The sequence below is a fragment of the Paracoccus sp. (in: a-proteobacteria) genome, from assembly GCF_030538695.1.
Classification (GTDB): Bacteria; Pseudomonadota; Alphaproteobacteria; order Rhodobacterales; family Rhodobacteraceae; genus Paracoccus.
Genome location: NZ_JAUNTN010000023.1, coordinates 1 through 55,163 on the forward strand (window position 1 = coordinate 1; position 55,163 = coordinate 55,163).

At 63.1% G+C, this 55,163-nt stretch carries 57 protein-coding genes and 1 pseudogene (1 of these 58 running past the window's edge); 27 read left to right on the forward strand and 31 right to left on the reverse strand.

Going from position 1 to position 55,163, the window contains the following annotated elements; all coding sequences use genetic code 11:
* Positions 1-81: 81 nt before the first annotated feature.
* A complete protein-coding gene (locus Q4G24_RS12970; RefSeq protein WP_303366962.1) occupies positions 82-684 on the reverse strand; it encodes a TetR/AcrR family transcriptional regulator in 603 nt (200 codons plus the stop codon).
* Positions 685-768: 84 nt separating this feature from the next.
* On the opposite strand from Q4G24_RS12970, the gene Q4G24_RS12975 reads away from it, so the two are divergent.
* The 3 genes from Q4G24_RS12975 to Q4G24_RS12985 all read left to right on the forward strand — a co-directional run bounded on the left by Q4G24_RS12975 (position 769) and on the right by Q4G24_RS12985 (position 3,316).
* On the forward strand, positions 769-1,260 hold the full coding sequence (locus tag Q4G24_RS12975) for a hypothetical protein (RefSeq protein ID WP_303366963.1): 492 nt from the start codon (positions 769-771) through the stop codon (positions 1,258-1,260).
* A gap of 15 nt (positions 1,261-1,275) precedes the next feature.
* Positions 1,276-2,439 (forward strand): alpha-hydroxy acid oxidase, encoded by a 1,164-nt coding sequence (locus Q4G24_RS12980; RefSeq protein ID WP_303366964.1) that lies wholly within the window; start codon positions 1,276-1,278, stop codon positions 2,437-2,439.
* A gap of 256 nt (positions 2,440-2,695) precedes the next feature.
* Complete coding sequence (locus Q4G24_RS12985; protein WP_303366965.1) at positions 2,696-3,316, forward strand: 50S ribosomal protein L25/general stress protein Ctc; 621 nt, start codon at positions 2,696-2,698, stop codon at positions 3,314-3,316.
* A gap of 82 nt (positions 3,317-3,398) precedes the next feature.
* Here the strand turns inward: Q4G24_RS12985 and Q4G24_RS12990 are convergent, their stop codons facing one another.
* Complete coding sequence (locus Q4G24_RS12990) at positions 3,399-4,073, reverse strand: FkbM family methyltransferase (RefSeq protein WP_303366966.1); 675 nt, start codon at positions 4,071-4,073, stop codon at positions 3,399-3,401.
* Between the two features lie 73 nt (positions 4,074-4,146).
* Here Q4G24_RS12990 and trmFO point away from each other — a divergent pair, with 73 nt between their 5' ends.
* The gene (trmFO, locus tag Q4G24_RS12995; protein WP_303366967.1) at positions 4,147-5,481 is read left to right on the forward strand and encodes a methylenetetrahydrofolate--tRNA-(uracil(54)-C(5))-methyltransferase (FADH(2)-oxidizing) TrmFO; all 1,335 of its coding nucleotides are present in this window, start codon (positions 4,147-4,149) and stop codon (positions 5,479-5,481) included.
* Positions 5,463-6,293: a tRNA glutamyl-Q(34) synthetase GluQRS gene (gene gluQRS, locus Q4G24_RS13000; RefSeq protein WP_303366968.1), complete on the forward strand. Its 831-nt coding sequence runs from the start codon at positions 5,463-5,465 to the stop codon at positions 6,291-6,293. The genes trmFO and gluQRS overlap by 19 nt, the downstream gene beginning before the upstream one ends.
* Before the next feature lie 324 nt (positions 6,294-6,617).
* On the opposite strand, the gene hisI is transcribed toward gluQRS, so the two are convergent.
* A complete protein-coding gene (gene hisI, locus Q4G24_RS13005; protein WP_303366969.1) occupies positions 6,618-6,974 on the reverse strand; it encodes a phosphoribosyl-AMP cyclohydrolase in 357 nt (118 codons plus the stop codon).
* 60 nt (positions 6,975-7,034) lie between these two features.
* Between hisI and Q4G24_RS13010 the strand changes: the two genes are divergently transcribed.
* Entirely contained in the window at positions 7,035-7,469 is a 435-nt protein-coding gene (locus Q4G24_RS13010; RefSeq protein WP_303366970.1) for an iron-sulfur cluster assembly scaffold protein, read from the forward strand.
* 267 nt (positions 7,470-7,736) lie between these two features.
* Here Q4G24_RS13010 and recG read toward each other — a convergent pair whose 3' ends face one another.
* From recG to Q4G24_RS13030, 4 genes are all read right to left on the reverse strand, one after another.
* Complete coding sequence (gene recG, locus Q4G24_RS13015) at positions 7,737-9,872, reverse strand: ATP-dependent DNA helicase RecG (RefSeq protein ID WP_303366971.1); 2,136 nt, start codon at positions 9,870-9,872, stop codon at positions 7,737-7,739.
* Positions 9,848-12,067 (reverse strand): NAD-dependent DNA ligase LigA, encoded by a 2,220-nt coding sequence (gene ligA, locus Q4G24_RS13020; protein ID WP_303366972.1) that lies wholly within the window; start codon positions 12,065-12,067, stop codon positions 9,848-9,850. Before ligA ends, recG begins: the two co-directional genes overlap by 25 nt.
* A gap of 109 nt (positions 12,068-12,176) precedes the next feature.
* Positions 12,177-12,884, reverse strand: coding sequence for a response regulator transcription factor CtrA (gene ctrA / locus Q4G24_RS13025; RefSeq protein WP_303366973.1), 708 nt, complete (start codon positions 12,882-12,884; stop codon positions 12,177-12,179).
* A gap of 91 nt (positions 12,885-12,975) precedes the next feature.
* On the reverse strand, positions 12,976-13,251 hold the full coding sequence (locus tag Q4G24_RS13030; protein ID WP_303366974.1) for a DUF1153 domain-containing protein: 276 nt from the start codon (positions 13,249-13,251) through the stop codon (positions 12,976-12,978).
* A gap of 144 nt (positions 13,252-13,395) precedes the next feature.
* Between Q4G24_RS13030 and mnmA the strand changes: the two genes are divergently transcribed.
* Positions 13,396-14,550: a tRNA 2-thiouridine(34) synthase MnmA gene (gene mnmA / locus Q4G24_RS13035; RefSeq protein WP_303366975.1), complete on the forward strand. Its 1,155-nt coding sequence runs from the start codon at positions 13,396-13,398 to the stop codon at positions 14,548-14,550.
* Here mnmA and Q4G24_RS13040 read toward each other — a convergent pair.
* Positions 14,547-14,960 carry a SufE family protein gene (locus Q4G24_RS13040; protein WP_303367029.1) on the reverse strand — a complete coding sequence of 138 codons (414 nt, stop codon included), beginning with the start codon at positions 14,958-14,960 and terminating at the stop codon, positions 14,547-14,549. The genes mnmA and Q4G24_RS13040 overlap by 4 nt on opposite strands.
* Before the next feature lie 117 nt (positions 14,961-15,077).
* Here Q4G24_RS13040 and Q4G24_RS13045 point away from each other — a divergent pair, with 117 nt between their 5' ends.
* Complete coding sequence (locus Q4G24_RS13045) at positions 15,078-15,590, forward strand: hypothetical protein (RefSeq protein ID WP_303366976.1); 513 nt, start codon at positions 15,078-15,080, stop codon at positions 15,588-15,590.
* Here the strand turns inward: Q4G24_RS13045 and Q4G24_RS13050 are convergent.
* From Q4G24_RS13050 to Q4G24_RS13065, 4 genes and pseudogenes are all read right to left on the reverse strand, one after another.
* Positions 15,587-16,126, reverse strand: a complete 540-nt coding sequence (locus Q4G24_RS13050; RefSeq protein ID WP_303366977.1) for a GNAT family N-acetyltransferase — start codon at positions 16,124-16,126, stop codon at positions 15,587-15,589. The two genes, Q4G24_RS13045 and Q4G24_RS13050, sit on opposite strands and share 4 nt — an antisense overlap.
* Positions 16,127-16,216: 90 nt before the next feature.
* Positions 16,217-16,489, reverse strand: a complete 273-nt coding sequence (gene rpmA, locus Q4G24_RS13055) for a 50S ribosomal protein L27 (RefSeq protein ID WP_303366978.1) — start codon at positions 16,487-16,489, stop codon at positions 16,217-16,219.
* A gap of 10 nt (positions 16,490-16,499) precedes the next feature.
* A pseudogene (locus Q4G24_RS13060) lies at positions 16,500-17,150 on the reverse strand (50S ribosomal protein L21).
* Positions 17,151-17,323: 173 nt separating this feature from the next.
* Positions 17,324-19,132: an ABC-F family ATP-binding cassette domain-containing protein gene (locus tag Q4G24_RS13065; RefSeq protein WP_303366979.1), complete on the reverse strand. Its 1,809-nt coding sequence runs from the start codon at positions 19,130-19,132 to the stop codon at positions 17,324-17,326.
* A gap of 93 nt (positions 19,133-19,225) precedes the next feature.
* Between Q4G24_RS13065 and Q4G24_RS13070 the strand changes: the two genes are divergently transcribed.
* A complete protein-coding gene (locus tag Q4G24_RS13070) occupies positions 19,226-20,173 on the forward strand; it encodes a nucleoside hydrolase (protein ID WP_303366980.1) in 948 nt (315 codons plus the stop codon).
* Here Q4G24_RS13070 and Q4G24_RS13075 read toward each other — a convergent pair.
* The 9 genes from Q4G24_RS13075 to pyrH form a co-directional block, all read right to left on the reverse strand.
* On the reverse strand, positions 20,170-20,784 hold the full coding sequence (locus Q4G24_RS13075) for an OmpH family outer membrane protein (protein ID WP_303366981.1): 615 nt from the start codon (positions 20,782-20,784) through the stop codon (positions 20,170-20,172). The genes Q4G24_RS13070 and Q4G24_RS13075 overlap by 4 nt on opposite strands.
* Positions 20,784-23,114 (reverse strand): outer membrane protein assembly factor BamA, encoded by a 2,331-nt coding sequence (gene bamA / locus Q4G24_RS13080; RefSeq protein WP_368660943.1) that lies wholly within the window; start codon positions 23,112-23,114, stop codon positions 20,784-20,786. Before bamA ends, Q4G24_RS13075 begins: the two co-directional genes overlap by 1 nt.
* A gap of 100 nt (positions 23,115-23,214) precedes the next feature.
* Positions 23,215-24,546 (reverse strand): RIP metalloprotease RseP, encoded by a 1,332-nt coding sequence (rseP, locus tag Q4G24_RS13085; RefSeq protein ID WP_303366982.1) that lies wholly within the window; start codon positions 24,544-24,546, stop codon positions 23,215-23,217.
* Entirely contained in the window at positions 24,539-25,699 is a 1,161-nt protein-coding gene (gene dxr, locus Q4G24_RS13090; protein ID WP_303366983.1) for a 1-deoxy-D-xylulose-5-phosphate reductoisomerase, read from the reverse strand. Before dxr ends, rseP begins: the two co-directional genes overlap by 8 nt.
* Positions 25,700-25,705: 6 nt before the next feature.
* Positions 25,706-26,527, reverse strand: a complete 822-nt coding sequence (locus Q4G24_RS13095) for a phosphatidate cytidylyltransferase (RefSeq protein ID WP_303366984.1) — start codon at positions 26,525-26,527, stop codon at positions 25,706-25,708.
* A complete protein-coding gene (gene uppS, locus Q4G24_RS13100) occupies positions 26,524-27,261 on the reverse strand; it encodes a polyprenyl diphosphate synthase (RefSeq protein ID WP_303366985.1) in 738 nt (245 codons plus the stop codon). The genes Q4G24_RS13095 and uppS overlap by 4 nt, the downstream gene beginning before the upstream one ends.
* 4 nt (positions 27,262-27,265) lie before the next feature.
* Entirely contained in the window at positions 27,266-27,829 is a 564-nt protein-coding gene (frr, locus tag Q4G24_RS13105) for a ribosome recycling factor (protein WP_303366986.1), read from the reverse strand.
* Between the two features lie 81 nt (positions 27,830-27,910).
* Positions 27,911-28,687 (reverse strand): ion transporter, encoded by a 777-nt coding sequence (locus Q4G24_RS13110; protein WP_303366987.1) that lies wholly within the window; start codon positions 28,685-28,687, stop codon positions 27,911-27,913.
* A gap of 78 nt (positions 28,688-28,765) precedes the next feature.
* The gene (gene pyrH / locus Q4G24_RS13115) at positions 28,766-29,500 is read right to left on the reverse strand and encodes a UMP kinase (protein WP_303366988.1); all 735 of its coding nucleotides are present in this window, start codon (positions 29,498-29,500) and stop codon (positions 28,766-28,768) included.
* A 78-nt stretch (positions 29,501-29,578) separates the two neighbouring features.
* On the opposite strand from pyrH, the gene miaA reads away from it, so the two are divergent.
* Positions 29,579-30,460, forward strand: a complete 882-nt coding sequence (gene miaA / locus Q4G24_RS13120) for a tRNA (adenosine(37)-N6)-dimethylallyltransferase MiaA (RefSeq protein ID WP_303366989.1) — start codon at positions 29,579-29,581, stop codon at positions 30,458-30,460.
* Between the two features lie 143 nt (positions 30,461-30,603).
* Positions 30,604-31,620: a helix-turn-helix domain-containing protein gene (locus Q4G24_RS13125; protein WP_303366990.1), complete on the forward strand. Its 1,017-nt coding sequence runs from the start codon at positions 30,604-30,606 to the stop codon at positions 31,618-31,620.
* Here the strand turns inward: Q4G24_RS13125 and Q4G24_RS13130 are convergent.
* Positions 31,548-32,372 carry an RlmE family RNA methyltransferase gene (locus Q4G24_RS13130; RefSeq protein WP_303366991.1) on the reverse strand — a complete coding sequence of 275 codons (825 nt, stop codon included), beginning with the start codon at positions 32,370-32,372 and terminating at the stop codon, positions 31,548-31,550. The genes Q4G24_RS13125 and Q4G24_RS13130 overlap by 73 nt on opposite strands.
* The gene (locus Q4G24_RS13135; RefSeq protein ID WP_303366992.1) at positions 32,372-33,523 is read right to left on the reverse strand and encodes a Ppx/GppA phosphatase family protein; all 1,152 of its coding nucleotides are present in this window, start codon (positions 33,521-33,523) and stop codon (positions 32,372-32,374) included. Before Q4G24_RS13135 ends, Q4G24_RS13130 begins: the two co-directional genes overlap by 1 nt.
* A 227-nt stretch (positions 33,524-33,750) precedes the next feature.
* Here Q4G24_RS13135 and Q4G24_RS13140 point away from each other — a divergent pair, with 227 nt between their 5' ends.
* The 5 genes from Q4G24_RS13140 (at position 33,751) to Q4G24_RS13160 (ending at position 38,386) form a co-directional block, all read left to right on the forward strand.
* Positions 33,751-33,915 (forward strand): hypothetical protein, encoded by a 165-nt coding sequence (locus tag Q4G24_RS13140; RefSeq protein WP_303366993.1) that lies wholly within the window; start codon positions 33,751-33,753, stop codon positions 33,913-33,915.
* 3 nt (positions 33,916-33,918) lie between these two features.
* A complete protein-coding gene (locus tag Q4G24_RS13145) occupies positions 33,919-35,100 on the forward strand; it encodes a VWA domain-containing protein (protein ID WP_303366994.1) in 1,182 nt (393 codons plus the stop codon).
* A gap of 84 nt (positions 35,101-35,184) precedes the next feature.
* Positions 35,185-35,862 (forward strand): M48 family metallopeptidase, encoded by a 678-nt coding sequence (locus tag Q4G24_RS13150; protein ID WP_303366995.1) that lies wholly within the window; start codon positions 35,185-35,187, stop codon positions 35,860-35,862.
* Positions 35,862-37,037, forward strand: coding sequence for a hypothetical protein (locus Q4G24_RS13155; RefSeq protein WP_303366996.1), 1,176 nt, complete (start codon positions 35,862-35,864; stop codon positions 37,035-37,037). Before Q4G24_RS13150 ends, Q4G24_RS13155 begins: the two co-directional genes overlap by 1 nt.
* A complete protein-coding gene (locus tag Q4G24_RS13160) occupies positions 37,034-38,386 on the forward strand; it encodes a cytochrome P450 (protein WP_303366997.1) in 1,353 nt (450 codons plus the stop codon). Before Q4G24_RS13155 ends, Q4G24_RS13160 begins: the two co-directional genes overlap by 4 nt.
* 46 nt (positions 38,387-38,432) lie before the next feature.
* Here Q4G24_RS13160 and Q4G24_RS13165 read toward each other — a convergent pair whose 3' ends face one another.
* From Q4G24_RS13165 to Q4G24_RS13175, 3 genes are read right to left on the reverse strand one after another with little or no spacing between them, the layout of a single operon-like run.
* On the reverse strand, positions 38,433-39,902 hold the full coding sequence (locus Q4G24_RS13165) for a carboxypeptidase M32 (RefSeq protein ID WP_303366998.1): 1,470 nt from the start codon (positions 39,900-39,902) through the stop codon (positions 38,433-38,435).
* The gene (gene ctaA / locus Q4G24_RS13170) at positions 39,899-41,041 is read right to left on the reverse strand and encodes a heme A synthase (protein ID WP_303366999.1); all 1,143 of its coding nucleotides are present in this window, start codon (positions 41,039-41,041) and stop codon (positions 39,899-39,901) included. Before ctaA ends, Q4G24_RS13165 begins: the two co-directional genes overlap by 4 nt.
* Positions 41,042-41,092: 51 nt before the next feature.
* The gene (locus Q4G24_RS13175; RefSeq protein ID WP_303367000.1) at positions 41,093-41,821 is read right to left on the reverse strand and encodes an RNA methyltransferase; all 729 of its coding nucleotides are present in this window, start codon (positions 41,819-41,821) and stop codon (positions 41,093-41,095) included.
* A gap of 91 nt (positions 41,822-41,912) precedes the next feature.
* Between Q4G24_RS13175 and Q4G24_RS13180 the strand changes: the two genes are divergently transcribed.
* The 3 genes from Q4G24_RS13180 (at position 41,913) to Q4G24_RS13190 (ending at position 44,854) form a co-directional block, all read left to right on the forward strand.
* On the forward strand, positions 41,913-42,530 hold the full coding sequence (locus tag Q4G24_RS13180; RefSeq protein WP_303367001.1) for a thiamine phosphate synthase: 618 nt from the start codon (positions 41,913-41,915) through the stop codon (positions 42,528-42,530).
* A gap of 75 nt (positions 42,531-42,605) precedes the next feature.
* Positions 42,606-44,165 (forward strand): glutamine-hydrolyzing GMP synthase, encoded by a 1,560-nt coding sequence (gene guaA / locus Q4G24_RS13185; RefSeq protein ID WP_303367002.1) that lies wholly within the window; start codon positions 42,606-42,608, stop codon positions 44,163-44,165.
* Between the two features lie 158 nt (positions 44,166-44,323).
* Positions 44,324-44,854: a GNAT family N-acetyltransferase gene (locus Q4G24_RS13190; RefSeq protein ID WP_303367003.1), complete on the forward strand. Its 531-nt coding sequence runs from the start codon at positions 44,324-44,326 to the stop codon at positions 44,852-44,854.
* Between the two features lie 154 nt (positions 44,855-45,008).
* Here the strand turns inward: Q4G24_RS13190 and Q4G24_RS13195 are convergent, their stop codons facing one another.
* Both Q4G24_RS13195 and Q4G24_RS13200 read right to left on the reverse strand, forming a co-directional pair.
* Complete coding sequence (locus tag Q4G24_RS13195; RefSeq protein ID WP_303367004.1) at positions 45,009-45,287, reverse strand: DUF1971 domain-containing protein; 279 nt, start codon at positions 45,285-45,287, stop codon at positions 45,009-45,011.
* Between the two features lie 12 nt (positions 45,288-45,299).
* A complete protein-coding gene (locus Q4G24_RS13200; RefSeq protein ID WP_303367005.1) occupies positions 45,300-45,527 on the reverse strand; it encodes a hexameric tyrosine-coordinated heme protein in 228 nt (75 codons plus the stop codon).
* Positions 45,528-45,676: 149 nt separating this feature from the next.
* Between Q4G24_RS13200 and Q4G24_RS13205 the strand changes: the two genes are divergently transcribed.
* From Q4G24_RS13205 to Q4G24_RS13235, 7 genes are all read left to right on the forward strand, one after another.
* Positions 45,677-46,804 carry an amidohydrolase gene (locus Q4G24_RS13205; RefSeq protein WP_303367006.1) on the forward strand — a complete coding sequence of 376 codons (1,128 nt, stop codon included), beginning with the start codon at positions 45,677-45,679 and terminating at the stop codon, positions 46,802-46,804.
* Complete coding sequence (locus Q4G24_RS13210; protein ID WP_303367007.1) at positions 46,801-47,709, forward strand: LysR family transcriptional regulator; 909 nt, start codon at positions 46,801-46,803, stop codon at positions 47,707-47,709. Before Q4G24_RS13205 ends, Q4G24_RS13210 begins: the two co-directional genes overlap by 4 nt.
* A gap of 97 nt (positions 47,710-47,806) precedes the next feature.
* Positions 47,807-48,682 (forward strand): NAD(P)-dependent oxidoreductase, encoded by an 876-nt coding sequence (locus tag Q4G24_RS13215; RefSeq protein WP_303367008.1) that lies wholly within the window; start codon positions 47,807-47,809, stop codon positions 48,680-48,682.
* Entirely contained in the window at positions 48,672-50,198 is a 1,527-nt protein-coding gene (locus Q4G24_RS13220; RefSeq protein ID WP_303367009.1) for an aldehyde dehydrogenase family protein, read from the forward strand. The genes Q4G24_RS13215 and Q4G24_RS13220 overlap by 11 nt, the downstream gene beginning before the upstream one ends.
* Positions 50,199-50,260: 62 nt before the next feature.
* Positions 50,261-51,085 (forward strand): DUF3100 domain-containing protein, encoded by an 825-nt coding sequence (locus Q4G24_RS13225; protein ID WP_303367010.1) that lies wholly within the window; start codon positions 50,261-50,263, stop codon positions 51,083-51,085.
* Positions 51,082-51,549: a hypothetical protein gene (locus tag Q4G24_RS13230; RefSeq protein ID WP_303367011.1), complete on the forward strand. Its 468-nt coding sequence runs from the start codon at positions 51,082-51,084 to the stop codon at positions 51,547-51,549. The genes Q4G24_RS13225 and Q4G24_RS13230 overlap by 4 nt, the downstream gene beginning before the upstream one ends.
* A 144-nt stretch (positions 51,550-51,693) precedes the next feature.
* Positions 51,694-52,422: a copper homeostasis protein CutC gene (locus Q4G24_RS13235; RefSeq protein ID WP_303367012.1), complete on the forward strand. Its 729-nt coding sequence runs from the start codon at positions 51,694-51,696 to the stop codon at positions 52,420-52,422.
* Here the strand turns inward: Q4G24_RS13235 and tpiA are convergent.
* From tpiA to Q4G24_RS13250, 3 genes are all read right to left on the reverse strand, one after another.
* A complete protein-coding gene (tpiA, locus tag Q4G24_RS13240; RefSeq protein ID WP_303367013.1) occupies positions 52,410-53,156 on the reverse strand; it encodes a triose-phosphate isomerase in 747 nt (248 codons plus the stop codon). The two genes, Q4G24_RS13235 and tpiA, sit on opposite strands and share 13 nt — an antisense overlap.
* A gap of 65 nt (positions 53,157-53,221) precedes the next feature.
* Positions 53,222-53,608: an iron-sulfur cluster assembly accessory protein gene (locus tag Q4G24_RS13245; protein WP_303367014.1), complete on the reverse strand. Its 387-nt coding sequence runs from the start codon at positions 53,606-53,608 to the stop codon at positions 53,222-53,224.
* Positions 53,609-53,784: 176 nt separating this feature from the next.
* On the reverse strand, positions 53,785-54,147 hold the full coding sequence (locus Q4G24_RS13250; protein ID WP_303367015.1) for an SUF system Fe-S cluster assembly protein: 363 nt from the start codon (positions 54,145-54,147) through the stop codon (positions 53,785-53,787).
* 127 nt (positions 54,148-54,274) lie between these two features.
* Between Q4G24_RS13250 and tgt the strand changes: the two genes are divergently transcribed.
* Positions 54,275-55,163 carry the 5' portion of a tRNA guanosine(34) transglycosylase Tgt gene (gene tgt / locus Q4G24_RS13255; protein ID WP_303367016.1) on the forward strand. The gene runs 239 nt beyond the window's last position, so 889 of the gene's 1,128 nt are visible here — the first part of the coding sequence; its start codon is at positions 54,275-54,277; the stop codon falls past the right edge of the window.

Consider the following 55,163-nt stretch of genomic DNA (forward strand, 5'->3'; position numbering starts at 1 on the left):
ACACCCCCACACCCCCGTGGGATATTTAAGTGAAGAAGAACGCGCATCTTTTGTCCCTAAATATCCCGGGGTGAATGGCCGTCAGGCCAGAGGGGCAGCGCCCCTGCCTCCGACGGCGCCGCGCACCAATTCCCAGTAATGCGCCTGCACCGCCGCACGGTTCAGACGGCCGCCCTCACGATACCAGTTCGTAACCCCGGTCAGCATTGCGATCAGCGCCATGGCGGTCAGCCGCGCATCCTGCGGTCGCATCGCGCCTTCCGCCTGTCCATCGCGCAAGATGACCTCCAGCGCCTGTTCATAGCGGCGGCGCAACCCAGCAATCAGCGCATGATTTTTCGGCGACAGGTTGCGCAGCTCCATATAGGACAGGAACACCGCTTCCGGACGATCGAGGCTGGTGGCGATATGAAAGCGCGCGAAAGCCTGCAAGCGGTCCATCGGGTCGCCGCCGGGATCGCGCCATTCGGCCAGCAGATCCTCCATATGGGTTTGCAGCAGATCGACCAGCAGCGCCTCTTTATCGGCAGTGTAGGTGTAAAGCGTGCCAACCTGCACCCCGACCGCCGCCGCAATCTGACGCATGGTGACGGCGGCATAGCCATGCCGGGCGAACAGATGCAGCGCCTGTTCGCGGATCAGCGGGCCGGTGATGTCTGCGCGGGAACCTTGAGTGCGGGCCATGGGTGGGCAGTCTAAGCGGCACGGCGCGGTCAGAAAAGACCGAAGGTTGCAGAGCCGCATCGCAATGCCTAATCTGACGCGACCATGCCACACCCGGATGCCTTGCTGATGCTGCCCAAAGCCGTTGCTGCCGCTACCCTGCTTGCCCTGACCGCTTGCGGCGACAATGGGGATTACCCGGCGCTTTTGCCCACCGCGGAGATTCTGGCCGAGCCAGCCATCCCGGCCGGTGGCAATAATCCGGCGGCGCGGGAGGCCGACCTGCGTGCGCAGGGTCAGGCGGTTCAGGCGCAAGCCCAAGCCACACGCGACGCCGGACTGGCGGATACCGCCCTGCCCGCCCGCGCCCGCGCCCTGCAATCCCGCGCCGAGGCACTGCGCCAGACGCAATTCCCCGCCAGCACGCCCGCGCACGCGCCTGACACACAAGCGCCAAGCGAACCGGGCGCCGTGACGCAAGACCCCGAAACGGACGCCCGGCTGCGCGCTCTGCGCGACCGCGCCCGCGGCTTGCAGGACCAGTTCGGCACAGATTGCGGCGGTCCCGGCCAGCCCGCCTGCGCCCCCGCCAATTAACCAAGGACCAAGCCCATGCCCGTCATCACCTGCATCGACGACCTGAAGCGGATCTATCACCGGCGCGTGCCGCGAATGTTCTATGATTACGCAGAGTCGGGCAGCTATACCGAGCAAACCTTCCGCGAAAATACCTCGGATTTTCAGGATATTCGCCTGCGTCAGAAGGTTGCGGTGGATATGTCGGGCCGCAGCACCGAAACCACGATGATCAGCCAGCCCGTTGCCATGCCGGTGGCGCTGGCCCCAGTCGGGCTGACCGGGATGCAGCGGGCCGATGGCGAAATCAAGGCCGCCCGCGCTGCCGAGCGTTTCGGCGTGCCGTTTACCCTGTCCACCATGTCGATCTGTTCCATCGAGGACGTGGCGGAACATACGACCAAGCCCTTCTGGTTTCAGCTTTACGTCATGCGCGATCAGGAGTTTCTGGAAAACATCATCAACCGGGCCAAGGTGGCGGGCTGTTCCGCGCTGGTGCTGACGCTGGATCTGCAAATCCTTGGCCAGCGGCATAAGGATCTGAAAAACGGCCTGTCCGCCCCGCCCAAGCTGACCCTGCCCACCATGCTGAACATGGCGACGAAATGGGCATGGGGGCTGGAGATGCTGCAAACCAAACGACGCTTCTTTGGCAATATCGTCGGCCATGCCAAAGGTGTGACCGATGCCGCCAACCTGTCAAGCTGGACCGCCGAGCAATTCGACCCGCAGCTTGATTGGGACAAGATTGCCCGCATCCGTGACATGTGGGGCGGCAAGCTGATCCTGAAAGGGATTCTTGACCCCGAGGACGCCCGCATCGCCGCCGATTTCGGGGCCGACGCTATCGTGGTCAGCAACCACGGCGGGCGACAACTGGACGGCGCGCTGTCCGCCATCCGCATGTTGCCGCATATCGTCGATGCGGTCGGCAAGCAGGTCGAGGTTCATATGGACAGCGGCATCCGCTCAGGTCAGGACGTGCTGAAGGCTTTGGCGCTTGGGGCGAAATCGACCTATATCGGCCGCGCCTTTGTGTATGGGCTTGGCGCAATGGGCGAAGAAGGCGTGATGAAGGCGCTGGAGGTGATCCATAAGGAACTGGACATCAGCATGGCGCTGTGCGGCGAACGCGATGTGAAATCGCTGGGGCGGCATAACCTGTTGCTGCCAAAGGGCTGGATGGGTTCTTATCGCTGATCCGGCCCGTCACAATGGAGGGCTGGAATGGCAGGCGTTCCACTTGAGGAAAAATGCCTGCCATGCTTCGACGGATCGCGGAATAACGGCACATCCTGTTCCTCAATCCGGCGCTGCGCTGGTGGCACGCGCCGGATTGGATATTTAGAGACAAAAGATGCCTCTTTCCTTTACGCGAAAATCCCGCTATAGGCGCGGCTTCGGTCGCGCACCCTTGGAGGGCGGCCACATTGCAACATTATTAAGGAATACAGTCATGGCCAAAGAGATCCCGGATCTGGTGGCCGAGGCACGCGCGGGGACAGGCAAGGGGGCCGCCCGCCAAGCTCGCCGCGAAGGCAAGGTGCCCGGTATCGTTTATGGTGACCACAAAGACCCCATCCCGGTCGCCTTTGAATTCAACTATCTGCTGACCAAACTGCGTCAGGGCCGCTTCATGTCGACCCTGTGGAACCTGAAAGTGGACGGTCAGGAAGACGTGCGCGTGATCTGCCGCGCCGTGCAGAAAGATGTGGTCAAGGATCTGCCGACCCACATCGATTTCATGCGCCTGCGCCGCACGTCCAAGGTGAACCTGTTCATCCCGGTCGAGTTCATCAACGAAGACAAATGCCCCGGCCTGAAGCGCGGCGGCACGCTGGTCACGGTTCGCGCCGAAGTCGAACTGATGGTGACGGCGGGTGATATTCCCGATCACATCACCGTTGATCTGGAAGGTCTGAACATCGGCGCGCATATCCACATCGAAGATGTGAAACTGCCCGCAGGCGTCAAGCCGACCATCGACCGCAACTTCGTCATTGCCAACATCGCCGCGCCGTCCGCGCTGCAATCGTCGGACAACGAAGAAGCCGCCGAAGAAGCTGCGGCGGAATAATCCGTGCGCGCAACAAGATCAGGGGCGGTGCTGCGGCACCGCCCTTTTTCGTTTTGGCACCTTTTCGTTTTCCGGCAGGGGATCAGGCGCGCAAAAAGGCCAGAACCTCGGTGCCACGGCGTTCATTCAGGATGCGCCAGCCGGACCGCTCCATCGCGGACAGGATGCGGTGAAAGGTGATCTGACCATAAATCCGCGGGTGCAGCTCAGCCACCACCAGCCGCAGCGTATCCGGCAAGGGTTGGGTCAGCAGGTCTTTCTCGATCCCCTCGACATCCATTGAAACGACCGTCGCACCACTGGTTTTCAGAAGTCTCGAGAACCTTTTGGCGGGAATATCGACCATGCGTTCCTCCGGGCCGGATTGCGCCACGGATGAAGCCCAAAAGGCTTCGGCCATCCGTAGCTGCACCACCTTTTCCGCGTAATCATCCGCCACCACCGCCCCCGCAATCACCCGCGGCATCGCCGGCAGGTTGCGCCGCAGATTGCGCCGCAGCGGGCGGATCATTTGCGGGTTGGCCTCGACCGAGGTCAGGTTCGCCGGGCCGACGATCCGTCCGGCAATGATGCTGACCAGCCCCGCCCCCGCCCCAAGATCCAGCACCCGGTCGCCGGGACGCAGGTTTTCGGCCAGCAGCTTCCGCTCCAGCCGTTCGTAGACCCCGCTTTCCAGCCGCTCACGCAGGTGGTCGTTCAGTTGATCGCAGGGGATCTCCAGCGTGGCGCCGTCGATGGCAAAGGTTTCGGTCGTCATGCGCGGGCCTTGAGTGATATGCCCCTGCCTGATACCAGAACGCCTTGCCCTTCACCAGCAGCGGAGCCTTTCGATGCAGCCTGTTCATATCATCGGTGCCGGTCTGGCCGGGTCCGAAGCCGCCTGGCAGATCGCCCGCGCAGGCGTGCCGGTCGTGCTGCACGAGATGCGCCCCAAGGTCGAAACCTTTGCCCATCGCACTGGCGATTGCGCCGAGATGGTCTGTTCCAACAGCTTCCGCAGCGATGATGACGAAAACAATGCCGTAGGCCTGCTGCATTGGGAAATGCGGGCTGCGGGCGGGCTGATCATGGCCATGGCCGACCGCCACCGCCTGCCGGCCGGGGGGGCGCTGGCCGTAGATCGGGATGCTTTCTCGGCGGCAGTCACGCAGGCGCTGCGAGCGGAACCGCTGGTGACGATTGAGGCGGGCGAGATCACCGCCCTGCCCATGGACGGCAACTGGATCATTGCCACCGGCCCGCTGACCTCGGACGCGCTGGCGGGGGCCATTCGGGCCGAAACTGGCACCGAATCGCTGGCCTTTTTCGACGCTATCGCCCCGATTGTTCACGCTGACAGCATCGACATGTCGGTCTGCTGGCGGCAGTCTCGCTATGACAAAGGCGAGACCGAGGAAGAACGCACCGCCTATATCAACTGCCCAATGACGCGCGAGGATTACGAAGGTTTCATCGACGCCCTGCTGACGGCCGACAAGACCGAGTTCCATGAGGGCGAAACCGCCGGTTACTTTGACGGCTGCCTGCCCATCGAAGTCATGGCCGAGCGCGGGCGCGAAACTTTGCGCTTTGGCCCGATGAAGCCCATTGGCCTGACCAATGCTCATAAGCCCGGCGAAAAGCCTTATGCCGTGGTGCAGTTGCGACGCGATAATGCGTTGGGAACGCTGTATAATATCGTCGGATTTCAGACCAAGATGAAATATGGCGCCCAAACCGAGGTGTTCCGCCGCATCCCCGGCCTTGAAAACGCCGCCTTCGCCCGGCTGGGTGGTATCCACCGCAACAGCTTTCTGAACTCACCCACGCTGCTGGATGACCGGATGCGACTGCGCTCGCGCCCGCATCTGCGCTTTGCCGGGCAGGTCACGGGCGTGGAAGGATATGTCGAATCTGCTGCCATGGGCCTCCTGGCCGGGCGTATGGCCGCAGCGCAGGCGCTGGGCCGCGACCTGCCGCCGCCGCCCTTGACCACCGCGATGGGGGCGCTGGTCAACCACATCACCGGCGGCGCCGAGGCCAAAACCTTCCAGCCGATGAACGTCAATTTTGGCCTGTTCCCCCCGGTCGAGGCCAAGGGCGGGCGGCGCGGTCGCAAGGACCGCTATCCCGCCTATACCAACCGCGCCAAGCAGGATTTCACCGCATGGCTGGCGGCGCAGTAACCCGCTTTGCGCCCTCACCCACGGGCTTTTTGCACCTAGGCCACGCCTTTGCCGCGCTGGAGGCTGCGCGATTAGCCAAGGGCGGGCACTTTTTGCTGCGAATCGAGGATATAGACCGCGATCGCTGCCGCCCCGAATATGAGGCAGCGATTTTCGAAGATCTGCACTGGCTTGGACTGGATTGGCCCGAACCTGTGATGCGCCAGTCTGACCGGCTGGCCGCCTATCAGGCCGCTATCGACCGGCTGGCGGCGCTTGGCCTGACCTATCCCTGCCGCTGCCGCCGCGCGGACATCCGTGCTGCCCTGTCCGCGCCGCAGGAAAACCACGGCCCTGACGGCCCGATCTATCCCGGCACCTGCCGCCAGCGCAGGATGCAGGACACCGGGCCGGATGACGTGATCCGGCTGAATGTTGCGGCGGCATTTGACCATCTCGGGCCGGATCAGCTCAGCTTTCGGGATCAGGACAGCACCCACCACCTGAGCCGGGCGCAGTTTCTGGACGGAATCGGCGACGTGATCCTGTCCCGGCGCGGCATGGGCACCAGCTATCACCTGGCCGTTGTGGTGGATGATGCGGCACAGGGCGTGACGTTGGTCAGTCGCGGAAAAGACCTGTTTGATTCCACATGGATACACGTCCTTCTTCAGAAACTTCTTGATCTGCCGCAGCCGCTTTATCACCATCACCGGCTGATCCGCGACGCGACAGGCAAGCGGCTGGCCAAGCGTGATGACGCCCGCGCCATCCGCGAATTGCGCGCACAGGGGGTCATGCCGCAGGATATACGGCAGCTTTTGGGGCTGTAACGATTTACGCAACAGCTCAGCCAGCAGCCGGTTCGTTTCCTGCGTATTTCGGAAGATGCCAAAGACGGCAAACATCACCCCCACCATGCGCGTAATATGGGTCGCGCTACCGGCCAAGATGAGCAACGCTTTCCGCATCCCGCCCTGCGGCGCGGGTGCCGCCATCGCCATAGTGGCCAGAACCACGATCATGGACAAAGCCATAAAAACCGCAATCAGCCGCTTGCCTCAGGCAATGAAAAGTTCTGCATCCCAATCTCCTCGAATCATGCTTTCGCAATGATTGTCATAGAGAGATGAAGATTTGTTTAATTTCAGACCTGTTCAGCCCATCGGCTGCATGACCTCGACCTCGGCCCCGTCGCGCAGCGCCGTATAAAAGCACGAGCGCCGATTCGTGTGGCAAGCCGGGCCGTCCTGCTGCACCAGCACCAGCAGGCAATCGCGGTCACAATCCAGCCGCATCTCGACCAGCTTTTGCACATGGCCGCTGGTCTCGCCCTTGATCCAGAATGCCTGCCGCGAGCGCGACCAATACGTCACGCGCCCGCTCGCCAGCGTCCGCGCCACCGCTTCGGCGTTCATCCAAGCCAGCATCAGCACCTCGCCCGACACATGATCCTGCGCAATGGCGGGAATCAGCCCGTTGGCGTCATATTTCAGGCTGGATGGGTCGAACATCGGCTTTCCTTTCGTCTGACTTGGGCGTTACATAACCGCCCATCGCAAGCGGGAAAACCCATGTCCGATACTGACCTGATGCAGCTTTATTCGCGCCGGATTCTGGCGCTGGCCTCAGATATTCCGCATCTGGGTCGGCTAGAGGCACCGAATGGCAGCGCGACCCAACGCTCGCCGCAATGCGGATCGACGGTAACGGTTGACGTGGGCGTAACGGATCGCCGCCTGACCCGGCTGGGGATGGAGGTCCGTGCCTGTGCGCTTGGGCAGGCTTCGGCGGCGGTCTTTGGCGAAACCGCCATCGGCTGCGACCTGCCTACACTGGAGCGCGGCACAGAGGAATTGCGCGCCATGCTGGAAGACGGTGGGCCGGTGCCGCAGGCCCCGTTCGACGGGCTGGAAGTCTTGCTGCCCGCGCGCGAGTTCAAGAACCGCCATGCCTCGATCCTGCTGGCGTGGCGGGCGGGCGTGCAGGCGATGCAAGCCGCCGCTTGAAAAAAGCCGGCCCCAAAGGGCCGGCAGGTGCGCGTCTTTCCGACAGGGACAGGCGGCATCCGAACGGGGATGCCAAGGAAAACGCGGGGCAGAGATCAGGCGTTCAGGATGGCGGGCAGCCACAGAACCACGCCCATGGTCACGGCAATCATCGCCACACCGACAAAATCAGACAGGGTTTCTTTGGTCATATCAGCCTCCATCACAGTTGCTGATTTGTTCTCATACTTGCACGGCGCTGTAAAGAACTTTTTAAGAACATTCGTGCTAACCAGAACTCAGCAGCCGAATCGCCTTGTCCTGCTCCATCAACCACAAAAGGATTCTCATGGCCTGACCACGCTCACTGACCATCTCGGGGTCGCGTTCCAGAAATGCCCGCGCATCGCTTTGCGCCAGCGCCATCAAGCCCGCCTGATGTTCCAGATCCGCGATGCGGAACCGGGGCAGGCCCGACTGTGCGGTGCCGATCACATCGCCCGCCCCGCGCAGCTCCAGATCCTCTTGCGCGATGCGGAAACCGTCCTCGGTCTCGCGCATGATCGCCAGCCTGCGCTGCGCCGTTTCCGACAGCGGCGCACGATACAGCAGCACGCAGGTCGAGGCCCCGCTGCCCCGTCCGACCCGACCGCGAAGCTGGTGCAACTGCGCAAGGCCGAAACTCTCGGCGCGTTCGATCACCATGATCGTCGCCTCGGGAACATCGACGCCAACCTCGATCACCGTGGTGGCGACCAGTATCTGCGCCCGACCGCTGGCAAAATCGGCCATGGCGGCATCGCGTTCCTCGGGCGGCATCTGGCCGTGAACCAGCCGCACCGCCTCACCAAACACCCCGCGCAACTGGCGGGCGCGTTCCTCAGCAGCGGTCAGGTCCACGCGCTCGGATTCCTCGACCAGCGGGCAGACCCAATAAGCCCGCGCCCCCTGCGCCAGCGCGGCTTGCAACCGGGCGATAATCTCAGGCAGGCGCGAATCGGGCAAGGTCACGGTCGTGATCGGCTGGCGACCGGGCGGCTTTTCGTCGATCACCGAAATATCCAGATCGCCGTAATGGGTCATCGCCAGACTGCGCGGAATCGGCGTCGCCGTCATCACCAGCAGATCAGCGGGAACCTCGCCCTTTGCTGCCAGAGCCATCCGCTGCGCCACGCCGAAACGGTGTTGTTCGTCAATCACCGCCAGCCGCAGATCGGCAAAGCGCACCTGATCCTGAAACACGGCATGGGTGCCAACCAGAATGTCGATCAGCCCGGCCTCAAGGTCAGCCAAAACGGCGGCGCGAGCCTCTGGCCGGTCGCGCCCGGTCAGGACAGCCAAGCGTACCCCGGCGGCCTCGGCCAGAGGCACCAGCGCCCGTGCGTGCTGGCGGGCAAGGATCTCCGTCGGGGCCATCAGCACCCCCTGCCCGCCCGCCTCAACCGCAATCAGCAGCGCCGACATGGCGACCAGCGTTTTCCCGGCCCCGACATCGCCCTGCACCAGCCGGTTCATACGATGCGGCGCGGCCATATCGGCGGCGATTTCCGCAATCACCCGTGCCTGCGCCCCGGTCAGCGACCAGGGCAGATGCGCCAGCATGGCCTTCTGCAACCGCCCATCGCCCTGCGTCTGCCGCCCCGGTTTGCGCCGCTGCACCCGCCGCGCAAGCGCCAGCGTCATCTGATGGGCCAGCAGTTCATCATAGGCCAGCCGCGCCCGCGCCGGGGCCGCAGGCGCAATATCCTGCGCCCCGGCTGGCGCATGAGCCTGCATCAGCGCATCCTGCCACGCGGGCCAGCCCTGCCGTACCAATAGCGCCGCATCGGCCCATTCCGGCAGTCCGGGCGCGCGAGTCAGCGCGGCTTCAACCGCCTTGGCCATCTGCCGCGCGGTCAGCCCGGCGGTCAGCGGATAAACGGGTTCGTATTCCGCAGGCAGCGGTTCTGTTTCCGGCAGGATGTGATCCGGGTGGACCATTTGCGCCATGCCGTCGAACAGCTCGACCTTGCCCGAAACGATCCGCCGCTGGCCCACCGGAAGCTGGCCTTCCAGCCAGTCCTTCCGTGCGTGAAAGAAGACCAGAATCAGATCACCCGCACCGTCCGAACAATAGACCCGCCACGGCCTGCCACGGCTGGCAGGCGCGGCGTGGCGGATAACCTCGATCGTAACCGTCGCGGTTTCCGGCGGCCGCAGATCGGTCAGCCGCGCCACCGGACGGCGCGCGACTCCCCCGGTCGGCAGGGTCAGAATCAGGTCGCGCGGGCGCGTCACCCCCATCTGCGCAAAAACCGCCGCCGTCCGAGGCCCCACGCCCGGCAGGGTCTCAACCCCGGCAAACAGTGGAAACAGGATCGGTGGGCGCCCCTTTGGCGCAGGGCTGGCCGGGGTGTCCGTCATCGCGCCGCGATCCGCAGCCATTCGTCCTCGTCGATCACCCGCACACCAAGCTGCTCGGCCTTGGTGGCTTTGCTGCCCGCCCCCGGCCCGGCGATCAGCAGGTCGGTGCGAGCCGAAACCGAGCCGGCGACCTTGGCGCCCAAAGCCTCGGCCCGTGCCTTGGCCTCGGCGCGGGTCATCCGCTCCAGCGTGCCGGTGAAAACCAGCGTCAGCCCAGCGATTGCGCTGTCACTGGTCTGCGGAGCCTCAGGCGGGGTGATCGTGGTTAACTGAGCGATCAGCGCGTCGATGGCCTGACGTTCAGCGGACTGGTGGAAAGCCGTGACCAGCGATTGCGCCAGCACCTCACCGATGCCGTCGATGCTGACAAGATCATCCCAGGCGGCCCGCGCTGCAGGCGGAACAGGGTCGGCAGCCCAAACCGCCGCCCGCGCATCCGCCAGCCGGGCGCGACGGCCTTCATCAGCGGCGCGCGCGCGTTCACCGGCTGCGGCCTCATTGGCCTGCGCATGACGCTCCGCCGCCGGGGCCGCCCGGTCAATCGTAGCGGCCAAAGCCGCCCAATCGCCGTAATGCCGGGCGAGGGTCGCCGCCGCGACCTCGCCCACATGACGGATACCCAGCGCAAAGATCAGCCGCGTCAGAGCAATATTCCGGCGTTCGTCAATCGCCGCGAACAGCTTTTCCGCTGATCGCTCCCCCCAGCCATCGCGGTTCTTCAGTCGCGCCAAGCCTGCCGCATCCCGCGTCTGAAGCGTGAAAATATCAGCAGGCTGGCGGATCGGCAGGCTGTCATCATGGTAAAACGCCTCGATCTGCTTTGCGCCAAGACCTTCGATGTCAAACGCCGCGCGGGACACAAAATGCTTCAGTTTTTCAATCGCCTGCGCCGGACAAATCAGCCCCCCGGTGCAGCGGCGCACGGAATCGCCCGGCTCTCTCAGCGCCTCGGAGCCACATTCCGGGCAGTGATCCGGGAAATGATACGGGGCCGCATCCGCCGGGCGGCGCGACAGGTCCACATCGGCAATCTTGGGGATCACGTCGCCCGCGCGATAGACCTGCACCCAATCGCCAGCGCGAATGTCGCGCCCGCCCCGGATCGGCTGACCCGCGCTGTCCCGCCCGGCGATGTAATCTTCGTTATGCAGCGTGGCGTTGGACACCACCACGCCCCCCACCGTCACCGGGTCCAGCCGCGCCACGGGGGACAGCGCCCCGGTGCGCCCAACCTGAATCTCGATCCCGCGCAACCGCGTCCATGCCAGTTCCGCCGGAAACTTATGCGCCAAGGCCCAGCGGGGCGTGGTCGCGCGAAAACCAAGCCGGTCCTGCAAGGCCAGATCGTCCAGCTTGTAAACCACCCCGTCAATATCATAGCCCAGCGTGGCCCGCTGCGCCTCGATCACGCGATAGGTGTCCAGCATATCCTCTGGCCCAAAGCACAGGCGCATCAAGGGGTTGGTCGAGAACCCCAGCCGGGCCAAAGCCTGCACCGACTCATATTGCGTTGCCGCCAGCGGGGCCGACATCTCGCCCCAGGCATAGGCAAAAAACCGCAGCGGACGCGCGGCCGTCACCGTTGGATCAAGCTGACGCAGCGACCCTGCCGCCGCATTGCGCGGATTGGCGAATGTCTTGCCGCCCGTCGCGTTCAGCGCCGCGAAATCGGCATGGGTCATATAGACCTCGCCCCGGACCTCAAGAATATCGGGGGCGCCGTTCAATTGCTGCGGAATATCCGCAATATGGCGCGCGTTGGCGGTGACGTTTTCGCCCTCGCGGCCATCACCACGGGTCGCAGCCTCGACCAACGCACCGTTTTCATAGCGCAAGGACAGGGACAGGCCGTCGATTTTTGGCTCTGCCGTAAATGCCAGCGGTGTCGAAGCCGGAAGGTTCAGGAAATCTCGGATCCGGCGCGTGAAATCGGTGATTTCAGTATCCTCGAAAGCATTGGCCAGCGACAGCATCGGCCGACGGTGACGAACCTTGGCAAAGCCTTCGGCCAAGGCCGCCCCAACCTGCTGGCTAGGACTGTCGGGCGCGACCAGATCGGGATAAGCGGCCTCCAGTGCCAACAATTCGCGTTTCAGCGCATCATATTCGGCATCCGATATCTCGGGCGCATCATCGCGGTGATAAGCAAGGTTTGCCGACAGAATCTGCGCCGCAAGGCTATGCATCCGGGCCTGCACCGCCCCAGTATCCCCCATCTCCATCACGTTCCGGCCCCCGCGCTGATCCTCGTTATGGCGGAATCACGATCCTGCCACATCAGGGACTAGCGCCCACGCCCGGCCCATGTCCAGCCTGCCCCGGCCCTCACCCGGCCATCTGCTGAAGCCGCGGTGCCGGTTCCGGGTCACGCAGCACATAGCCACGGCCCCAAACGGTTTCGATGTGATTGGCCCCACCCATCGCCTGCGACAGCTTTTTGCGCAGCTTACAAACAAACACGTCAATGATCTTCAGCTCCGGCTCATCCATGCCGCCATAGAGGTGATTCAGGAACATTTCCTTGGTCAGAGTCGTGCCTTTGCGCAGGCTCAGCAGTTCAAGAATCTGGTATTCCTTTCCGGTCAGGTTCACCAGCTTGCCCCCGACCTCGACCGAGCGGCTGTCGATGTCCACCACCATGTCGCCGGTGCGGATCACCGCATGGCTATGCCCCTTGGAACGCCGGATGATCGCCTGAATCCGCGCCACCAGTTCCTCGCGGTTGAAGGGCTTGGTCATGTAATCATCAGCCCCGAAGCCAAATCCGCGCAGCTTGCTTTCGGTATCGTCCGAGCCGGTCAGAATCAGGATTGGCGTATTGACCCGCGACAAGCGAATCTGACGCAGAACCTCGATCCCGTGCATGTCCGGCAGGTCCAGATCCAGCAAAATCAGATCGTAATCATACAGTTTCGCAAGGTCGATCCCCTCCTCCCCCATATCGGTGGACAGGACATTATAGCCACCGTTGTTCAGCATGAGTTCAATGCTGCGGGCGGTGGTCGGATCGTCTTCGATCAGAAGAATACGCATCGGCAATTTCCTTGATTCGGCTCTCTGCTCTCAGAGCTAGGCTAAAAAGGTTAATATCCCGTTACTGGCATCCTCACGAACAATTTACAATCTAAAGTTGTTTATATTGCTGCAAAGCAGTCACACGCAACGCCTTGGGACCATACAGATTTACCGCCTGGACCCAGGAATCGAACTCCTCCCCCGTCAGATCATAGCGGGCCAGTGCCTCCTCGCGGGAAATCAGCCCGTGTCGCACGGCGCGCACCACAACGGCCTTACGGCTGGCCACCCAGCGCGTATCCACGGGGGGCAGATCGGCCATCGACAGCACGCCACCGTTGGGCAGCGCCACGGCCCGCGGCCCTTCACATTTCTTCAAATACATTCATCGCACCTTTCTCGCTTTCAGGCAGATTGGCACAGACCCCTTAAAAAGCGATAAACGGACGACTTGAGAACCCCGGCATTTTACCTATATTTTGATTAAAATTTGCGCGAAAAAGCCCCTTGACCGGGGCAAAGGACAGCCATGACAGCCGCATCTTCTGCTGCGCCCCGGATCGGGGCCGAACTCAATTCGCTGGGCTTTGCCAAAGCCCCACAAGACACCCGCGTGGTGGTGGCCATGTCCGGCGGCGTGGACAGTTCTGTCGTTGCCGCGCATTTGAAAGCGCAGGGTTATGACGTGATTGGCGTGACGTTACAGCTTTATGACCACGGCGCGGCACTGGCGAAAAAAGGCGCTTGTTGCGCCGGGCAGGATATTCACGACGCCCGCCGCGTGGCCGAGCGAATCGGGATTCCACATTACGTTCTGGACTATGAAAACAAGTTCCGGGAATCGGTGATCGAGGAGTTCGCGGACGCCTATCTGGCCGGCGCGACTCCGGTTCCCTGCATCCGCTGCAACGAACGGGTCAAGTTTCGTGACCTGCTGGAAACTGCACGCGATCTTGACGCCGACTGCATGGCGACGGGCCATTATATTCAACGCAAGGACGGCACCAAAGCTGAACTGCATATGGCCGCCGACCCGAATCGGGATCAAAGCTATTTCCTGTTTTCGACAACGCAAGAACAGCTTGATTTCCTGCGCTTTCCTCTGGGTCATTTGGCCAGCAAGGCAGAAACGCGGGCGTTGGCGGCAGAATATGGGCTGGAGGTCGCGGACAAGCCCGATTCACAGGATATCTGCTTCGTGCCGGACGGCAATTATGCCGCCGTGATCGAGAAACTGCGCCCCGGTGCGGCCGATCCCGGCGATATTGTGGATATGGATGGCAACATTCTGGGTCAGCACCGCGGGGTGATCCACTACACCATCGGACAGCGGCGCGGGCTTGGTATCGGCGGTTTGGGTGATCCGCTCTATGTGGTGCGGCTGGACCCCGAATCACGGCATGTCGTCGTCGGACCAAAGGCCGAGCTGGCGACGAAAATCGTGCCGGTGGCCGAGGTGAACTGGCTTGGCGACCAGCCTTTTGCAGGCGAGATCGAGATTTCCTGCCGCATCCGCTCAACCCGCCCGCCGCGCCCGGCGATCCTGCGCCCGACTGGCCCGCGCCGTGCAGAGGTCGAACTTCTGGATGCCGAAGAAGGCGTAAGCCCCGGACAAGCCTGCGTTTTTTACGAAAGCAACGGCACCCGGGTCTTGGGCGGCGGCTGGATCACCCGGCGGGTTTAAGCCACCGATTCGCGGATACGCTGAATCATCGCCCGCAGCCCGTTTGACCGCTGCGACGACAGATGTTCGGCCAGACCCAGCCGCGCCATCTCGGCGCTGGCGTCAATGCTGCGAACCTCTGCCAGCGTCTGCCCCGCATAAAGCGCGTGCAGCAGCGCGATCAGCCCGCGCACGATCAGCGCATCGCTGTCGCCCTGAAAATCGAACCTGGCCGCATCGCCCTGCCCGTCGATCAGCGGCAGGATCCAGACCTGACTGGCGCAGCCGTCAACCTTGGTGGCCGGAGTCTGCAAGGCCGGGTCCATCGGCGGCATGGCCTTGCCCAATTCGATCAGGTGACGGTAACGATCTTCCCAATCATCCATGAAATCAAAGGTTTCGACGATATCTTCAAAAGCGGCACTGGCCATATCGGTTCCTTTCATTGCCCCTGTCCTAGCGCGCGGGCGAGCGATGGTCAAAGTGGCTTTATCGCCGCGCCACAATGGCCTAAAACCATTGCACAACACCGGCCCGGAGACCCCCACATGACCCGCATCACCGCCGCCTTGCTGATTTCAACCATTGCGCTTGCAGGCTGCGGGCGTTTGGGGGACAGCGCATGGAGCCCGTCCGGCTGGTTCTCGGGCAGCAGCGCTCGCAAGGCCCCGACGCTGGAGCCAGAGGGCGGCTATCCAACGGTTGTGGCGGATGGTCGCCAGCCGATCATGCAAATCCTGTCCGCCCGGCTGGAGGATCAGCCCGGCGGTCAGTTGCTGGTCGTGACCGGGCTGGCCCCAACGAAAGGGTGGCATGACGCCGAATTGCTGCCGGAAAACGATCAGAACGAGGCCCTGCGCCGGGTGCAGCCCGATCTGGACCGCATCCTGCGCCTGCGCTTTGTCGCGGCGCCGCCCCCCGCCGGTTCCTTCGAGGCCAGCGCCCCGGCCAATCCGGCGGTTGATTCGATCACTGTTGCCCTGCCGATCAGCAACCTGACGCTATCGCGTAGCCGCCAGATCCTCGTCAGCGGCGCAAATCAGACCCTCACGCTGCGTTAAGCCATCCGCCGCAGATAGGTCCAGGTCGGCACCCGCGCATTGCGTGCCACCGACCAGCTTTCGGCATCACCAAGATAATCGAAACCGCAATTGGTCAGCACCCGCGCGCTGCCCGGATTATCCTGAAACGCCTCGGCAAACAGGGTGCGCGAGCCGTGTGGATTGGCCCGGACCAGCGCCTCGACCGCCTCGGTGGCAAAGCCTGCGTTCCAGAACCCTTGCCCGACCCAGAAGCCCAGTTCCGATTGTTCAGGATCATCGGTGCGGGTGAGAGAGACCACGCCAAGTAGCTCGCTCAGGTCATTATCCGAGCCATCAATGGCCCAGACATCCTCAGCCCGGCCCTCGCTCATGGCGCGTTTGACATAGGCTTCGCTGGTGCCGGGCGGCAGCGGATGCGGAATCGCCCGCGTACCTTCGGCCAGCCGCCGGTCAGCCGTATAAAACGAAATCAGCCCCGCATCCGAACTGCGCAGCGGGCGCAGCAAGACCCGCCCTGCGGGAATCACCTGTTGATCGTCCAAAACATCGTTCATCGTAAACTTCCTCCCTTCCGTCAGCGCGGAAAGCACAAAGGGACCGGCTTTCACCGATCCCTTTGCTAACACCGAAATGTTAATAAAGGCTTATTCGGCAGCCTCAACTTCCGTGTTCAGAACGGAAATATAGGTGCGACCTTTCAGGCCCTTGCGGAAGGTCACACGACCATCGGTCAGCGCGAACAGCGTGTGATCGCGGCCCATGCCAACATTCTGGCCCGGCCACCAAGTCGTGCCACGCTGGCGAACGATGATGTTGCCAGCAATTGCTTCCTGACCACCGAACAGTTTGACGCCAAGACGGCGACCAGCGGAATCGCGGCCGTTACGGGACGAACCGCCTGCTTTTTTATGTGCCATGGTTTACCCCTTACTTCGCTTTGGCAAGCTGCTTGGCTTGCTTGATCCATTCGTCGCGTTCGATGCGACCGTGGAAGGACAGTTGCTCATCCATATAGGCAACTTCGGCCTTTTTCCAAGCGGCGATCTGATCGAAATGGTAAACACCATTCTGATGCAGCAGTTCTTCCAGCTTGGGACCAACGCCCGAGATCAGCTTCAGATCATCCGGCTGACCGTCACGAGCGGCTTCCAGCAGGTTGGCGGGGCGGGTGCCCGCGGCCTTCGGTGCGGCTTCCTACGGTGCGGCTTCGGTCGCGGCAGCGACGCCACGGGTGCGCGCACCGACAGCAGCCTTGACGCCGGTCTTGTCGGCGCCCTTGTCCAGCAGGTCGGTCACGCGCAGCAGGGTCAGCTGCTGACGGTGGCCACGGGTGCGCTGGCTGGAGTGCTTGCGGCGACGCTTGACATAGGTAATCACCTTGTCAGCCTTGATCTGGTCGATCACTTCGGCCTGCACACAAGCGCCGGCGACCAGCGGAGCGCCAACGGTCGAGCCGATCATCAGAACGTCGTTGAACTGCACTTTTTCACCAGCAGCAGCGGCCAGCTTTTCCACGCGCAGCACATCGCCTGCCTGAACGCGGTATTGCTTACCGCCAGTTTTCAGAACTGCGAACATCGCATTTTCCTTACGTTTCCGCGTCCTGCGGCCCCGGATTTTCACCGGCGTTTCAGTGCCTTCGGACTGCGCCCCTTATGGGGAGATTGCAAAAAATAACACACCGGCCAAGAGCGGACGCCCGGCCGGTGCGCAGCTTATGGGTAAAAATCACGCCCGAGTCAAGCCCCGAGTCAGCTGTCCCGCTCGGCCAGATCCAGCCATTCTTCCTCGGCGGCTGCCAGCTTCGCCTGCCGTTCGGCCAAGCCTTCGCTGGCCTTTTTGAACTTGGCGGGGGCCGTCTGGAACAGATCGGGCTGCGCCAGATAGTCGGTCAGCTTGGCGATCTCGGCCTCCAGCCGTTCCATCTCGGCGGGCAGCGCCTCAAGCCGGTGGCGCTCGGTAAAGGACAGGCCGGATTTCGCAGGCTTATCCACAGACAGCACATCGGATTTCGCCTCGGGTTTGGGGGCCGGCTTGGGTATCTCAATCGCCTCTGGGCGCTGCGCCTGATAATCAGACCAGCCGCCGGGATAGATCACCGCGCGACCATCGCCCTCCATCGCCACGGTTGCTGTGGCCACGCGGTCGATAAAGTCGCGATCATGGCTGACCAGCAGCACAGTGCCGTCATAATCGCCCAGAATATCCTGAAGCAGATCAAGGGTTTCCACATCCAGGTCGTTTGTTGGCTCATCCAGAACAAGCAGATTCGAAGGCTTTGCCATGATCCGCGCCAGCAAAAGCCGCGCCTTTTCCCCACCCGAGAGGCTGCCAACCGGCGCACGCGCCTGCGCCTCATCAAACAGGAAATCTTTCAGATAGCCGACCACATGCTTGGGCTGGCCACGCACCATGACCTGATCGGCCCGGCCCGACACCCGCATATCGGGATCGCCTGCCAGAGCATCCCACAAGCTGACCTCGGGGTTAATCGCAGACCGCGCCTGATCGAACACCGCCATTTCAATATTGGTGCCCAACGTAATATTGCCTGCATCCGGGGTCATCTCTCCGGTCAGCATCTTGATAAGCGTAGTTTTCCCTGCCCCATTCGGACCGACAAAGGCGATCCGGTCACCGCGCAGAACCCGCAGGTCAAAGGGTTTCAGGATCACTCGATCACCGAAAGCCTTGCTGATACCACGCGCCTCGATCACCCGCTTTCCGGATTGCGGCCCGCCGTCCAGCGCCATCGCCGCCGTGCCCTGCCGCCGGATTTGCGCGGCACGTTCAGCCCGCAGATCAGCCAGCGCACGGACGCGGCCCATGTTGCGCTTGCGCCGGGCACTGATGCCCTCGACGGCCCAACGCGCCTCAGCTTTGATCTTGCGGTCAAGCTTGTGGCGGGCGTCATCCTCGGCGGCCCAAACCTCCTCGCGCCACTCCTCAAAACCGGAAAAGCCACGATCCTGACGGCGCACCTCGCCCCGGTCAACCCAAAGCGTTGCGCGCGTCAGCACACGCAAAAACGCCCGGTCGTGACTGATAAGCACAAAGGCCGTGCGGGTGTTAGCAAGCTGTTCTTCAAGCCAGCCAATCGCCTGAATATCCAGATGGTTGGTCGGCTCATCCAGCAGCATCAGGTCGGGCGCCTCGGCCAGCAGCCGGGCCAGCGCGGCGCGGCGACGTTCGCCTCCACTGGCGGTTATCACGGGACGCGCCGGGTCGAATTTCAGCCCTTCGGCGGCCATCTCGACCCGGTAGCCCTCGGATTCCGGCAGGCCCGCACGCGCAAAATCACCAAGCGTTTCAAAGCCCGACAGATCCGGGTCTTGCTCCATATAGCCGACCTGCGTTCCGGCGGGCGTCACCACGGTGCCTCGGTCCGGCTCGACCAGCCCCGCCATCACCTTCATCAGCGTGGATTTTCCCGAACCATTGCGCCCAACCAGCGCCACCCGGTCGCCTTGCTGAACGGTCAGGGACAGCCCGTCGAAAACGGGATTGCCGCCAAAGGTCAGGGAAATATCGGTCAATTGAAGAAGCGGTGCGCGTGCCATGTCGGGCAGCTAACAAGCCCGCCCGCGCCCGTCAATGGCAGTTGCGCCGACGGCGGCAACCGGGCAAACCAAAGGCAAAGCAAGGGGGCCGGCATGGCGCAGAAAATCATTATCGACACCGATCCGGGGCAGGACGATGCCATCGCCATTTTGCTGGCGCTGGCCAGCCCGGAATTGCAGGTTTTGGGGATTACAGCGGTGGCCGGGAACGTCCCCCTGCCCCTGACGGAACGCAATGCGCGGCTGATCTGCGAGCTGGCCGGGCGGCCTGATGTGCCGGTTTTCGCAGGCTGCGACCGCCCGCTGAGCCGTGATCTGGTGACGGCGGAGCATGTCCATGGCAAAACCGGGCTGGACGGCGCGGTGCTGCCCGACCCGACCATTCCCTTGCAGCCCCAGCATGGTGTCGATTTCATCATCGAGACCCTGCGCCGCGAGGCCCCCGGCACGGTCACGCTGGTGCCGATCGGCCCGCTGACCAATATCGCCACGGCCTTTCAGCGCGCCCCCGACATCATCCCCCGTGTGCAGCGCATCGTGCTGATGGGCGGCGCTTATTTCGAGGTCGGCAACATCACCCCCACCGCCGAGTTCAACATCTATGTTGACCCCGAGGCCGCAGCGCAGGTCTTTGCCAGCGGCGTGCCCTTGGTTGCCATGCCGCTGGATGTGACGCACCGCGCCCTGATCCCGCGTGGCTGGGTGGCGCAAATCGCGCAGCATGGGCGGCTTGGGCAGGTCGTCGGCGGCTGGCTTGGCTTCTACGAACGCTTTGACGTCGAGAAATATGGCGAGGCCACCGGACCTCTGCATGATCCTTGCACGATTGCCTGGCTGATCGCACCTGATCTGTTCCAGGGCCGGGAAATCAACGTGGAAATCGAGCTTGAAGGCCGCTTCACCACCGGCATGACCGTAGCTGACTGGTGGCGGGTCAGCGGTCGCCAGCCAAATTGCCTTTTTATGCGCGATGTCGATAGCAAGGCGCTGTTCGACCTGATCGAGACCCGGCTGGTCAATCTGGCGGCGCAAGCGGGTTAATCTGCCGCGCTGCCGTCCCCGATTTCGGTATTGATGCGGGCGATCAGATCCTCGGTCGCATCAATGCCAGAGATCGACAGAAACACCGTGCGCTGATCCAGCATCACCACCGCGCCGCGCCGGCGCATTTCATCGGCAATCACCGGCCCAATAGTTTGCAGAAATTGCGCACGGTCGTTGTCGGTATCCTGATTCAACTGGCGCAGCGCCGCTGCACGTTCTGCCCTGACCGTGGTGGCCCGTTCGTCAAAAGCACGCGCGCGGCTGCGAAACTCTTCGGGCGGCAGGGTCGCGCGGCTTTCGGTCAGCGCGGCCTCCTCTTGCGAAAGCTGCGCGGCCAGACGGTCGTTCTCCGTCGCCAATTCCCGCGCCGCAGCCTGATAGTCTGCCATCGCCCGTTGGCCCCAGGCCGATTCCAGATACAGCCGGTCGCGGTCCACGGTCAGAACTGGAACCTCAGCCCCATCCGGCAGCGCCTCGGGAATGGTCACGGGCGCAACCTCGGGCGCAGCCAGCGCCGGGGGGGGCACCTGTTGCGCGCTCCCCGGCCCGGCAACCAGCACCGAGAGCAACGCCAGAGAACCCACCCGACGCATCAGAACCAGCCCCATCAGAACCGGGTCGAGATCGTCACGTCGAATTGCTGTTCTTCGTCGTAATCCATCTTTTTGACGGCCTTGGCATAGTTCAGGCGCAGCGGCCCGATCGGCGTATCCCAGAACATCGACACCCCGACCGAAGCCCGCACGTTCATCTTGTAGCTGTCACCCACATCCGCCCCGGCAACCGCGCGGGTGGCGCTGTCCAGCCCCCAGACAGAACCGGCATCAGCAAAGACGCCGCCCTGAATCCCGTATTCCTCGGGCAGGCCGACGGGGAAGCGCGCCTCGGCACGGGCGACCCAGAAGAAATTACCGCCAACAGCATCGCTATTGGCCGAAGCAAAGTCACGCGGCCCGATCCCATCGGGTTCAAACCCGCGAATACGGCTGCCATTCATAAAGCGGTCGGTGATCCGGCTGGGATCATCCCCCAGCATATGCACCGCGCCGCCCTCGACCTCGGCCGAGAGGGTCACATCGTCACGCCATGCCGTGCTTTGCACACCAGCCAGAACCGAGGTTTTCACGGATTCGACATCACCACCGACTCCCGCGAAATCCTGACCGAAGCTGAACTTATAGACGGTCGGATCTTCCAGCCCGCGACGACGGCTGTCCCAGCTATAGCTATAACCAAGAGCAGAGCTGACATAGCTGCCCTCCTCGGATGCAATGATGCGCGAGGTGTCGTCGGCAACATCCTTGATCGTGTCCTTGGCAAGACGATAGCGCAGTTCCAAACGACCGTTCTCGGAAATCGGGAACTCCAGCCCCAGCAGACCGCCAAGGCTGCGGGTGTTGAAATCGGCGTTCTCGGAGTCGGTGGTGTTATACCACAGCGACGTGCGGAAGCGCACATTCCGGCCCAGGAAATACGGCTCAACAAAGGTAAAGCCGCTGTTCTGGTTGCTGCTGGCCGTCGAGATCGAGAAGGACAGCTCTTGCCCCCGGCCCATGAAGTTGCGTTCCTGCAACCCGACATTCAGACCCACGCCCGAGTTGACACCATAGCTGGCGCCAAAACTCAGGCTGCCAGTCGGTTGTTCCTCGACGTTCACATCGACGATCACATCCTGCGGGCTGGTGCCCTGCCGGGTTTCCACCTGCGCATCGGCAAAATAGCCAAGCGCACGGATGCGTTCTGCTGAATTGCGGATTTCGCGGGGGTTGAACGGGTCGCCCTCGACGCTGGAAAACTCGCGCCGGATCACCCGGTCAAGGGTCGAGGTGTTGCCCTCGATGTCGATGCGCTCGATAAAGACGCGCGGGCCACGGCTGATAACATAGGTCAGGTCCAGCGTCTGATCGCGCATATTACGGGTGATCTGCGGCTCAATCCGCACAAAGTCCTGCCCCTGACGGATGGCCAGATTTTCCATACGGCGGATCGAGTTATCAATGGCCGCAGGGTTGTAAACCTCGCCGCTGCGCACCCGGTTTTCCGCCCCATAAACGCTGGCATCCAGCCCCGGAATCTGGCTGATCGTATCGACCTTGCCAAAGGTATAACGCGGGCCTTCCTGAATCTGGAACGTCACATAGAAAGCATCGCGTTCGCGGGTCAGTTCCGGCGAAACCGCCTGTACCTGAAAATCGGCATAACCGCGCGAGCGGTAAAAATCGGTCAGCAGCCGTTCATCCAGCGGGATACGTTCTGCGGCAAACGTGTCCGAGCGGATGAAGGTCCGCAAAATCCCTGCCTGTTTGGTGGACAGCACATTGCGCAAGCGCCGGTCCGAGAAAGCACGGTTCCCGGTAAAGCCGATGCGTTCGATCTCGGTCACGTCGCCTTCACGAACCTCGAACACCAGATCGACGCGGTTGCCGTCGCGGCGAATGATCCGCGGATCGACGCGGGCGGCCAGACGGCCCTGCGCGGCGTAGTATTTGCTGATTTCCTGCGCGTCGGCCTCAGCCGTGGCAGGGGAATAGACGCGACGAGCCTGGCTTTTGACAATCTTTTCCAGCTCCGAATCCTTGGCCCGGCGGTTGCCTTCAAAGCTGATGACATTGATCGTCGGATATTCACGGACCCGCACCACCAGCGTGCTGCCCTGTGGCACCACCTCGGCACTTTCAAACAGGCCCGAGTTCATCAGCCGCTGTGTGGCGTCGTTCAACTGCCCGGCGCTGACGTTTTCGCCCCGCGCAATATTGGTATAGGACAGGATGGTTTCCGGCTCAATCCGCTCGGCCCCCTCGATGCGCACATTGCTGAACACCAGCGCCGCAGCCGGTGCCGGGACCAGCAGCGCAGGCACGGTCAGCGCCAGCACCATGGCCATCGCAGCACTGTTGCGCATCCCGCGCAGGGAAGATTTCACTTTACCGTTCGACATGGCCGCCCTCGTCCTGACCTGCGGGGCCGGTTTGTCGCGCCCCATGTTTTGCCTTGATCCCTACCCTTTTCCCTGCGGGCCTGTCAAAGACAAGCGCGCATCACGGGCAGAAAAGATCGTTCGAGAGGCCGAAAATCATCAGTGACAGCACCAACGCCATGCCAATCATCGTCAGCAGATGCACCGCCCGTTCCGAAGGCGGGCGCCGGAACACGGCTTCATAGGCATAAAAGGCCAGATGCCCGCCATCCAGAACCGGGATCGGCAGCAGGTTCAGAAAGCCGATTGCCGCTGACAAAACCGCAATCCACCAGATGAAATCCGCACCGCCCGAACTGGCCATCTGCCCGGTGCTCTCGGCAATGCTGATCGCGCCGCCCATGTTGCAGGTCGAGATCTGCCCGCCGATCATCGCCGCCATGCCCGTGACCGACGACGTTATCACCCCCCAGGTCCGGTCCCAGCCGCCCTGCAAAGCGGCCAGCGGGCCAAGCGCCTCTGTCTCGGGCTGGAACGGCTGGCCTGCGCTGACACCGATCAGCCAGCGCCGCTCAAACCCGCCGTCAGCCGTCGGGAAGTCCTGCTGCTTCGGAGTCAGGCTGACCTGACGGGTTCGGCCATCGGGCGACCATATGTCCAGCTCCAGCGGCGCGCCCTCATTCGCTGTCACCATCTCGTAAAGTTGCCGGAACCGCTGCACCGGCTGACCGTTGATGGCTGTCACCACCTCGCCTTCGCGCAGGCCGGCAGAGGCCGCCGCGCTGCGCGGGGTGACGCCCCCGATCCGGGCCGGCATCGGGTCGGGGCCGGTCACGGTCAGGCGCTGACCGTCGCGTTCGACCAGCCAATCGAAATTAGCCCCACTCCGCTCATCGGTCAGAGTGAAAAAGTCACGCCAGCCCGCGACCTCATGGCCATCAACCGCCAACACCTTGTCACCGGGTTGCAACTGGCTGACGACGGGCAGCGGGTTGACCTTGCCCACAACGATCTCATCGCGCGGAACGCCCTGCACCATCAGAAAACCGGCGAAAATCAGCGTGGACAGGACAAAGTTGAACACCGGCCCCGCCGAAACCGTCGCCACCCGCGCCCAAAGCGGTGCGCCCCCCAACGTCTGCCGCCGCAACGCGGGATCGACCTTTTGCGCGTTGGCCTGCTGATCGCCCGCACTGGCCATGTTCTCATCACCAAGAAAACGGACATAACCACCAATCGGCAGCGCCGCGATCTGCCAAAGCGTGCCATGCCGGTCACGGCGGCCCCACAGGCGCGGCCCCATCCCGACCGAGAACACCTCGGCCCGGATGCCGGACCAGCGGGCGACGATGTAATGCCCGAACTCATGCACGGTCACGATAATGGCCAGCGCCACCACGAAAGCCGCCAATGTCCAAAGAGAGCCACCAACGCCGGACAGAAAATCAACCATTCGTCACCTGTTCACGCACCCGCCTGCGGGCCGCTGCATCCCATTCCAAAACCGTTTCAAGGTTGCCCGGTGATTGAGCGAACCCCGCCATCCCCGAGATATGACCCAGCGCGTCCGAGACAAGCTGCGCCATCTGCGGAAACCGGATTTGCCCGGCGATAAAGGCATCCAGCGCCTGTTCCTTGGCCGCATTCAGCACCGCCCCCGCCGCGCCACCCGCCGCCATCACCTGCCGCGCCAGCGCCAACGCGGGCCAGCGGGCTTCGTCCGGAGCGCGAAACGTCAGGCTGCCCATCGCCGCCAGATCCAGCGGCGCCAGCGGCAGCGGCACCCGACCCGGCCAGTTCAGCGCATAGCCGATGGCGTGGCGCATATCCGGCGGGCCAAGATGCGCCAGCGTGCCGCCATCGTGATGCGTGACCATCGCGTGAATGATGCTTTCGGGATGCACCAGCACCCGGATCTGATCCGGGGTCAGGCCAAAAAACTCATGCGCCTCAATAACCTCAAGCGCCTTATTGAACATGCTGGCGGAATCGATCGTGATACGCTGGCCCATCGCCCAATTCGGATGTGTGCTGGCCTGTTCGACCGTCGCCGCCTCCAGCGCCTCCAGCGGCCAGTCACGAAACGCCCCGCCCGAAGCCGTAATCGTGACCGAAGCGACTGCCGCCGGATCATCCACACCAAGCGCCTGAAAAATCGCGGAATGTTCGGAATCAACCGGCAGGATGCGCGCCCCCGTCCGGGCCGCTGTTTCCATCACCAAAGGCCCGGCGCAGACCAGAGATTCCTTATTCGCCAGCGCCAAAGTGCCGCCCCGTTCCAACACCCGCAGCCCCGGTGCCAGCCCGGCCGCACCGATAATCGCTGACAGCGACCAGTCGGCAGGCCAGTCCGCAGCCTCGCAAATCGCCTGCGGTCCGGCAGCGGCCTGAACCCCACTGCCCGCCAGTGCCGCGCGCAGATCGTCCAGCAATTCGGGGAAGGCCGTGACTGCGATTTCCGCCCGCAAGGCCCGCGCCTGCTGCGCCAGACGGGCAATATTGCGACCGCCGGTCAGCGCAACGGCGCGATAATCGCCGCCTTGCAACAGATCAAAGGCACTTTCGCCAATGGACCCGGTGGCCCCAAAGATCGAGACGCTGCGCATGACGGGTCAGAACACCTGCGGCAAAGTCATCAGCAGGCCAATGAACATCACCGCCAGCGTGGCCCCGCTGATCGCATCAAAACGATCCATGAAGCCGCCGTGACCGGGGATCAGGTTCGAACTGTCCTTGACCCCGGCGCGCCGCTTCAGCCAGCTTTCGACAATATCCCCCATCTGCCCCGCAAACGCGACCAGTGGCGACACCCAGATCAGCGCCGGATCACCATGACCGCTGGCCACCAAGACCACCCCGACCAGCGCCGCGCCGATCCAGCCTGCAATCGTGCCGGACCATGTTTTCTTGGGGCTGAGCTGCGGCCAGAACTTGCGGCCACCGATCATTTTTCCGGCGAAATACCCCAGAATGTCGGATGCAATCACAATGCCCATCAACCACAGCACAAAGGGCAGGCCATAAACCTCACGAAAGCCGACAAGGCCGTAACCAACCAGCAAAATCGCCAGTCCGAACGCCGCATAGACCCATTGATCCGATTTCAGCGCACCGGGCAGACCCAGCAAAAGCGGGACAAACAGGAACAGCACCCCCCACCAATCCCAGATATTCAGCGCCGCATAAAGCGACAGCCCGGCAACAACGCCAAGCACGACAGAGCGGTGCTTGCCAAACAGCGTGCCATGCATTTCCGGGTGCCGCCAGCCGGTCAGCCGCGCCAGCTCCCAAAAGGTCACACCAATGATCGCGCCCATGCCCAGCCGCAGCCAGATCCCTTCGGCCACGGCCAAAACCGCACCGATCGCCAGCAACACCGCCGCCGAGATCACCCGCCGCGACAGGTCAGCCCATCGGCCCGCCGCCCCGCTCATACCCCACCAAAGCGTCGGTTGCGCAGGTCGAAACGGGCCATAATCTGCGCCAGATGATCCGGCGTGAAATCCGGCCAAAGCGTCGGCGTGAACTCATATTCCGCATAGGACGCCTGCCAGGGCAGGAAATTGGAAGTCCGCGTCTCGCCCGAGGTGCGGATCACCAGATCGGGTTCAGGATGACCGGCTGTATCGAGACAGGCCGCGAAATCAGCCTCACTGGCCGGGGCTGTGACCTCGCCCGAGGCCATCTTCGCCGCCAGACGATTGGCCGCGCGGGTCAGTTCGTCCCGGCCACCATAGTTAATGGCGATGGTCAGGTTCAGGCGACTGTTCGAAGCCGTCCGCGCCTCGATCCCCGCCATCAGCCGTTGCAGCTTGGGTGCCAGACGTTCCCGCCCACCGATAAAGCGCAGACGCACGCCTTCAGATGCCATACGGTCGGCTTCATTCTGAATATAACGGGCGAAAATCCCCATCAGACCCAGCACTTCTTCGGTCGAACGCTTCCAGTTTTCCGTAGAAAACGCATAGACCGTCAGCCAGTCCACCCCAAGATCAGGGCAAGCGCGGACAATCTGCTTGACCCGCTCGGCCCCGCGGCGATGGCCGACCAGACGCGGCCAGCCGCGTTCGACCGCCCAGCGACCATTGCCATCCATGATGATGGCGACATGGCGCGACGCCCCGGCGGAACCCGGATGAGTCGGCAGTGAGGCGGGGACAGCGGCCATCGGATCAGACCTGCATGATTTCGTGCTGCTTGCCTTCCAGCGCCTTGTCCACCTCGGCGATGAACTTGTCGGTCAGCTCTTGCACGGCAGTTTCCCAGAATTTCTGATCATCCTCGGCCATACCATTGGATTTGGCCTTTTTGATCTTGTCCATACCATCACGGCGCACATTGCGCACCGCCACGCGGGCGTGTTCGGCATATTGCGCGGCAACCTTGGTCAGCTCTTTGCGGCGCTCCTCGTTCAGCTCGGGGATGGGCAGCATGATGATGGTGCCATTCAGCTGCGGATTGATCCCCAGACCGGATTCACGGATCGCCTTTTCGGCCTTGCCGACCAGCGCCTTGTCCCAGACGTTGATCGTCACCATGCGCGGTTCCGGCACGTTGACGGTGCCGATCTGGTTGATCGGCGTCATGCTGCCATAGGCGTCAACCATGATTGGCTCGACCATGCTGGCCGAGGCCCGGCCGGTGCGCAGGGAACCAAACTCATGCCGCAGGGCCTCCATCGCGCCTTTCATCCGGCGTTCCAGATCGTCGGTATCGATTTCAATATCATCTGCCATCGGGCTGCCTCATCTTCAGATTTTCAACGCTTGTAACCGCAAAGCAGGCCGCTGGCAAAGAGAGCTTATGCGGTCCGCAGCTTATCTGCCACTTTCGGCGCGGTTCAGCCGTTCCTCGATCTCACGCAAGCGGGACAGGACCTCATCCCGATAGGCGCTGGTGGCGGCATTTTCCTCAGCCTGATGGGCGTCCTGCATCGAGTTCACGATCAGACCCACGACAAGGTTCATCACCGCAAAGGTCGTCATCAGGATAAAAGGCACAAAGAAAACCCATGCCAGCGGGAACACCTCCATCACCGGGCGGACGATGCCCATTGACCAGCTTTCCAGCGTCATCACCTGAAACAACGAATAGGCCGAATTGCCCAGATCACCGAACCATTCGGGAAAAGCCTGCCCGAACAGCTTGGTCGCAATCACCGCCCCGATGTAAAAGATAATCCCCATCAGCAGAAACACGCTGGCCATGCCCGGAACGGCGGCCAGAAACCCCTCGACCACGCGGCGCAACTGCGGTGAGACCGACACCACCCGCAGCAAACGCAGAACCCGCAGCGCCCGCAACACCGCCAGCCCCTGCGCCGCCGGCACCAGCGCGATACCCACAACGATAAAGTCAAAGACATTCCAGCCATCGCGGAAAAACCGCGGCCCGCGTCCGGCCAGCTTGATCCCAATTTCCGCAACGAAAATCGCAAGGCAGATATAATCCAGCGCGGTAATCAGTCCGCCCCAACGCGCCATGATGCTGCCCGAGGTTTCCAGCCCCAGAATCACCGCATTGAACAGGATCACAAAGGTAATAAAGCGGGTAATCGCGGGGCTTTCGACCCAATCGGCAAGACGGCTTGGCATGGCTTCCTGATGGTGGCGTATTTTGCCGCCACCTAGGCCCAAGCCACCACGCCAAGCAAGCGCGATTTACTTAAAGTTTTAGTTATGCACCCGCGTATAGGTGCCTTCGCCCGCCAGAATGGCCCGGAACCCGCCCGGTTCATCCAGCGAGAACACAATGATCGGCAGGTTATTGTCACGGGCCAGCGCGATGGCCGAGGCATCCATCACGCCCAGATGCTTTTGCAGCACCTCATCATAGCTGACCTCTTGATAACGCTTGGCATCCGGGAATTTTTTCGGGTCTTTATCATAGACGCCATCGACCTTAGTGCCTTTGAAGATCGCCTCGCAGCCCATCTCATTGGCACGCAGCGTCGCCGCCGTGTCGGTGGTGAAATAGGGGTTGCCGGTGCCTGCGGCAAAGATGCAGATGCGCTTTTTCTCCAGATGGCGAACGGCGCGGCGGCGGATATAAGGTTCGGCCACCTCATCCATGCGGATGGCGCTGATGACGCGGCAATGCAGACCCTTGGCCTCCAGCGCGGATTGCACGGCCAGCGCATTCATCACCGTGGCAAGCATCCCCATATAGTCAGCCGTCGCGCGCTCCATCCCCTGCGCGCTGCCCGAGAGACCGCGAAAGATGTTGCCGCCACCGATCACCATGCAGATCTCGACGCCCAGCTTGTGAACCGATTCGACCTCATCCGCGATGCGGGCCACCGTCGGGGGATGCAGACCAAAGCCCTGATCGCCCATCAGCGCCTCGCCCGAGATTTTCAGCATGACACGCTTGTAGGGAAGCGCCGCCTGAGTTTCAGAATCGGACATGGGCCTTCCCTTTCACGCTGGTTTCCTTGTTGCGCAAAATGTCGCAAAACGGGGCATAGTTCAACCGCTTGCGATATGATGACTGCTGATTCCGCCGATCTGATCCAAACGCTTGACCCGGCCCGCCATGTGCTGATCGCCGGGCCGACCGCCAGCGGCAAATCCGCGCTGGCGCTGGCCATTGCACGGGTGCAGGGCGGCACCGTGGTCAATGCCGATGCGTTGCAGGTCTGGTCCTGCTGGCGCGTGCTGACCGCCCGGCCGTCGCTGACCGAGGAATCGCAAGCCCCCCATGCGCTCTATGGTCATATGGCGCCGGGCGAGACTTATTCTGTGGGCGACTGGTTGCGGCAGGTAGCAAGCCTGCCGGGGCGGCTGATTATCGTTGGTGGCACCGGGCTTTACCTGACCGCATTGACCAAGGGGCTGGCCGATATTCCCGAAACGCCGCCCGCAATCCGGGCGCGGTCTGATGCGTTGCTGGCCTCGGGCGGACTGGCGCAGATGATTGCAGCACTGGACCCTGAAACCCGCACCCGCATCGACCTGCAAAATCCCGTCCGCGTCCAGCGCGCGTGGGAAGTTCTGACCGCCACCGGCCGCGGCATCGCGGCATGGCAGGCCGAGACTCCGCCGCCGCTGATCCCTTTGGAACAGGCGCATGGGCTGGTTCTGACCTCGGACCGCGACTGGCTGGCAGAGCGCATCGCACGGCGGTTCGACCTGATGCTGGAACAGGGGGCGCTGGACGAGGTGCGGGCGATGCTGCCGCAATGGAACCCCGCCGCACAATGGGCGCGGGCCATCGGTGCGCCCGAGCTGGTCGCCCATCTGCGCGGCGAATCAACGCTGGATCAGGCACGCGAACTGGCCATTATCGCCAGCCGTCAATATGCGAAATCACAGCGAATCTGGTTTCGGAACCGGATGCGCGACTGGAAAACCATCCAGATCGCCTGAAAATCGTGCCTTTACCGTAACGTCACCGAAAAATCTGCGCTGTTAACCTGATCTTCAGCTTTTCCGGGCATGAATCAGGAAACGATTCGTGCAAGTTAACGTTAACCGGCAAAAAGCCGCCGATCACAAGGAGAAGCGATCCGATGCCGCAGCCTGACCTGCCCCTTGCGCCGACAGACTGGCCCGACCGCCAGTTCGTCTTGCGTGATGCGCCACAGGTCACGCCGGTTCAGGTCAACGCCCCCCGCATTGCCGAGGGGCGGGCACAGCTTGGGCCGCAGCCCCTGCCCCCGGCCAATGATGCAGCCCCGCTGCGCCACGGGCTGACCGCGCCGCCAGATGCCGGTCAGGGGCTGCGCCAGATGCCGCTGGCGCAATTCATCTGGGGCGCTGAACGGGCGCAGCCACACCCGCGCCCGCGCGGCGATCACGCGCTGATCGTGGTGCAAACCGGCTTGCTGGAATTGCTGATCGGGCGCCAGCGGCATTTGCTGCGCGGCGACAATCTGGCGTGGCTGCCCGCCGGAACCGCCTTTTCCGTCCACCCGACCGAAGGCACCCGTGGTCAGGTCTTGCTGCTGCCGCGCCACATGACCGACGGCACCATGTCCCCCACGCCAGTGATGGGCCAGCCCGGAAATGGCTCGGTCCGGGCCTTGCTGCATGATCTGGATTCGCTGCGCAACGCCTCGCTGGCCGCGGCGCTGCCCTATCACCTCGGGCTGATCTCGCTGCATATCCGCGACCTTACCCCGACACCATCACAGCCCGCCCCCGCCCGCGACGATCATCAGCTTTTCAGCGCCTTTTGCGGGCTGGCCCGCGCTGCGATGGGATCAGGCCACACGATCTCGGAACTGGCGACGCAGCTTGGCTGCGACGCGGCGCGGCTGGATCGGGTCTGCTTGCATTTGCGCGGCCGCCGCGCGGTCGAGGTGATGAACACGCTGCGGCTGGAACTTGGCCTCGCCCTGCTGCGAGAGGGGCGTTCCACCCCACAGCAGATCGCGGACCGGCTGGGCTATACCGGGGTGGCGCATTTCGCCCGCACGGTGGTCGCCGCGACCGGGCGCACCCCGCAGGTCTATCAGGCCGAGGTCGCGCCGCCCAAATCCCGCCCGTCATGGGGCAGGTCGCCATTCTCACCGCGCAGGTTCTGATCCGCCGCGCCTTGATCCGCCGTGCGCAACCCCCGGCCATGAAACCCCTGCGCCACAACGAATTTTTCCGAAGAATCCGAACGGCTCGCAGGCGGCTTCACATTCGCCACCTTGTCGAAATTGCGCTTGAGCATGGCCTGCATCTCATTCTCGGCCCCGCCCGCCAGCACCTTGGCGACAAAAGTGCCGCCCGGCACCAGCACATCAAAGGCAAGCTGCGCCGCCGCCTCGACAAGAGCCACAATCCGCAGGTGATCGGTGCCTTTATGGCCCGAACTGGCAGCCGCCATATCCGACATCACGACATCCGCCGGACCGCCCAGCCAGCCTTTCACCAGATCGTCGGCCCCGTCAGACAGGAAATCAAGCTGGTGCAGATCAGCCCCGGCAATCGGGTCGACGTCTTGCAGATCGACCCCCAACACCGTGCCACGCGCCTTGCCGGATTTTTCGCCCAAGGCATTGACCCGCGCCACTGCCACCTGGCACCAGCCTCCCGGCGCGCAGCCCAAATCGACAACCCGCGCGCCCGGCACCAAAAACCGATATTTATCGTCAAGTTCCAGAATCTTATAGGCCGCCCGTCCGCGAAACCCCTCGCGTTTGGCACGGGCAACATAGGGGTCATTCAACTGTCGTTCCAGCCACAGCTTGCTGGACAACTTACGCCCCTTGGCGGTCTTGACCCGCACCTTCAGATCACGCTGCCCGCGCCCCGAGGATTTGCGCCCCTCGCCCGGTTTCTTCGCCATCAGGCCACTCCGTTCATCGTGTCAGGGGTCAGCACCCCGTCGCGCACCATCTGCGCATATAGCAGGCCCTCGCGCAGACCGCGATCCGCCACCGACAAGCGTTCGGTCGGCCAGACCCGCATCAGCGTCTGCAAAATCGCCGCGCCGGACATGATCAGCGCGTGACGCTCGCGCCCGATGCGCGGATCGTCGCGCCGCCCGTCGGGACCAAGCGACAGGTAATCACGGATCACCTTGTCGATCTGTGCGCTGCTCATGCTGAGGCCATCAACCTTGGTGCGATCGTAACGCTTCAACCCCAAATGGCTGGCCGCCACCGTCGTCACCGTCCCCGAAGTCCCGATAATCTGGAAATGCTCTGGTGGCGACCCCGCCGCATAGGGGCTGAAATCGGCCAGTTTTTCCTCGAAATACCAGCTCATCAGCGCAAAACGGCCCTGATCGTCGGCCACATCCGCGAACTGGTCGCGCAGCGTCGCCACGCCAAGCGGCACACTGATCCAGTCCACCACCCGCGCCGCATCCGGTCCGCGCGGGGCAAACCCGTCCGACAGCCGCATGATCGCGCGGGAGCGTTCGCGCGGGTCCACATTGCTCAGGTCGATCCAGACCAGCTCGGTCGAGCCGCCGCCGATATCCACCACCATCAGCGTTTCCGTGCGCTGGCTGACCAGCGGCGCGCAGGAAATTACCGCAAGCCGGGCCTCCTCCTCAGCCTCGATGATCTCCACCGGCAAGCCGGTTTCACGCCGGATCATACGCAGGAAATCACGGGAATTTCGGGCACGACGGCAGGCTTCGGTCGCCACCAGCCGCATCCGGGCCACGCCATGCGTGTCCAACTTGCGGCGACAGACCTGCAAGGCATGAACCGTCCGGGCCATCGACCCGCGCGACAGCCTGCCAGATGCCTCCAGACCATGCCCAAGCTGGACAGGTTTGGAAAAGCTGTCGATCACCTGAAACTGTCCGCCCGACGGGCGGGCAATCAGCATCCGGCAACTGTTGGTTCCAAGGTCGAGCGCGGCATAAAGCCCGTCTTCCCCGGCGGTGCGGGCAGCAGGTGGTTCGACCGTTGGCGCCGCAAGCGGCTTTTGCTTCACGACGGCCTTCGGGATCGCGCCCCCGCCCGCGGGACGCTTGGGCGCCATGACACACGCCCTCCGATACAAGTTAGGCTAAAGGTAGCGCGGCCCCTGCATCCATTCAAGCCCCCGCCCTTATTTCACGGCAATCAACGAAATCTTAAACATTCCGTGCCAAACAAAGGACATGACTTTTATTCGGCTCTTGATTCTGCTGATCACTACCCTGCGCCCCACTCGACTTGATGGGGTGTGGGCGCTATCCCTTGAGATGGTTCGGGAAAGGGTCATTCATGCTTGTTATCGCCGCATTGCTTCTGGGGGCCGTATTTGGCTGGCTGCGGGCTGGCCGCCTTGGCGGCAACCGCAAGGACCGGGCGCAATATGCGATGGTTCACGCCCTGATCTGCGGGCTGGTCGCGCTGTTTGCAACCATTTTCCTGCTGCGGGCGGGCTGATCCATGTTGACCGGCTTCCTGACCACGCTGCGCCGCCACGGGGTTCCGGTCTCGCTACGCGAATATCTGGACCTGCTGACCGGCATGGCAGCAGGCGTGCCGGGCTGGTCGGTGGATGGGTTTTACCATTTCGCACGCCTGTCCATGGTCAAAGACGAACGCCATATCGACCGCTTCGACCGCGCCTTTGCCGAAGCATTTTCGGGGCTGGAAACCGTCCCGGCCGAGGCGCTGGTCAATGCCATCGACCTTCCCCGCGACTGGCTGGAAAAGCTGGCCGAAAAGCTGCTGACCGAGGAGGAGAAAGCCGCCATTCACGCAACCGGCGACTTTCAGGCGCTGATGGACAAGCTGCGGCAACGGCTGGCCGAACAGCAGGCCCGCCATCAGGGCGGCAACAAATGGCTCGGCACAGCGGGAACTTCGCCCTTTGGCGCTTATGGCTACAATCCCGAAGGGGTGCGCATCGGCCAGCACGAATCGCGCCACCGCCGGGCCGTCAAGGTCTGGGACAAGCGCGAGTTTCGGGATTTCGACGATTCCATCGAGCTTGGCACCCGCAACATCAAGGTCGCGCTGAAACGTCTCCGGCAATGGGCGCGGCATGGTGCGGCAGACGAACTGGACCTGCCCGCGACCATCCGCGCGACAGCCGATCACGGCTATATCGACGTGCAGACCCGGCCCGAACGACGCAACGCCGTAAAAGTGCTGCTGTTTCTGGATGTGGGCGGCAGCATGGACGACCATATCCGCGTGGTGGACGAATTGTTCAGCGCCGCGCGGGCCGAGTTCAAGCATATGGAGCATTTTTACTTTCACAACTGCCTTTACGAATCAGTCTGGAAAGACAGCCGCCGCCGCTGGACCGAAACCACGCCCACCTGGGACATTCTGCACCGCTATGGCCGCGACTATAAATGTATTTTCGTCGGGGACGCCGCGATGTCTCCGTATGAAATCGCCATTCCCGGCGGCGCGAATGAGCATTGGAACGAGGAAGCAGGCGAGGTCTGGCTGCGCCGCGCCTGCGAAACATGGCCCGATCATATCTGGCTGAACCCGGTGCCGGAAAGCCGCTGGCCCTATACGCAATCCACGCAGATGATCGGCCAGATCTTTGAAAACCGGATGCAGCCGATGACGCTGGAGGGGCTGACCCAAGCCATGCGCATATTGGGTTAATTGCCGCATCTTGCCCGGTGAAACTGGACCCTCAGCCCCATTTGCGGGCATAATCACCGCAAGCCGCCCCACGACCGGAACAATATGCTGAAGTTTCTGCCCTTCCTGCTGATTGTCCTTTACGCCGCCGCGCTGTGGATTTTTTCGGCGGCGCGTAGCAAGGCGCATCTGGCACGACACTCCACGCCCTTGGATCACCCACGTCTGAACCCGATGCTGGACCGGCTGGGCGCAGCCATGGACCTGCCGCCAATTCGCGCCCATGTCTATGAAATCGCCCCCGTAAACGGTCTGGCGACACCGGATGGCCGGGTTTACCTGACCCGTGGCTTTCTGGACGCGCTGGATCGGAACGAGGTCTCCGAGGCAGAACTCGCCTCGGTCATCGCGCATGAACTGGGGCATGTCACCCACGGCCATGCCCGCCGCCGCCTGATCGACGTGACCGGGCAACAGGCCATACGTCTCGCGTTGGCCGGGGTTTTGGGCCGCTTTATCCCCTTTATCGGCGGCTGGATCGCCCATATCGCCAGCAGCGCCGTGACCGCGCATCTGTCGCGCAGCGACGAATATCAGGCCGATGCCTTTGCCGCCGCACTGATGGTCAAGGCCGGGCTTGGCACTGCACCGCAGAAATCGCTGCTGGCCAAGATCGAACGTATGTCAGGCGCGGGCGCAGCCCCGCCGTGGCTGATGTCACACCCCGCCACCGCCAAGCGCATCGCCGCCATCGAGGCGCTGGAACGGCGCTGGAGCCTCTGATGCGGCGGCGGGTCTTTTACATCCCCGGCTATGACCCGATTCCACCGCGCCGCTACCGCGAGCTTTACCGGCGCGAAGGTGCAAAACAGGCGCAAATCAGCGGTTATGAGCTGACCTTCCCGGCCCGCGACGACCGCACCGGCTTTGGTTGGGGCGCGGCCACCCGCCTGCCCGAAGGCGATGCCCACGCCGAGTTCGAAGTGCTTGTCTGGGCCGATCTGGTGCAGGGGTCGATGGGACGATCCATCCCCGCGACCTATGCGCAACTGGTCCGCACGGCCTGGGCCTATATCGGCTCGGGCGCGCTGTTCCGGCTGATGCGGCTGCGACGTGCGCCGGTGATTGCGGCGCTTTATCCGATTGCAGTTCTGCTGGTGCAGGCGCTGGTCGCAGTTCTGGCCGGATGGACGGCAGGCTGGCTGACCGCCCGGCTGCTGCCATGGGCCGCACTGCCGGTCGGGCTGGTCGTGGCTTGGGCGGCCCTGACCCTGTTCCGGCGACTGGATAACCGGATTTTCGCCTATTACCTGATGCATGATTACGCCTTTACCGCGCAACATAACGGTGCCTATCCGGCCGCGCTGGAACCCCGCATCGCCGCCTTTACCGCCCGCATCCGGCAGGCACTTGCGGATGATTGGGACGAGGTTCTGCTGGTCGGCCATTCCTCGGGCGCATACCTTGGTGTCTCCGTCATTGCTGACCTTTTACGCGACGGCACCGACGCCCGCCGCCTGTCGTTTCTGACGCTGGGTCATGTCGTGCCGATGGCGTCCTTTCTGCCGCAAGCTCACCGCCTGCGTGCGGATCTGGAGCTGCTGGCGGCGCAAGACGCCCCCTTCTGGCTGGATGTCAGCGCACCGGGCGATGCCTGCTGCTTCGGGCTTTGCGACCCGGTGGCGGTCAGCCGCGACCGCCCGGCCCCGCAAAAACAACCAATGGTGATCTCGGCAGCTTTCACGCAAACACTGTCGCCACAGGCGCAAAAGGCACTGGAATGGCGCTGGTTTCGCAAGCATTTTCAGTATCTTTGCGCCTTTGACCGCCCCAGAGACTACGATTATTTCGCCATCACCGCAGGCCCGCTGACTCTGGGCCAGCGTTTTGCCGGACGCCCGCCCTCGCCCGGCCGGATCGCCCGCCCCGTCAACCGCTTTCCAAAGGCCCCGCAATGATCCCGCCCAAGCCGCAAACCGCCGCGAAAACCGGCCTGATCCGTATGATCCGGGGCTTTCGCCGCGATCTGCTGTCGGCCCTGCCCGCCCGCCTCTATCGCGCCTGGATGGCCGAATTCCGCACCCCCCTGATCCACAGCTTTGTCTGTAACGACCCTGATCTGGTGGCGGAAATCCTGCGTAAGCGCCCGGCGGACTTCCCCAAATCCAACCGTCTGCGCGAAGGTCTTGCGCCGCTTCTGGGCAATTCGGTTTTTGTCACCAACGGCCAGGAATGGCAGCATCAGCGGCGCATTATCGACCCTGCGTTCGAAGGCGGCCGCCTGCGTGATACCTTTCCCGCGATGCTGGCCGCCAGCCATGCAGCCGTGGCCCGGCTGCGCCATCTGGCCAATGGCCAACCCATCGACATTGAACCCGAAACCAGCCACGCCGCCGCCGATGTGATCTTTCGCACGCTGTTTTCCATCCCGATCGAGGACACCACAGCCGCGCAGGTTTTCACCGCCTTTCGCGCCCATCAGGATGCGCAACCCATCGTGAATCTCGCCGCGCTGATCCCGTTGCCCAAATGGCTGCCCCGCCCACACAGCCGCCGCACCCGACAGACCGCACGGCAAATCCGCAACCTGATTGAAACCATGGTCGCCACCCGCGCCAAAGCCATCACAGACGGCACCGCCCCCGACGATCTGGCAACGAAGATTATGACGACGCCCGACCCGGAAACCGGCCAATGTTTCACCCCGCCCGAGATGGTCGATCAGGTGGCGATCTTTTTCCTCGCCGGCCATGAAACCAGCGCCAGTTCGCTGGCTTGGGCGCTGTATCTGCTGGCCCTCAGCCCCGAATGGCAGGACCGCATCGCAACCGAGGCCGACACCCTGCCCGACCCGATCAGCTTTGGCGACCTGAAATCCCTGCCCGCCGCCCGCGCCGTGTTCCGCGAGGCGCTGCGCCTCTATCCCCCGGTGCCGATGATGGTGCGCGAGGCCACCTGCCCAGAAACCTTCCGCGACCGCCCGGTGCCAAAGGGTGCGCAACTGGTGCTGTCCCCATGGCATCTGCACCGCCACGAACGGCTCTGGCACGACCCCGACAGTTTCGACCCGGCGCGGTGGGACACGGAAAACGGCAAGACCTGCGCCCGCAATGCCTATATCCCCTTTTCTGCCGGACCGCGCGTCTGCCCCGGTGCTGGCTTTGCCATGGCCGAAGGCCCCCTGATGCTGGCCCTGATCGCCCGCGCCTTCCACATCACCCCCGGCCCGACCGCCCCGGTCCCGGTCGCCCGGCTGACTGTGCGCGGCGAAAACGGCATCCACATATGCCTGACGCCGCGCAATTAACGCGCGGCGCCTCACATCTTTTGTCTGTAAATATCCAATCCGGCGCTTACAGCCCGTAAAGCCGCCCGAACTTTTCATCCAGATAGTCCAGCAGCGGCGCGGGCGAGATCGTCCCCGCCGCGCGTTCGATCACTTCACGCGGGCGATACAACCCGCCATGACGATGGATATTCTCGCGCAGCCATTCGACGCCGGGCGCGGCCTCGCCACGGGCCAGCGCCGCATCCAGATCCGGAACCGCCTGCCGCAGCGCACGGTTCAGACAGCCCGCATAGACATTGCCAAGCGCATAGGTCGGGAAATAGCCAAACAGCCCGATGGACCAATGCACATCCTGCAACACTCCGTTCGAAGGCCGGTCCACCGCCACGCCGAAATCCGACTGGAAGCGGGTATTCCACGCCTCGGGCAGATCCTCGACATCCAGACGACCGGCGATCAGGTCACGCTCCAGATCGAACCGCATCATGATGTGCAGGTTGTAATGCACCTCATCCGCTTCGGTGCGGATATAACCCGGCTGCACGCGGTTCACGGCACCATAAAACGCATCGGCATCCGCCACGCCAAGATCGTCGAACATATCCGACATGCGGGTGAACAGCCATCCGGTAAAGGCGCGCGAACGGCCCATCTGGTTCTCGAAAATCCGGCTCTGGCTTTCGTGAACCCCCATCGAAACGCCCCGCCCCAGAGGCGTAAAGGCGTAATCCGGGTCGATCCCCAGTTCATAACTGGAATGGCCGACCTCGTGAATCGTCGAATAGATGCAATTGAACGGATCGGTTTCCACCACCCGCGTGGTGATCCGGCTGTCCTGCCAGCGCCCGCTGCTGAACGGATGCACGGCCAGATCCAGCCGCCCGTGGTTCCAGTCATAGCCAAACGCATTGGCGCACATCCGGGCCAGCCGCATCTGCGCCTCTTGCGGGAAATGACCGGCCAGCGGCGCGGGCTGAACCTCGGACCCCAGCACCGCCTCGCGCAGACTGACCAGACGCGGGCGCATCGCATCGAACAGCGCCGCGATTTCCGCCGCCGAAGTGCCAGGTTCGTAATCCTCAAGCAGCGCATCATACAGATCGCCACCATCGGCCAAGGCAGCGGCCTCCTCGCGCTTCAGCGCCACGACCTCGGCCAGCGTCGGCAGGAAATCCTGCGGCGCATCCTTGGCGCGGGCCTCGGCCCAGATCCCTTGCGACAGCGAGGTCAGCCGCGCCATCTCGACCGCCAGCCGGGCGGGGATGCGGGACTGGCGGCGGAACTGGCGCTCGATCAGCTCCAGCGCGCGGGTCTCGATGTCATTGCGCGGGCTGGCCTGATCCAGCCACTCGCCCAGACGTGGATCGGTGCGGCGTTCGTGGATCACCGATTCCAGCGCCGCCAGCTCCTCGGCCCGCTGCTCGGCCGCACCGCGCGGCATCACCGTTTCGCGGTCCCAGTCCAGCCGCTCTGCGACCGAGGACAGCGCCTCGGTCTCGCGCTGGAATTGCATCAGATCGTCAATCGCCGTCATCGGATCGTCCCCCGGACTGAGGTTTCATAAGGATAACGCGCATGGAACCGCGCCCGGATCACCAGCGCAAACAGCACCACGGCCATAAGCTGATGGGCCAGCGCCTCACCCAAGGGCGAACCATGCAGCACGTTCAGAACACCAAGCCCGACCTGCACCGTCATCGCCACCAGCACCACGGTAAACGCCCCCCGCGTCACCGGATGCGGCGAGCGTCGTGACTGCAGCCAGACCACGACGGCAAAGACCAGCAGCAGATAGCCGTTCATGCGGTGGATGAACTGCACCAGTGCCGGGTTTTCAAAGAAATTACGCCAGCCCAGCGTGCCATCCCAGATCGCCGCCGGAATCCATTCGCCACCCATCGTCGGCCAGCCGGTATATTGCCGCCCGGCGTCGATCCCGGCAACCAGCGCCCCGAGCAGTACTTGCAGCCATGTCCAGTGAGTCAGCCCGGTCGCCATGCCGAACAGCCCGGCATCGCCCGCACGGCGGGCGCGCAGCAAATCGGCCTCGGACCGCGACAGCAGCAGCATATACCACGCCAGCAACCCAAGGATCACAAAGGCCAGCCCCAGATGCAGCGCCAGCCGGTAAGAGGCCACGCGCACCGCGTCCCCCGTCAGGCCGGAACTGACCATCCACCAGCCAATCGCCCCTTGCACCGCGCCAAGCGCACCGGGCAGGATCAGCCGCCCTGCCCATCCGGCGGGGATGCGTTTCGTGGCCCAAAAGAACAGGAAGCCCAAGGCCCAGACCAGTCCGATCACCCGGCCAAGCTGGCGATGCGCCCATTCCCACCAATAGATCTGCTTGAACCCGTCCAGCGTCATATCGGAGTTTTGCAACTGATATTGCGGGATTTCCTGATATTTGGCGAACTCGGCCTGCCATGTGGCCGCATCCATCGGCGGCAGCGCCCCGGTCACGGGCCGCCATTCCGTGATCGACAGGCCCGAGCCGGTCAACCGCGTGGCCCCGCCCAGCGCAATCATCACCACCAGCAGCACAAAGATCACCCCCAGCCACAGCCGGATTGCCCGGCGTGCGCCCTTGGGGGCGGTGTCGATCATCCCCCCCTGCGGCGCGGCAGAGCGGATTTCTTCGGTCACGTCCTGAAAGACGGGGCGGCGGGCCATGAACAACCTCCGGTTAAATCTGCGCGACTTTCGCCCGAGCCAGCGCCAAGGTCAACGGCGCGTCAACTGGCGTAAGATGCCGTGAAAAATGCGGCTGTCCCCGCGCGTCAACTCCAGCCGCGACCACAGGTTGCGCAGGGTCAGCTTCATGCTGGTGGCCTTGGTCTCGGGGAAAAAGAACCCGGCCTGCTCCAGCGCGGTCTCATAGGCGTCACCCAGCTTCTCGATCTCGATGCGGCTGGCCGGGGCCTCGGTTTCGGGGCGGCCACCATGCGCATAAGGCTGCGCAGGCAGGCTTTCGCGCCCCCATTCATAGCCCATCAGCAAAACCGCCTGCGCCAGATTTAGCGACGCGAAATCAGGGTTCACCGGCACCGTCACAATCGCATTGGCCCGCGACACATCGTCATTTTCCAGCCCGGCGCGTTCGGGACCAAAGATCACCGCAACGCGGCGCCCCCCGGCGATCAACGCCCGCGCATGATCCATCGCCTGCGCAGGCGTATAGACCGGCTTGGTCAGATCCCGCCCCCGCGCGGTGGTGGCAAAGGCAAAATCAACCTCGGCCATCGCATCGGGCAGGCTGTCAAACACCCGCGCCCGGTCCAATACCTGCCCCGCCGCACCCGAGGCCATCGCCACCGCACGCGGATTGGGCCACCCGTCCCGCGGCGCGACCAGCCGCATATCGGTCAGGCCAAAGTTCAGCATGGCACGCGCGGCACCGCCGATATTCTCGCCCATCTGCGGGCGGGTCAGGATGAAAGCAGGCTGGTTCATGCGCCAGCCCCTAGCGCGATGCGCTGCCACTGGCAACAGGGCGCAAACCACGCTAACAGGCAGAAAACCGGCACGAACAGGGGAAACGACCATGACCGACCAGCCCGAAGGCCCGCAACTTTACCTGATCGCGCCCACCGGCCCGGCCTCGGCACTGGCCGAACGGCTCACGCCCGTGCTGGACGCACTGCCGGTGGCCTGCCTGCGCCTGCCCGCACCCGCGACGGCGGACGAGGCCGAACTGGGCCGACTGGCCGACATCGCCCGCGACCTAGCCCATGCCCGCGACATCGCCGTGGTGATCGACGACCACATCACCCTGGCCCAACGGCATGGGCTGGATGGCGTCCACCTGACCAACGGCCCCAAAAATATCCGCTACGCCCGCAAGGAACTTGGGGCCGATGCGATTGTCGGCGCATTCTGCGGTCAGTCCCGCCATGACGGCATCAACGCCGCCGAGGCCGGGGCCGATTACGTCAGCTTTGGCCCCGTCGGGAAAACCGCGCTTGGCACCGGCGAAACCGCCGATACCGACCTGTTCCAATGGTGGTCGGACATGATCGAAACCCCGGTGGTGGCCGAGGGCAGCCTCGACGCCACCAGTATAAGCAGGCTGAAACCCATCACCGATTTCATTGCCATCGGCCCCGAAATCTGGACCAGCGACGACCCGGTGGCCGCCCTGCGCGCTTTCTTCTTCACCTAAATATCCTCTGGGGGTCCGGGGGGCGAAGCGCCCCCGGCTTGCCCTGCCCCGCAACCCGCCGTAAAGCGACAAGCCATGACCCAACATCAGCGCCTTCTTATCATCGACTTCGGCAGCCAGGTGACGCAGCTTATCGCCCGCCGCCTGCGCGAGCTGAACATTTACTGCGAAATCCACCCGTTCAACGCTGTGGACGACGCCTTCCTGACGGGGTTCGCTCCGCAGGCCGTGATCCTGTCTGGCGGCCCCGCCAGCGTGACCGAGGCGGGCAGCCCCCGCGCCCCGCAAAGCCTGTTCAGCATGGGGGTGCCTGTGTTTGGCATCTGCTATGGCCAGCAGGTGATGATGGAACAGCTTGGCGGTAAGGTCGAAAGCGGCCACCACGCCGAGTTTGGCCGCGCCTTCGTGACCCCCGCGCCCGGCCATAATTCCGATGGCATCTTTGCCGGTCTGTTCGCAGACGACCGCGAAGAAGTCTGGATGAGTCACGGCGACCGCGTGACCGCTCTTGCGCCGGGCTTTCAGGTCATTGGCACCAGCCCCAACGCCCCTTATGCAATGATTGCTGACGAATCGCGTGGCTTTTACGCCGTGCAATTCCACCCCGAGGTCCACCACACCCCGAACGGCCGCCGGATGCTGGAAAACTTTGTCCGCATGGCCGGCTTTACCGGCGACTGGACCATGGCCAGCTATCGCGACGAGGCGATCCGCAAAATCCGCGAACAGGTGGGCGACAAGCGGGTGATCTGCGGCCTTTCGGGCGGGGTTGATTCATCTGTCGCCGCCGTTCTGATCCACGAAGCCATCGGGGACCAACTGACCTGCGTGTTCGTCGATCACGGGCTGCTGCGGCTGAACGAGGCTGATGAGGTCGTGGCCATGTTCCGCGACCATTACAACATCCCGCTGATCCATGCGCAGGAATCCGACCTGTTCCTTGGCGCGCTGGAGGGGATCAGCGATCCCGAGGTCAAGCGCAAGACCATCGGCAAACTGTTCATCGACGTTTTCCAGCGCGAAGCCAGCAAGATCGAGGGGGCCGAGTTTCTGGCCCAAGGCACGCTCTACCCCGATGTGATCGAATCGGTCAGCTTCAGCGGCGGGCCTTCGGTCACGATCAAATCGCACCACAATGTCGGCGGTCTGCCCGAAAAGATGGGGCTGAAACTGGTCGAACCCCTGCGCGAGCTGTTCAAGGATGAGGTCCGAGCCCTTGGCCGAGAGCTTGGCCTGCCTGAACAATTCATCGGCCGTCACCCCTTCCCCGGCCCCGGCCTCGCCATCCGCTGCCCCGGAGAGATCACCCGCGACAAGCTGGAGATACTGCGCAAGGCCGATGCGGTGTTCATCGACCAGATCCGCAAGCACGGGCTTTATGATGACATCTGGCAAGCCTTCGTGGCGATCCTGCCGGTGCGCACCGTAGGGGTCATGGGCGACGGGCGCACCTATGATTACGCCTGCGCCCTGCGCGCCGTGACCAGCGTTGACGGGATGACGGCGGATTACTACCCCTTCACCCATGATTTCCTTGGCGAAACCGCCACCCGGATCATCAACGAGGTCAAGGGCATCAACCGCTGCACCTATGACATCACCAGCAAACCCCCCGGCACGATCGAGTGGGAATAATTCGGACCTATCCGAACGCCGCCGATAGCCGCCGGAATACAGCCTGATTGGCTGAGTGATATATGTCCTGTCAGCATTTATCGGAGGCTTGTGGCGGCATTAAGCTGAATATTCGGTCATTTGGACGAGTCTTACGGTATCTCTGCGGAGAACGACGGATGCAAAAGACGAAAGCCTGCAATATAACGCTGGACATTGCAGCAGCAGACGACCTGCCGCGCTTTCGCAAGGATCTTCAGGACGCCTTTGCATTAGCCGTTGTCGAAACTTTCGGCTCTGTCGATGATGGACCAATCCCATCCGATGAAGATGTGGCGGCATCATTCAGCGCCCCAAATGCCGTTATTCATCGTATCCTCGAAAATGGTCGATGGGTTGGCGGTGCCGTAGTTTCGATTGATGTTGAAACGCATCGGAATACGCTCGACTTTTTCTTTGTGCGTACCGGTGAATTGGGCCGCGGTATCGGTCGCAAGGCTTGGGCAGCCATTGAGGCCGCCTACCCGGACACAAAGATCTGGACAACCCACACGCCCTATTTCGAAAAGCGCAATATCCACTTTTATGTCAATATCTGCGGTTTTCACATCGTTGAATATTATCATGCAGGCCACCCCGACCCACACAGCCCACAAGACGCTGACCTGCCCGGGGATGATGGCATGTTCCGTTTCGAGAAACGCATGTGAGCAGGGCCGGTTAAAGAGGCCGGCTCAAGCTGCACGGGGCTGGCGAAAAACGCTGCGACCAGAAAATATACTGCAATGATCGTCTTTCGACACTCACCCTGTATTTCACCAAACACATGGCTGACTGAATGCCTGCCACCTGTCTGGCCCTGAATTAAGCCTTCCCCTCGGGCCGGTCATACAGAAAGTCGATCTGAAACTGCACCGGACCGTCCAGCTCGACATGATGCGGGGCCTCGGGTTCGATCAGTCCGGGGTGTTCGGGCGACAGCAGAATGCGTTCGTCGCGGTCCTCATAAACCAGCCAGATCCGCCCCGCCAGAACCCGCAGCACCCCGCGCGACCCTGCCTTGATCTGATGCGCCTTCAGCAGCGCATCGGGAACCGTGGTTTCGGTAAATACCTCGGTGGTGCGATAGATTTGTGTGGTCATAAGCCCTGCCCCTTACCGCCAGTAATTATTCGCCGCCGCGATGGTCTGGAAATTGACCGCCACCACCTGCGAAGCAGCCGTCAGCGCATCGGCATCATTGGCATAGACAGGGCGCAGCTTTTTCAGCACCTCGGTATCGGGTTGCGTGGTTTTCACGCCGCGACGGCTCAGCGTTACGGCAAGCTCGAACCCCTCTTGCGGGGTGGCGGTTATCAGGGTGGGCAGCCAAAGGTCGGACATCGGGTTTCCTTTCCGCTGGTTCATCAATACTGGCCCCGCCAGCAGATCACGAAACCCCGCCACCGGCCAGCCCCAAATCCAGATCTTGCCGGCTGGCGGCAGAGGCTGTTACCCGTGGCGGATGCGATGACCGCAGGAAGGGCCTTTTCATGTTCGACAGCGACCAGATTGCACAGGCGATTGCCTGGCGTCACGATCTTCACCGCCACCCGGAACTGGGTTTTCAGGAACAGCGCACGTCTGACATGATTGCCGGGTTGCTGAGCGGCTGGGGCTGGCAGGTGCATCGCAGACTGGCCGGAACCGGGGTCGTGGCCTGTCTGGGCGAAGGCACCGCCATCGGGTTCCGCGCCGACATCGATGCTCTGCCGATCACCGAGGCGACCGGGCTGGGTTACGCCTCGGCCACCCCCGGCATCATGCACGCCTGCGGCCATGACGGCCACACCGCCATGTTGCTTCTGGCCGCGCAACAGATCGGCGCACAGGGGACAGATCAACCCGTGACGCTGATCTTCCAGCCTGCCGAGGAAAACGACGGCGGTGCGCGGGTCATGGTTCAGGACGGGTTGTTCCGGCAATTCCCGATCCACAGCGTTTACGGCATCCACAACTGGCCCGGCCTTGCACCCGGTCGCCTTGTATGCCGCGATTCGGACATGATGGCAGCCTTTGCCGTATTTGAAATCGAGATCACCGGCCGCGGCGGCCATGCCGCCATGCCCGAGCAAAGCGACGGGGTGGTGGCTGCGGCTGGCCGCCTCGCCGCAGCCTTACAGGAAATCCCCGCCCGGCGGCTGTCACCGCTGGACAGTGGCGTGATCTCGGTCACGCAGATCCATACCGGATCGACATGGAATGTCTGCCCCGACCGCGCCATCTTGCGCGGCACCGTGCGCTGGTTTGCGGATGCTGCGGGCGATACGCTGGAAACCCGCCTTGCCGAAGTTACCCAAGGCATCACCGCCGCGCATGGCTGCCGCGCCACGATCGACTATCAGCGTCGCTACCCCGCCACCATCAACACCGCCCCCGAGGCTGCACTCGTCCGCCGGATCGGAGCCGGGATGGGGCTGGACACCACCGACACCCCGCCCAGCATGGCATCCGAGGATTTCGCCTTCATGCTGCGGGAAACGCCCGGCGCCTATCTCTGGCTCGGCGCCGCACGCGACGGCGACAACCCCGGCCTGCATTCACCACAGTTCGACTTTAACGACGCCATCCTTGCCACCGGCGCAGCCTTCTGGGTGCATCTGGCCCACGCCATCAAATGACCGATCCGTTCGACAGCCGCTTCCTGCGCGAGTTTCTGACCATCGCACAGGAGGGCGCGCTGCGTCGCGCGGCCGGGATTCTGAACATGGCCCCATCAGCACTCAGCCGCAGGCTGGCAGCGGCGGAAAGCCAGCTTGGCGTTACGCTGGTCCGGCGCAGCGTGCAGGGGATCACTCTGACCGACGCCGGATTGCTGCTGCGCGAACATGCGCTGCATCGACAGGATGAGCAGACCTTTCTGCTGGATCAGTTCAAGCACCTGCGCGGCTCGGGGGCGCAGGCGGTCCGCATTGCGCTGGGCGAAGGCTTTGCCGCCGATCTGATGGAAAACGGGCTGGCCCCACTTGCCAGCGACCACCCGACCCTGCGTTTTCGCGCCGATCTGGCCGGGACCGAAGAAATCCAGCGCCGCGTCACCGAGGGCGAAGCCGATCTTGGCCTCGCCTATAACCCCGCGCCAAGCGAGGCGATCCGGTCGCTTGCCGTGGTCCGCCAGCCGCTTTGCGCGGTGCTGCCCCTTGGCTCACCTCTGGCGGGGCGCCGGCATGTCAGGCTGGCCGAAGTGCTGGAACATCCCGTCGCCATGCTGGACGCACGTCATGCGATTCCGCATCTGGTGACGCGCGCCGCCAGCGATCAGGGGCTGGTTCTGCGCCCGCAGGTGGAAACGTCATCCATCGCGGCATTGCTGCGCTATGTCGGGGCGGGAATCGGCAGCACCTTTCTGCCGCGCTTTTCAGCCTCGATTCAGGAAGCGCGTGGCGAACTTGTCCTTGCGGACATTGACGAGGAAAGCCTGCAACACATCACCGCCCATCTGATGATCCGCGCCCGCCGCCGCCTGCCGCAATCGGTGGCGCTGGTCGGTCGCTTGCTGGCGGCACGGATGGTAGCCTTTCGCTGACGTTGCCCAAAAAGCAACATAATGTCACGGAATAAGCCTCTTTCCGGCAACATCAGTATTGTTCACCCTGATCCGATAACAACAGCAGGGAAAACATATGCGGATCGGCGTTATTGGATTGGGCGCAATGGGGGCGGGCATTGCCCAAAACCTTTCCGCCAAAGGGTTTTCTGTCACGGTTTGGGACATTTCTCCGGAGGCGCTGGCCCGCGTGGGGGATGGGCTGACTGCTGCGGACAGCGCCAGCACGGTCATTGCGACCAGCGATGTCACCATTCTGTCCCTGCCTCTGGCCAGCCATGTGCAGCAAACGATTCGGCAAGCGCTTGCAGCAAGCGCATTTGACGGCGCAGCCAAAGTCATCATCGACAGCTCAACCTCGGAAGCGGCCGTCAGCCGTGAGATGGCGGCGCTGCTGGCCGATGCGGGGCATGGGTTTCTGGATGCGCCGGTCAGCGGCGGTCCGCAGGGCGCAGCAAATGGCAGCCTGTCGGTGATGCTTGGCGGGGACGCCGCCCATGTTGCGCAGGCGCGTCCGGTGCTTGAGGCGATGGCCGCAAAAGTGACCCATGTCGGGCCGGTGGGTGCGGGCAATATCGCCAAACTTGTCAATAACATGCTGGTCGCCTGTCACATGCTGACCACCGCAGAGGGCCTGCGTCTGGCCGAGGCCGCGGGCTTACCCACCGCCGATGCACTGGCGGTCATCAACAGCGCCACCGGGCGTTCCGCGCTGAGCGAGATCCATTTTCCGAACTGGGTTCTCAGCGGCAGCTATGACAGCGGCTTCAGCACCGGGCTTATGCGCAAGGATCTGCGCCTTGCGCTGGAGCTGGCAGCGGCATCCGGGGCCGATCTGCCATTGGCCCAACTGGCCGGTGCGCTTTGGGCCAAGGACCGCTCGGGCCTCAATGACAGCGATGATTTCATGCAGATGGGCAACCCCGCAAAAGGCGCAAACCATGACCAATGACACAGCAACCGAAATCACGGCACTTCTGACCGGGCTGCTTGGCGCGGATCAGGTGCAAAGCCATGTGGCGGGCGGTCTGATGACGGGGGATGGTGAAAAACTGATCTTGACCGATCCGGCAACCGGGCAGGCTTTCGCCCATTTTCCTGACGCCGGGCAAGCGGTGGTCGATGTCGCCGCCGAAGCCGCGATTGCCGCACAGGCCGAATGGTGGGCCAAAACCGCGGCCGAGCGCGGCCGGATCATGTATGAGATCGCCCGGCAGATTCGCCTGCACGCCGAACCGCTGGCCCGGCTGGAGGCTATATCCGCCGGTCGCCCGATCCGCGACACTTCCGGGGAACCGGCACGCATGGCCGAGATGTTTGAATATTATGCGGGCTGGTGCGATAAAATCACCGGCGACGTGATCCCGGTGCCGACCAGCCATCTGAACTATACCCGGCACGAACCAATCGGCGTCGTGACACAGATTACGCCTTGGAACGCACCGTTGTTCACATGCTGCTGGCAAGTTGCACCAGCGATCTGCGCAGGCAATGCGGTGATGCTGAAACCATCCGAGCTGACACCGCTGACCTCGATCGTGATTGCCGCGCTCTGCCTCAAGGCGGGCGCGCCACGCGGGCTGGTTAATGTGATTGCCGGGGCCGGACCGACGGCAGGACAAATGATGATCGACCATCCGGCAACCGGGCTTGTGGTCTTTGTCGGCTCGGCTACGGGTGGGGCAGCTATCGCGGCTTCGGCGGCACGGCGGCTGATCCCCAGCGTGCTGGAACTCGGCGGGAAATCAGCCAATATCGTCTTTGCCGATGCCGACATCGACCGCGCGGTGATCGGGGCGCAAGCCGCGATCTTTGCCGGCTGCGGGCAAAGCTGCGTGGCCGGGTCGCGGCTGCTGGTGCATGAAAGCATCCATGCCGAAATCGTGGATAAACTGGCCAGCGCCAGTGCCCGCATCCCGGTCGGGATGCCGCTTGACCCTGCCACACACATCGGCCCGGTCAACAATGCCCGACAATGGGACAAGGTGGACGGCATGGTGCGCACCGCTATCGCCGCAGGGGCGCAGGTAGCAACTGGCGGCGACAAGCCCGAGGCGCTGGCCGGATCGGGCGGTTATTTCTATGCTCCGACCGTGCTGGACGGCGTAAGCCCGGATATGGAAATCGCCCGCGAAGAAGTCTTTGGCCCGGTCCTGTCGGTGCTGCGCTTCCGCGACGAGGACGAAGCCATATCACTGGCCAATGCCACGCCTTACGGGCTGGCCGGGGCGGTCTGGACCGCGGATGTCGGGCGAGCACATCGCATGGCTGCACGGGTCCGGGCGGGGACGTTCTGGATCAACGGCTACAAAACCATCCATGTCTCATCACCATTCGGAGGCTTTGGACAATCCGGCTACGGGCGCTCCTCGGGGCGCGAGGCACTGATGGCCTATAGCACGACGAAATCCGTCTGGGTCGAGACCGCCACCGATCCGGCCATCGGCTTTGGCTATGCGCCGGGATAAAGCACACCTTTAACAGACTGAAAATCCGCGATAACAGCGGAGTATATCACAGAGAGGTTATCATGGACGGCTCAAGAGAGATCCTCCTTGACTGGCGGCTGCATGTTGCGGTTCTGGTCATTACCATCATCGTCGAAATGATCGGTGTTATTGCGGTTCCCATCGGCATTGGCACGATCCTGCTGCTGCCGCTGCTTTATGCTTTTGTGTTCGGCCTGCTGCTGAACCCGAATGTGATCGGACGCATGGAGACAGTCATCACCCAGCGCGAGGTCCGGGCCGCCTCGCCCATGATCGTCATTGCGATCATGCCCTTTATCGCCAAGTTCGGCACCATCATCGGCCCGTCGATGGAGCAGATCATCGCCGCCGGTCCGGCCCTGATCCTGCAAGAGATCGGCAACCTTGGCACCATCGTGCTGGCCTTTCCTATCGCCGTTCTGGTGCTGCGGATGGGGCGCGAATCCATCGGGGCCTGTTTTTCCGTGGCGCGGGAACCCAATATTGCCATCATCGCGGATAAATACGGCCTGAAATCGCCCGAAGGCGCCGGGGTGATGGGGGTTTATGTCGTCGGCACATTGTTCGGCACGTTCATCTTTGCCATTCTGGCCTCGCTTCTGGCGACTTCGGGCCTGTTCAGCCCCGAGGCGCTGGCCATGGCCTGCGGCATCGGCTCGGGGTCTATGATGGCAGCCTGTGCCGGTGCGTTGGTCAACGCCCTGCCCGAAATGGAACAGCAAATCCTGGCGCTGGCAGCGGCCAGCAACGTGCTGACCTATGCAACCGGGCTTTACATGTGCATTTTCGTCGCCCTGCCGGTGACGGAAAAACTTTACGACTGGATGGGACCGAAGCCCGCAGAAAAACAGGAGGGCGAGGCATGAGCCACATCGACATCACCGAAGCAGAAGCCAAACCCAGCCTGTCACAACACGCCGTCCTGCTGGCGGCGGTCTGCCTGATTGCACTGGTCGGCAATATGGTCGCCACGGATAACAGCCTTATGGGCAGTGCTATCGGGCTGGTCCTGCTGTGGCTGATTGCCATGATCGGCGTCGTGCTGACCAAGATCATGCCGTTCCAACTGCCTTCCGTTGCGTGGATCTCTCTGGTCGGGATTCTGGCGACCCTGCCCTGGATGCCGGGCAGCGCCTGGGTGCTGGAAAAGGTCGGGCAGGTCAATTTCCTGACACTGGCCACACCCTGCCTCGCCTATGCGGGCATTGCCATCACCCGCCGGGAAATCGACATCGCCAAGGCAACAGGCTGGAAGCTGATCATTGTTGCCGTTCTGGTGATGACCGGCACCTATCTTGGCTCGGCCATTATCGCGGATCTGTTCCTGTAAACCGGCCAGACAGCTTTCCACCCTTTACGACCGCCTTTCGGGGCGGTCGTTTTGTTTGATCCGCCTTTTCGGCACGCAACCGCCAATCGTTTGACCATCAGCCCCCCGGTGGCTACGCCTTGCGCAGTCAGAAAAGGAACCGCCATGCTGCCGATCGTCGAAATCGTCGTGGATGACCCCGAAGGGCTGGAGGTCGCATTGCGCGGTGGGGCGCAGCGGATTGAGCTTTGCGCGGCGCTGGCGCTGGGGGCGCTGACGCCTTCGCCGGGGCTGATCGCACAAGCGGCGCGGATGCAGGCGGAAACCGGGGTTCCGGTGGTGGCGATGATCCGGCCCCGGCCCGGCGACTTTATCTATAGCCCCGCCGAGATCGACGCCATGCTGACCGATATTGCCGCTGTCGGGCAGGCGGGGCTGGCCGGGGTGGCCTTTGGCGTCACCCTGCCCGATGGCCGCCCCGATGCAGAGGCAATGGCGCGGCTGATGCTGGCGGCGCGGGGGCTGGAAACCGTCTGGCACCGCAGCTTCGATCTTGCGCCAGACCCGTTTGCGGCGCTGGAATTGGCTGTTGGGCTGGGAATAACGCGGATCATGTCCTCGGGCGGGCAGGCCCGCGCGGTGGATGGACGCAACCGGCTGGCCGCGCTGGCACAAGCTTCCGCAGGGCATATCGCCATCATGGCAGGTGGCGGGGTCGATGCCGACAATGCCCCCGCACTGATCGCGGCAGGCATTACGGAATTGCACGCCTCATGCCGCGACACCCCGCCCGAAGGCCCGCGCATGGGGGCGCTGTCCGTGGGCGCGGCACGGCCCCGCACCAGCGAAACGCAAGTGCGGGACTTGTGCAGGGCAGCGCGTCAGGCCGACTGAAGCGCATCCACAATCGGGCCGAAATCGGCAGCCTTGAGGCTGGCCCCACCAACCAAAGCGCCATTCACATGCGGCACCGCAAAAATCTCTGCGGCATTGCCCGGCTTGACGCTGCCACCGTAAAGCAGGCTGAAATCTGCCCCGTCCTTGAACCGATCCATCAGACGGCTGCGCATCAGGGCGTGGACTTCCTCGATCTGCTCCAGCGTAGGGGTGCGGCCGGTGCCGATAGCCCAGACAGGTTCATAGGCGATAACGGTGTTTTCCTCGGTCGCGCAATCGGGAACGGAATGTTCAAGCTGGGTGGCAATGACGTAAAGCGTCTGGTCGCTGTCCCGTTCGGCCTCGGTCTCGCCTACGCAGATAATGGTTTTCAGCCCCGCCTGATGCGCGGCAATGGCTTTTTCAGCCACCAGCGCATCGCTTTCGCCATGATCGGCGCGGCGTTCGGAATGGCCAAGGATCACATATTCCGCACCCGCATCACGCAACTGGCTGGCAGCCAGATCGCCGGTATGCGCACCCGGTTCCAGCGCCGAGCAATCCTGCCCGCCAACCACAACCGCGCTGCCCGCGATACGGCCGGTCAACGGATGGATCAGGGTTGCGGGCGGGCAGATCAGAACCTCGCAATCTGGCTCGGGGAAGGCCGCAGCCAGCGCCTCGACCTCGGCCAGAGCGGCCAGCGTTCCGTTCATCTTCCAGTTACCGGCGGCAAGTTTGCGCGGGGCCATGGCGTCCTCCTGATATGACAGGAAAAGGGATAGGCCGGACACGCCAGCGGATCAAGACCAGCGGATCAGAGCTTGAGCTGCGGCGCCCCTTCCACGCGAGAACCCGGCAGGTCAAAGCGCACCGATTCGCCACAGCCGCAAGCCTCGGTGACATTGGGATTGATGAATTTGAAACCCGATTCCAGAAGGCCGGTTTCATAGTCGATCTGCGTGCCGAACAGGAACATCTGCGCATTCGGCGCAATCAGCACCCGCGCCGCGCCCTGTTCCACAACCTCATCGGCAGGGTCAGCAGCCTCTGCCATGTCCATCGTATATTCCATCCCCGCGCAACCGCCCTTTTTCAGACCGATGCGCAGACCATAGGCCCCGCCCTTTGACATAAGCCGGGCAATATGGATTTCGGCACGGGCCGAGATGGAAACAGGCGGTTTACCGGGAATCGAGAACATGGTTTTTCCTTTCGCGCCCCGAAAAGATAGGGATGCCGCCGGTGCTTCTCAAGCCCGGCGGTCGCACTTGCCGCATGGGCAGATGCCTCCGGCGGGGATATTTAAGGACAGCAGATGCATCTTTTGTCTAAAAATATCCCCGCCGGAGGCATGAGACGGCGCAAGCCGTGCTGCGGTCACATAAAGCCAAGCTCCAGCCGGGCCTCGTCCGACATCATGTCCATGCCCCATTGCGGGTCAAAGGTCATTTCCACATCAACCTGCCGCACCCCCGGCACCGCGCTGACCGCATCGGACACCCATGCGGGCATTTCCCCGGCCACCGGGCAACCGGGCGCGGTCAGGGTCATAATGATGCGCACATCGGCGTCATCAGTGACGGTGATCGTATAAATCAGCCCAAGATCATAAATATTCACCGGGATTTCCGGGTCATAGACCGTCCGGCACGCCTCGACGATGCCGTCATAAAGCGGGTGATCGGTGGTCGAGGGCTGGATCAGCGGCTCGCCCTCTTGTCCTGCGGTGTCGGTGGTCATGCGCATCATCCTGTCGATTTCCGAGGGTTTATATAGGCGATCTGCGGCAAGCGGCAAGGCCACGGCGATTGCGCAGGTGCCGCAGGAAGGCTATGCCCGCCCCGTTCCCTTACCCCCGAGGCCCGCCATGACCCGTTTCGCCTTTTCTGTCAGCGCCACCGATGGCAAGGCGCGGACCGGCACCATCCAGACCCCCCGCGGCGAAATCCGCACCCCCGCCTTCATGCCCGTCGGCACCGCCGCCACGGTCAAGGCGATGCTGCCCGAATCGGTGCGGGCCACAGGGGCGGATATTTTGCTGGGCAACACCTATCACCTGATGCTGCGCCCCGGCGCAGAGCGCGTCGCGCGGCTTGGCGGACTGCACCGCTTTATGAACTGGGATCGCCCGATCCTGACCGATTCCGGCGGGTTTCAGGTCATGTCGCTGGCCGGGTTGCGCAAGCTGACCGAGGATGGTGTGACCTTTTCCAGCCATGTGGACGGTTCAAAACATTTCCTGTCCCCTGAAACCAGCATGGAGATTCAGCGCCTGTTGGGCAGCGACATCGTGATGGCTTTTGACGAATGTCCCGCCCTGCCCGCGACCGAGGAACGGCAGGCCGAGGCGATGCGCCTGTCGATGCGGTGGGCGCAGCGGTCGCGCGACGCCTTTGGCGACCGGCCCGGCCATGCACTGTTCGGCATCATGCAGGGCGGCGTGATCCGCCACTTGCGCGAAGAATCGGCCAAGGCGCTGACGGCCATCGGCTTTGACGGCTATGCCATTGGCGGCCTTGCCGTGGGTGAGGGGCAGGACGCGATGTTTGGCGTGCTGGACTATGCCACCGGGTTCTTGCCGCAGGACAAGCCGCGCTATCTGATGGGCGTGGGCAAGCCCGATGACATCGTGGGCGCGGTGCTGCGCGGGGTGGATATGATGGATTGCGTGCTGCCGTCCCGTTCGGGCCGCACCGGACAGGCGTGGACGCGGCGCGGACAGGTCAATATCAAAAATGCCCGCCACGCTGACGATC

Bases quoted from the DNA above. Each gene is read 5' to 3' on its own strand.
- Q4G24_RS13235 (WP_303367012.1), top strand. From the start codon at position 51,694: ATGCTGCCGATCGTCGAAATCGTCGTGGATGACCCCGAAGGGCTGGAG.
- Q4G24_RS13195 (WP_303367004.1), bottom strand. From the start codon at position 45,287: ATGACCACACAAATCTATCGCACCACCGAGGTATTTACCGAAACCACG.
- Q4G24_RS12980 (WP_303366964.1), top strand. From the start codon at position 1,276: ATGCCCGTCATCACCTGCATCGACGACCTGAAGCGGATCTATCACCGG.
- Q4G24_RS12990 (WP_303366966.1), bottom strand. From the start codon at position 4,073: ATGACGACCGAAACCTTTGCCATCGACGGCGCCACGCTGGAGATCCCC.
- Q4G24_RS12970 (WP_303366962.1), bottom strand. From the start codon at position 684: ATGGCCCGCACTCAAGGTTCCCGCGCAGACATCACCGGCCCGCTGATC.
- Q4G24_RS13070 (WP_303366980.1), top strand. From the start codon at position 19,226: ATGGCGCAGAAAATCATTATCGACACCGATCCGGGGCAGGACGATGCC.
- rpmA (WP_303366978.1), bottom strand. From the start codon at position 16,489: ATGGCACATAAAAAAGCAGGCGGTTCGTCCCGTAACGGCCGCGATTCC.
- Q4G24_RS13040 (WP_303367029.1), bottom strand. From the start codon at position 14,960: ATGGCCAGTGCCGCTTTTGAAGATATCGTCGAAACCTTTGATTTCATG.
- mnmA (WP_303366975.1), top strand. From the start codon at position 13,396: ATGACAGCCGCATCTTCTGCTGCGCCCCGGATCGGGGCCGAACTCAAT.
- Q4G24_RS13230 (WP_303367011.1), top strand. From the start codon at position 51,082: ATGAGCCACATCGACATCACCGAAGCAGAAGCCAAACCCAGCCTGTCA.
- trmFO (WP_303366967.1), top strand. From the start codon at position 4,147: ATGCAGCCTGTTCATATCATCGGTGCCGGTCTGGCCGGGTCCGAAGCC.
- hisI (WP_303366969.1), bottom strand. From the start codon at position 6,974: ATGTTCGACCCATCCAGCCTGAAATATGACGCCAACGGGCTGATTCCC.
- Q4G24_RS13065 (WP_303366979.1), bottom strand. From the start codon at position 19,132: ATGGCACGCGCACCGCTTCTTCAATTGACCGATATTTCCCTGACCTTT.
- Q4G24_RS13130 (WP_303366991.1), bottom strand. From the start codon at position 32,372: ATGGCGAAGAAACCGGGCGAGGGGCGCAAATCCTCGGGGCGCGGGCAG.
- Q4G24_RS13030 (WP_303366974.1), bottom strand. From the start codon at position 13,251: ATGTATTTGAAGAAATGTGAAGGGCCGCGGGCCGTGGCGCTGCCCAAC.
- Q4G24_RS13110 (WP_303366987.1), bottom strand. From the start codon at position 28,687: ATGCCAAGCCGTCTTGCCGATTGGGTCGAAAGCCCCGCGATTACCCGC.
- Q4G24_RS13075 (WP_303366981.1), bottom strand. From the start codon at position 20,784: ATGGGGCTGGTTCTGATGCGTCGGGTGGGTTCTCTGGCGTTGCTCTCG.
- Q4G24_RS13220 (WP_303367009.1), top strand. From the start codon at position 48,672: ATGACCAATGACACAGCAACCGAAATCACGGCACTTCTGACCGGGCTG.
- Q4G24_RS13190 (WP_303367003.1), top strand. From the start codon at position 44,324: ATGCAAAAGACGAAAGCCTGCAATATAACGCTGGACATTGCAGCAGCA.
- Q4G24_RS13050 (WP_303366977.1), bottom strand. From the start codon at position 16,126: ATGAACGATGTTTTGGACGATCAACAGGTGATTCCCGCAGGGCGGGTC.
- gluQRS (WP_303366968.1), top strand. From the start codon at position 5,463: ATGGCTGGCGGCGCAGTAACCCGCTTTGCGCCCTCACCCACGGGCTTT.
- Q4G24_RS13180 (WP_303367001.1), top strand. From the start codon at position 41,913: ATGACCGACCAGCCCGAAGGCCCGCAACTTTACCTGATCGCGCCCACC.
- Q4G24_RS13250 (WP_303367015.1), bottom strand. From the start codon at position 54,147: ATGACCACCGACACCGCAGGACAAGAGGGCGAGCCGCTGATCCAGCCC.
- dxr (WP_303366983.1), bottom strand. From the start codon at position 25,699: ATGCGCAGCGTCTCGATCTTTGGGGCCACCGGGTCCATTGGCGAAAGT.
- Q4G24_RS13140 (WP_303366993.1), top strand. From the start codon at position 33,751: ATGCTTGTTATCGCCGCATTGCTTCTGGGGGCCGTATTTGGCTGGCTG.
- Q4G24_RS12975 (WP_303366963.1), top strand. From the start codon at position 769: ATGCCACACCCGGATGCCTTGCTGATGCTGCCCAAAGCCGTTGCTGCC.
- uppS (WP_303366985.1), bottom strand. From the start codon at position 27,261: ATGGCCGCTGTCCCCGCCTCACTGCCGACTCATCCGGGTTCCGCCGGG.
- Q4G24_RS13210 (WP_303367007.1), top strand. From the start codon at position 46,801: ATGACCGATCCGTTCGACAGCCGCTTCCTGCGCGAGTTTCTGACCATC.
- miaA (WP_303366989.1), top strand. From the start codon at position 29,579: ATGACTGCTGATTCCGCCGATCTGATCCAAACGCTTGACCCGGCCCGC.
- Q4G24_RS13135 (WP_303366992.1), bottom strand. From the start codon at position 33,523: ATGGCGCCCAAGCGTCCCGCGGGCGGGGGCGCGATCCCGAAGGCCGTC.
- Q4G24_RS12985 (WP_303366965.1), top strand. From the start codon at position 2,696: ATGGCCAAAGAGATCCCGGATCTGGTGGCCGAGGCACGCGCGGGGACA.
- bamA (WP_368660943.1), bottom strand. From the start codon at position 23,114: ATGTCGAACGGTAAAGTGAAATCTTCCCTGCGCGGGATGCGCAACAGT.
- Q4G24_RS13175 (WP_303367000.1), bottom strand. From the start codon at position 41,821: ATGAACCAGCCTGCTTTCATCCTGACCCGCCCGCAGATGGGCGAGAAT.
- Q4G24_RS13155 (WP_303366996.1), top strand. From the start codon at position 35,862: ATGCGGCGGCGGGTCTTTTACATCCCCGGCTATGACCCGATTCCACCG.
- Q4G24_RS13160 (WP_303366997.1), top strand. From the start codon at position 37,034: ATGATCCCGCCCAAGCCGCAAACCGCCGCGAAAACCGGCCTGATCCGT.
- Q4G24_RS13225 (WP_303367010.1), top strand. From the start codon at position 50,261: ATGGACGGCTCAAGAGAGATCCTCCTTGACTGGCGGCTGCATGTTGCG.
- Q4G24_RS13150 (WP_303366995.1), top strand. From the start codon at position 35,185: ATGCTGAAGTTTCTGCCCTTCCTGCTGATTGTCCTTTACGCCGCCGCG.
- Q4G24_RS13215 (WP_303367008.1), top strand. From the start codon at position 47,807: ATGCGGATCGGCGTTATTGGATTGGGCGCAATGGGGGCGGGCATTGCC.
- pyrH (WP_303366988.1), bottom strand. From the start codon at position 29,500: ATGTCCGATTCTGAAACTCAGGCGGCGCTTCCCTACAAGCGTGTCATG.
- ctaA (WP_303366999.1), bottom strand. From the start codon at position 41,041: ATGGCCCGCCGCCCCGTCTTTCAGGACGTGACCGAAGAAATCCGCTCT.
- Q4G24_RS13205 (WP_303367006.1), top strand. From the start codon at position 45,677: ATGTTCGACAGCGACCAGATTGCACAGGCGATTGCCTGGCGTCACGAT.
- Q4G24_RS13010 (WP_303366970.1), top strand. From the start codon at position 7,035: ATGTCCGATACTGACCTGATGCAGCTTTATTCGCGCCGGATTCTGGCG.
- ligA (WP_303366972.1), bottom strand. From the start codon at position 12,067: ATGGGGGATACTGGGGCGGTGCAGGCCCGGATGCATAGCCTTGCGGCG.
- tpiA (WP_303367013.1), bottom strand. From the start codon at position 53,156: ATGGCCCCGCGCAAACTTGCCGCCGGTAACTGGAAGATGAACGGAACG.
- guaA (WP_303367002.1), top strand. From the start codon at position 42,606: ATGACCCAACATCAGCGCCTTCTTATCATCGACTTCGGCAGCCAGGTG.
- Q4G24_RS13045 (WP_303366976.1), top strand. From the start codon at position 15,078: ATGACCCGCATCACCGCCGCCTTGCTGATTTCAACCATTGCGCTTGCA.
- ctrA (WP_303366973.1), bottom strand. From the start codon at position 12,884: ATGCGTATTCTTCTGATCGAAGACGATCCGACCACCGCCCGCAGCATT.
- Q4G24_RS13125 (WP_303366990.1), top strand. From the start codon at position 30,604: ATGCCGCAGCCTGACCTGCCCCTTGCGCCGACAGACTGGCCCGACCGC.
- Q4G24_RS13095 (WP_303366984.1), bottom strand. From the start codon at position 26,527: ATGAGCGGGGCGGCGGGCCGATGGGCTGACCTGTCGCGGCGGGTGATC.
- Q4G24_RS13245 (WP_303367014.1), bottom strand. From the start codon at position 53,608: ATGTTCTCGATTCCCGGTAAACCGCCTGTTTCCATCTCGGCCCGTGCC.
- Q4G24_RS13145 (WP_303366994.1), top strand. From the start codon at position 33,919: ATGTTGACCGGCTTCCTGACCACGCTGCGCCGCCACGGGGTTCCGGTC.
- Q4G24_RS13165 (WP_303366998.1), bottom strand. From the start codon at position 39,902: ATGACGGCGATTGACGATCTGATGCAATTCCAGCGCGAGACCGAGGCG.
- rseP (WP_303366982.1), bottom strand. From the start codon at position 24,546: ATGGTTGATTTTCTGTCCGGCGTTGGTGGCTCTCTTTGGACATTGGCG.
- frr (WP_303366986.1), bottom strand. From the start codon at position 27,829: ATGGCAGATGATATTGAAATCGATACCGACGATCTGGAACGCCGGATG.
- Q4G24_RS13200 (WP_303367005.1), bottom strand. From the start codon at position 45,527: ATGTCCGACCTTTGGCTGCCCACCCTGATAACCGCCACCCCGCAAGAG.
- recG (WP_303366971.1), bottom strand. From the start codon at position 9,872: ATGGCTGCGGATCGCGGCGCGATGACGGACACCCCGGCCAGCCCTGCG.